Source organism: Stenotrophomonas sp. STEN035 (assembly GCF_056759935.1).
On sequence record NZ_JBRRDY010000006.1, the window covers coordinates 1 to 56872 of the forward strand.

A 56872-nucleotide genomic window follows, 5' to 3' on the forward strand; every position below is an offset into this window, starting at 1 on the left:
CCGCCGGGCGCGCCCCGTCGGGGGCGCCTCCCCCCGCCCCCCCCGCCCCCGCGCCCCCCCCCGCCCCCCCCCCCCCCCCCCCCCCCCCCCCCCCCACTACAGGAGGAGCTTAGCTGGAGATTGCCAGGCGCTCCTGGCGATAACGCCATACCGCTACCGCCCACAGCAGCACTGCCAGCAGCACCGAGGCACCCAGATACACCGCCCACTGCGTGGCCGATGGCATCTCGCCGCGGGTGACCTTCACCAGCATCTGGTTCTGCGACAGGAACGGCACCGCGTACTGCCACAGCTGGGTGTCCTTCAGCGGGTAGGCCATCAGTGCGTAGCCCGGCAGCATCGGCAGCAACATCAGCCAGACCATGTGGCTCTGCGCTTCCTTCATGCTCTTGGAGCTGGCCGACAGGCAGGTCAGCAGGGCGGTGCCGATCAGCACCAGCGGCAGCAGGATCACCAGCAGCTTGCCCATCGCCGCGAAACTCACGTCCAGCGAGCGTGCCGCACCACCGCCGATGCTGGCGCTGACCTTGAACGAGACCAGGATCAGCAGCATCGACGCCAGACCCAACACCACCGCCGCCAGCATCTTGCCGCTGACCAGCGCACCGCGTGCTGCCGGCGTGGCCAGCAAGGGCTCCAGCGACTGCCGCTCACGTTCACCGGCGGTGGTGTCCATGGCCAGATGCGAGCCGCCGATGAAGGCGAACAGCATCAGCACCAGCGGCAGCACCACCGACAGGAAGATGCCGCGCTTGGCTTCGGCCGTTGCCAGATCGCGGGTGCCGACATTGACCGGTGCGGCCACCATCGGATTGACGCCACGTGCCAACAAACGCAAGGCCCCCACCGATTGCCCGTAGGCCGTCAGCACATTGCGTACGCGGGCGATCTGCACGTCGCCGGTACGGCGCGTGGTATCAGCGACGATCTCCACCTTGGCCGGCTTGCCGGCCTGCCAGTCGGCGGCGAAGTTCTCGTCGATCACCAAGGCCAGGTCTTCGCGCTGGCTGCGGATCAGTGCTTCGTAGTCAGCCGGCGCTTCGGTGGCATTGATGCCGCGGCTGGCCAGGAAGGCGACCAGGTTCGGGGCACGGGCGATGCCGACCACCGGGATGTTCAAGTCCTTCTCCAACTGCGTCTCGGCACGCAGGTTGGTGAGCTTGTTCATGCCCAGGAACAGCAACGGGTACAGCAGCGGCGCGGTCAGCAAGGTAAGCAGGAAGGTGCGGCGGTCGCGGGCGAAATCGCGCAGCTCCTTGCGCATCACCGTGAAGATGGCGCGGAAATATCCGGTCTGGCTCATGCGTGCAGGCCCTCCTCACTGCCGATCAGTTTCACGAACGCGTCTTCCAGGTTGGTCTCATGGGCCTGCTCGCGCAGCTCATCCGGCGTGCCCTGGGCAACCACCCTGCCCTGCGCGACGATCACGATGCGGTCACACAGCGCGGCGACCTCCTGCATGATGTGGCTGGAGAAAATCACGCAGCGGCCTTCCTCGCGCAGTTCCTTGAGGAAGCCACGCAGGCCACGAGTGGTCATCACGTCCAGGCCGTTGGTCGGTTCATCGAGGATCACATTGCGCGGGTCGTGGATCAACGCACGGGCGATTGCGGTCTTGGTGCGCTGGCCCTGGCTGAAACCTTCGGTCGCACGATCGAGGAAATCCTCCATCTGCAGCGCCTTGGCCAGGCGCGCGGTGCGCTCGACGATGGCGGCCGAACTCATGCCATGCAGTTCACCGAAGTAGTCGATGTTCTCGCGGGCGGTCAGGCGCTTGTACACGCCGCGCGCATCCGGCAGCACACCAAGGCTGCGGCGCACCGCGTTGGGATCGACTGCGGCGTCGATACCATCGACCAGCACGCGACCGCTCTCCGGCGTCATCAAGGTGTACAGCATGCGCAGCGTGGTGGTCTTGCCGGCGCCATTGGGGCCGAGCAGACCGGTGATCTGGCCATCATGGGCGGTGAAGCCCACGTCATCCACGGCAATCACCGGCGTCTTGTCCTTGCCCCTGCCGGGGAAGGTCTTGCGAAGTCGTTCTGCAACGATCATGTAAGCGGTTCCTCAGTGATGCGGTGATGTCACGGTTCCCAGCCATTGAAGCTGGTGAACGGCGGCACGTAGTTGAGTTTTTCCAGGCAGGCGCCGTCGAGCGCCTTCGGGTCGGTCTTCTCGATGAACTGCGCGAACAGCTTGGGCATGCAGCCAGCGCCGATGACGTTGTGGCCCTGGCCACGCAGCACGAACAGGCGCGCGTTGTCCAGGTGCTTGACCACTTCCTCGCCATAGCGCGGCGGCGTCACCGGATCGAACTCGCCTTCCAGCACCAGCGTTGGCACCTTGCCCGCCAACGGCTTGTTGAAGTCAGCCGGTGCAGTGCCCTTGGGCCAGCTGGCGCACATCGCACCCATCGCCTCGGCCATCTGGTTGCCGAGCACGGTTTCCGCGTCGGCGCTGTTGGCGACCATGCTTTCCTTGTCTTCGCTGCACACCACCGACAGCTGCATGCCCATCGCCATGGCATCCTTCATCTCGCCCTGCAGCATCTGCGTCAGCGCCATCAGGTTGTCGTAGCGGCCGCCATTGGCTTCATGGATGAGCTTGGGCAGCAACGCGCCGGCAGCCGGCATGTAGGCATACATGCGCACCAGCCCGGCCACGGTTTCCGCACGCAGCTCGCCTTGCTGCTGTTCGCCGGTGCTGGCGTCGCGGTACTGCACCGTCACCGGTTGCGCGCGCAGCTTGGCCAGCAGCGTGTCCAGCTCAGCACGTGGATCACCCAGCTTGTCCTTGCACGACGCGGTCTTGGTGCATTGGGCGAACTGCAGCGCCAGTGCATCATCCAGGTTGCGCGCGAAGATATTGCCCAGCTGCAGGCTGTTCGGCACCACCGAGTCAAGCACGATGCTGCGCGTGGCCTGTGGATGGCGCATGGCGTACTGCTGGGCCACGCGGGTGCCGTAACTGACACCGACCAGATTGATCTGGCTCGCACCGATGGCTTGGCGCACCGCATCCAGATCCGCCACCGCTTCGGTGGTGGTGTAGAAGCGCAGGTCGGCCTTCTTTGCCAGCTCGGTTGCGCAGCTCTGCGCCGCTGCCACCATCGAGGCCGTGCTGAAATCGGCATCATCCGGCGTATCGCAGGCCAGCAGGTTGGATTTGCCGGTGCCGCGCTGGTCGACCAGGATCACGTTGCGGTGTTTGCGTACCTCGGCAAATGCCGGGTCCACCTGCGGATAGGTAGCGACCGCGGCCTGGCCCGGGCCACCGGCAAGGAAGAACACCGGGTCTGGCTGCAGATCGCTTTCCTTCTCCGGCGCGACCCAGGCGATATTCAAACTGATCTTGCGGCCTTGCGGGTTTGCCCGGTCTTCGGGCACCTCCAGCGTGGTGCACTGCGCTTCCAGGCTGTCACGGCTGCCGCTCGAACTCAGGCTGCAGGGTTGGAAGTTCAAGCTGCCCAGCGTCTGCGGCTTGCCGGCCACCGCCGTTGCAGCAGTGGCTCCGGCCGCAGCAGGCAATGGCGCCGGCGTATCGGTTGACCGCACCAGGCGGTAACCGACGATGCCGGCGATCACGGCCAGGGCGAGGATGGTTTGGGTCTTACGGGACATCATCGGAACAGCCCCTCACAGTTGAAGAAAAAACGGATCTACCTGCATCCAGACGCGGGCGCGGCAGCTATGTGACATCAGGAAAGAAAATTTCTTCGATACGGCTTTCGAACAGACGGGCGATGCGGAAGGCCAATGGCAGGCTGGGGTCGTACTTGCCGGTCTCCAGCGCATTGATGGTCTGCCGGGATACTTCCAGCTGCTCGGCCAACTCGCCTTGCGACCAGCCCTTGGCTTCGCGCAGCTCGCGCAATCGGTTATCCATCGCGCCGGCTCAGTGATAACGCCGTGCGACGACGGCCTTGGCCAGCCCATACGACAGGCACACCAAGGGAAACACCCAGATCATCGCCACGTTGGACGGCACATCGATGACCTTGGCCGACTGCAGAAAGCCCCCTGTCAGGTACACCAGCGAAATGAATGCCGTGGCAAAACTCACCGCTTCCAGCTCGATGCGCTGCTGCAGCTCATCGGCATCACGGATATAGCGGATCATCGCACGCAGCACCAGCATCATCGGCGGCACCGGCAGCAGTGCGATCAAGGCGCGCAGCAGGCCGTCTTCGACCCGCTTCAACAGCAGGATCGACAGCACCAGCAGCACCACATAGCCGGCCATGGCCAGCATCACCTCACGGGTATAGCGCTTGCGCAGCTTGGCGGGCGCGGCATCGCAGCCGTCGGGCATCAACCGGCGCAACGCGGCGGCGGCAGCCAGGCCCAGGGCAGTGCCGAACACGATCCCCACCGCGTAACTACCGACGCGGGAGGATGCATAGGCGTTCAACAATGCGCCGACGACAGCCAGAACCCCGGCAGCCAACAGCAACCACAGAGAAACGGCGTTGCGCTTCATGGCCAGTTCCTGCCCGCAGACGGGGATGGCGACCGGCGGTACAACTGCGCTGCGATGCTGGTGGCCCCTGCCGGGACCACAGTGCGCAACGCTCGGCTACTGCAAAAGGTGCTCATGACAGGCCTGTAAAGGATGCTTGACACATCCTGATACCAGCACCTACCCGCTGTCAAGCGTCCTTTACAAGCAGGATTGTGCCCATACCGATACCTGCCAGCAGAGCTCAGCCCATCGCCGCCTGCCGCGTGGAAGGTTTCCATCGCACCCCGACCAGGTCACTGGCCCCAGCGATGCAGACGCGGTCGCGGCCGGCTGCTTTGGCCTGGTACAACGCCGCGTCAGCACGGCCCAACACATGCTCCAACGTCGTAGCAACGCACGCCTCGTGCACACCGATGCTGACGGTATAGCGCAGTACCTGCCCAGCCGCGATCACGTTGGCAGCCCGCACCGTCGTCAAGATTTCCTGCGCCACTGCCATCGCCTCAGCTGCCGAAGCACCGGGTAACAACAGCACGAACTCCTCACCGCCGTAGCGGCACAGCAGGCTGTCCCGGTCGCCAACACAGCTGCGCACCAGCCTGGAGAAATGCATCAGTACATCGTCCCCCGCCGGGTGCCCCCAGCTGTCGTTGATGCGCTTGAAGTGATCCAGATCGATGATCAAGGCGGAAAGCGGCCGCCCTTTTGCGACGGCCTCGGCCAGCCGCTTGCGGCCCTCTGCCATCAAGGCGGCGCGGTTGAGCAGGCCGGTCATGCCATCACGTGTTGCGCGCTCGCGAAGCTCGCAGAACAACTGCTCCACCAGCAGCAACATCAGTGCAAAACACTGCGCCATCAACAACACGATCCCGCCGCAGATCCTGAGCAGCACGGCGGAGGAAAACTCATCCGCGCTGCCGCCGGAAACCTCGCCGGAGAACCCAAGGCCATAGAGGCAAAACAGCATATGCAGGATGAAAACACCCCCCGCCAGGCGATAACTCAGCCGCAAGCTCTGCGGCGTATCGCGCAGCAACATCCAGGTGAGCCATGTGTACATCACCAATGCCGACAGGTTCGACAGATTGCGTTGCATGCCGCTTACCTGCAGCAGCTGTGCATCGATCAACAGCACCAGGAAGAACGGCCCCATCACCAACATCGGCTTCCAGATCGGCAAGCGCCGGCCAGCATGCAGGGCGACACCTTTTATCAGCAGCGCCGCGCCAAACAGCGATGACAGCATGACCAGCAACATCAGCGGCCAGCCAATCGGCGCCGGCACGATCTGCCGGAAGTACACCGACAACGCCAACAACCACAGGCTTGCTACCCAAGCACGCAATGCAGGGCTATGCGGCATTACCAGCAGTACCAGGGAGAAACCCAAGGCAACGCTGAAACTCACCACGATGCTGATAGCCGAAAAAAAAGTGGCCAGTTCCGCTGTCATTGATCGCCGCTCCCTTCCCTCTTGCGGGGAACCTTAGCGCCGTCCAGTCGAATTCAGTTCACCCGCAATCGCGATGCCAATCACACAACGCGCATGCGCTGCTGGAAGCGCAAAACATGTATCCGTGCAGGTATGAAACAGGCACCTTCAACTCAACGTTTGAGTACATTGCAATGCCTTCAATCGCGCTTCCCAGCAGTGCGGCCCGCGGCATCATCCGGCCGCGCGCACAGCCATCGGCCCGCGGCCGGGCCGATGCAAAAATTTGAATGACTGCACTACAACACGCGGGCTGCCAACAAGGGCGCGGCATAGCCCAAGCTGCTGTATTGGCGATTGCTCCAACCACAATGCATTCCGCTTGGCCGGCAGGGATCAGATCTCTGCCCGCCAAGGGAGGGTATTCAAACGTGCTCGACAGGCGGCTTCGGCGCGGGCGGGCTGACGTACTTCTCGCGACGGATCTGCGGCATCGGCAGACCGGCTTCCTTCAGCACTTCCACGCAGCTATCGACCATGTCCGGGTTGCCGCACAGGTAGACGATATCGCGGGCCGGATCCAGGGCGATTTCGGCCAACTGCTGCTGCACGTAGCCCTTGCGGACATCGACGTGCGGGGTTTCCGGCAGTTCGCGCGACAGACAAGGCATGTAGCGGAAGCCGGGATTGGCGGCGGCGAAGGCGTAGAAATCGTCGCTGTACAGCAGCTCTTCCGGGCTGCGAGCACCCTGCAGCAACACCACTTCCACACCGCGCTCGACCATCGCCGCCTGCAGCTGCGGCAGCATCGAACGGTAGGGGGTGACGCCGGTGCCGGTGGCGATCAGTACATAGCGGGCATTGTGATCGCCCGGCTGCAGGCAGAAACGGCCAAACGGACCGCTGCCGCTGATGTGGTCACCCAATGCCATGCCCTCGAACAGGGCCGTGGCGGCGCCGCCGGGGACGAAGCTGACCGCAATTTCCACCGCGTCGCCCGGACCCAAGGCGTGGTCGTGGATGGTCGCCAGCGAATAGCTGCGCTTGGCCGGGGTGCCATCGGCGTACTCGAAGTGAACCTGAATGAACTGGCCGGGCAGGAAATCCAGCGGCTGACCGTCGTCACGGACGAACTGGTAGTGGCCGATGCTGGGCGCCAGCATGTGGCGGCCGACCAGCTTGAGGGGGAATTGGATTGGCACAGGAGGGGAACAGTGTGTAACCGGGTATGGACCACGGGGCCTCCTATAATAGCCGCCTGCACTTATCCGACGCCTGTACCCGGCGCGAAGGCCCGAGATTGGACTCCCGTACCCCCACCAGCACAGCTGCGCTGCGCATCACCGACCTGCGCAAGACCTATGACAACGGCGTCCAGGCCCTGAAAGGCGTGTCGCTGGAGGTCGCCCCGGGCGACTTCTTCGCCCTGCTCGGCCCCAACGGCGCCGGCAAGTCGACCCTGATCGGTATCGTTTCTTCACTGGTCAACCTGAGCGAAGGCCAGGTACAGGTGTTCGGCAGCGACCTGGTAGCCGAGCGCAGCGCGACCATGCGCCTGATCGGGCTGGTGCCGCAGGAGATCAACTTCAACCTGTTCGAGAAGCCCTTCGACATCCTGGTGAACTACGCCGGCTTCTACGGGATTCCGCGTGCCGAGGCCGAGGTCCGCGCCGAGGAAGAACTCAAGCGCGCGCATCTGTGGAACAAGGCGCAGATGATGAGCCGCACCTTGTCCGGCGGCATGAAGCGCCGGCTGATGATTGCGCGCGCGATGATGACCCGCCCGCGCCTGCTGATCCTCGACGAACCCACCGCTGGCGTGGACATCGAGATCCGCCGCGACATGTGGAAGACGCTGCAGGAAATCAACGCCGCCGGCACCACCATCATCCTCACCACGCATTACCTGGAAGAGGCCGAGCAGCTGTGCCGCAACCTGGCCATCATCAACCATGGCCAGATCGTCGAGCAGGGGCCCATGCGCGACCTGCTGGCCAAGCTCGACGTGGAAGGCTTCCTGTTCGACATCGACGGTGACCTGCCTGCGCAGCTGCCGCAGATCGAAGGCGCTGTGCTGACCGCCAGCAACGCGCACACACTGGACTTGGACATGCCGCGCGCGATGGATTTGAACCGAGTCTTCGACGCCTTGAATGCCGCTGGCATCCGCGTGCGTTCGATGCGTACCAAGAGCAACCGCCTGGAGGAGCTGTTCGTGCGCCTCACCGGCAACCTGGAGAACACCGCAGCATGAGTACCCCCGTTCCCGTGACCGACAGCAGCCGCAACTGGGTGGCGCTGGGCACCATCGTTCGTCGCGAGGTCAACCGCATCCTGCGCATCTGGGGCCAGACCCTGGTGCCGCCGGCCATCACCATGACCCTGTACTTCCTGATCTTCGGCGGCCTGATCGGCTCCAAGATCGGGCAGATGGGTGGCTACAGCTACATGCAGTTCATCGTACCGGGCCTGGTGATGATGAGCGTGATCCAGAACAGCTACGGCAACATCAGCTCCTCGTTCTTCGGTGCCAAATTCGGCCGCCATATCGAAGAACTGCTGGTCAGCCCGATGCCGAACTGGGTGATCCTCGGTGGCTATGTGGCCGGCGCGGTGCTGCGTGGCTTGATGGTCGGCGTGATCGTGCTGATCATCGCCATGTTCTTCACCCCTGTACGCATCCCGCATCCGCTGGTGACGCTGACCACGGTGCTGCTGGGCGCGACGATCTTCTCGCTGGCCGGCTTCATCAATGCCGTGTACGCCAAGAAGTTCGATGACGTCGCGATCGTGCCGACCTTCATCCTGACCCCGCTGACCTACCTGGGCGGCGTGTTCTATTCGGTGACCTTGTTGCCGGGTTGGGCACAGGCGATGACCCACGCCAATCCCATCTTCTACATGGTCAATGCGTTCCGTTATGGCTTGCTGGGCAGCAGCGACGTGCCGTTGTGGGTGTCGTATGCCTTGATGTTGGGTTTTGTCGGCGTACACCCCCAACGGGGGTTGGGGGGGTGGCTATGTGGCTTTGGCGGGGGTCGCTCACAAACGGCGCCTAATGGCGCTTTTTTGGTTTTTGTTGTCGGGGCGTCCCCCGCGAAGCTCGTACAGCATCAAACCAAGATGACTCTGCAATCTGGATATTGCGAACCATGGTTTCTGCGGCTGGAAGCTGCGTCAGCTTCGCGGCTGACGCCGCTCCTACAACACCCCCGAACACCTATGATGTCTTCACTCCCCTCTGTTGATGGATATCCAAGCTGATGCGCATCCTGATTCTCGGTGCCGGCGGTACCGGTGGTTACTTTGGTGGTCGGCTGGCCCAGGCCGGCGTTGATGTCACCTTCCTGGTGCGAGCCAACCGCGCTGCGCAACTGGACCGCGATGGTCTGGTGATCCGCAGCCCGCTAGGTGATGCGGCTTTTCCGGTCGCCCACGTTACTGCCGATGCCCTGCCGCAACTGGCCAGGGATCAGCCCTTCGACCTGGTCATCCTCAGCTGCAAGGCGTATGACCTGGACAGCTCGATCGATGCCATCGCGCCTGCGGTTGGCACCAACACCACCGTGCTGCCCATCCTCAATGGTCTGCGCCACTACGCTGCGCTGGATGCGCGCTTCGGCCGTGCAAACGTACTCGGTGGCCTGTGCTTCATCAGCGCAACCAAGGCCGACGATGGCGCGGTACTGCACCTGGACAAGCCAGCGAAGATCACCTTCGGCGAGCGCGATGGCGCAACCGGCAGCGCACGCGTCGCTGCATTGGCCAAGGCCTGCGAACAAGCCGGCATCGACCATGTCGCTTCGGCCGATATCGCCCAGGAACAGTGGATCAAGTACACCTTCCTGACCGCGCTGGCGGCCGGCACCTGCCTGATGCGCGCCGATGTCGGCAGCATCGTTGCCAGCGATCACGGCACCGCCTTCATGCAAGCCCTGTACGCCGAATGCCTGGCGGTCGCCGCGCAGGCCGGGCAGCCGATCCCGGCCAAAGCACAGGAAATCGCGCTCGGCGCCATCACCAAGCCCGGCTCGCCGATCAAGGCATCGATGTTGCGCGATCTGGAAGCCGGGCAGCGCGTGGAAGCCGCGCATATCGTCGGCGACATGCTTGGGCGTGCACTTGCCGCCGGGCAATCAGCACCGCTGCTGCAGGCGGCGTACTGCCACCTGCAGGCCTACGAGGCGCAGCGCGCCGTTTGAGGTTTCAGCCTTGCGCCTGCCGTCAGACCGGCGGCAGGCGGAAGAAGGCGCGGGTTGCTGCGGTAGCGTTGGCAGCGGTGACTGCCACATCTTCGCCGCGGTCGCGGGCCAGTTCCTCGACGATATGCGACAGGAAGGCCGGCTCGTTGCGGCGATCCTTGGGCAGCGGCCGCATCGTGCGCGGCAACAGATACGGCGCGTCGGTCTCGATCATCAGGCGTTCGGCCGGGATGTGCTTGACCAGCTCGCGCAGGTGCGCGCCACGGCGCTCATCGCACAGCCAGCCGGTGATGCCGATATACCAATCGCGGTCCAGGTAATCGAACAACTCGCGGCGCTCGGCGGTGAAGCAATGCACCACCGCCGGGCCTAACTTGCCGTCGAAGTTCTTCATCATCGCGATGAAGTCGTCATGTGCGTCGCGCTGGTGCAGGAACAGCGGCTTGCCGGCGAGGTCTGCGGAAATCTGCAGCTGGCGCTCGAAAGCCTTGCGCTGGGCCGGGCGCGGCGAGAAGTCGCGGTTGTAGTCCAGGCCGCACTCGCCCACCGCCACCACTTCCGGATGCGCCTGCAATGCGCGCATTTCCACGTCGCATTCTTCGGTGTACTCGCTGGCATGGTGCGGATGCACGCCGGCGGTGGCATACAGGAAACCCGGATGACGCCGCGCCAGATCCAGCGCCATCGGCGAATGCTCGCGACTGGCACCGGTGATCACCATCTGCACCACGCCAGCGGTGCGCGCGCGCTCCAGCACCGCGTCGATGTCGCGATCAAAGGATTCGTGGGTGAGGTTGGCGCCGATGTCGATCAGTTGCATTGAGCTGGGTGTGGTGAGGCGGGAACGGTGAATTGTAGAGGTTTGGCCGCCGACCAGCCCTGTGCAGCATGAACGGAGCCCGTTAACCGGGTGAGCGGCGCTGGTAGCGTGTGGCTTCTACAATGCAGCGATGGCAACTGCATTCCCCATTACTCCGCTGCTCCCTGACATCCTCCAGCACTTGGCCGCGCATACGCGGCTGGTACTGGAAGCGCCGCCCGGCGCCGGCAAAACCGCCCAGGTGCCACTGGCGCTGCTGGATGCACCGTGGCTGCAAGGCGGCAAGATCATCATGCTGGAACCGCGCCGGGTGGCTGCGCGCAGTGCTGCCACCTTCATGGCCAAGCAGTTGGGCGAGCCAGTCGGCGAAACCGTCGGTTACCGCATCCGCTTCGAGAACAAGGTGTCCGCGCGTACCCGCATCGAGGTGGTCACCGAAGGCATCCTGACCCGCATGCTGCAGGACGACCCGCTGCTGGAAGGCGTGAGCGCACTGCTGTTCGATGAATTTCACGAGCGCCATCTGTCCGCCGATCTCGGCCTGGCGTTGGCACTGGACGTGCAATCGCAGCTGCGCGACGACCTGCGTATCGTGGTGATGTCGGCCACGCTGGATGGTGAGCGGCTGGCGCAGTTTCTGGATGCGCCCCGCCTGTCCAGCGAAGGCCGCAGCTACCCGGTGGAGATAAGTCACTTCCCTGCCCGGCGTGACGAAGCCTTGGAGGCACAGACCCGGCGCGCGGTGGAACAGGCCGTGGCCGAGCATCCTGGCGACGTGCTGGTGTTTCTGCCGGGACAGCGGGAGATAGCGCGGGTGCAAGCCGCTTTGAGCCCCTCCCCCTCCGGGGGAGGGGTTGGGGAGAGGGTAAGTGGCGCAGCCACCCGCACGGCCCAATTGCATGAGGCTTCGCCCGCACCCTCATCCGGCGCTCGGCCATCCCCGCCTTCGCGGGGACAGGCTCTTCTCCCGGCGGGAGAAGGGTTTGACGTCCTCCCCCTCCACGGCGAGCTGCCAATCGAGCAACAAACCCGCGTGCTGCAACCCGATCCAGACGGCCGCCGGCGCGTGGTACTGGCCACCAATGTCGCCGAATCCTCGGTCACCCTGCCCGGCGTGCGCGTGGTCATCGATGCCGGGCTGGCGCGCGAGCCGCGCTACGACCCCAACAGCGGCTTCTCGCGGCTGGATGCGGTGACCATCTCGCAGGCCTCGGCCGACCAGCGTGCTGGACGCGCCGGACGCGTGGCCTCCGGTTGGGCGTGGCGGCTGTGGCCGCAATCACAACGGCTGGAGCCACAGCGACGTCCGGAGATGGCGCAGGTGGAATTGGCCGGGTTGGCACTGGAACTGGCAGCCTGGGGCAGCGACGAACTGCGCTTCGTCGATCCACCGCCCAGCGGTGCACTGTCGGCTGCGCGTGAACTGCTGCAACGGCTGGGCGGCTTGAGCGAAGACAACACCATCACTCCGCTTGGAAAACGCATGCTGGCGATGGGCACGCATCCGCGCATGGCGGCGATGCTGCTGTCTGCGGGCAATCCGCGTGAGCAGGCGTTGGCCGCCGATGTTGCCGCACTGCTGGAAGCACGCGATCCACTGCGTCAGGGCGGCGACGCACTGGCCGCGCGTTGGCGCGCCCTTGCCGCCTTCCGCAATGGCCGCGCGCCTTACGACGCCAATCGCGGCGGACTGGCCGCCATCGATGCGGCGGCCAAGCAGTGGCGCCGTCGCCTGCGTTGCGATGCCACACCGCCAGCCGATATCGAAGCGCATGAGCTCGGCGACCTGCTCGCCCATGCCTTCCCCGACCGCATCGCCACCCAGCACCCGAATGACCCACAGCGCTACCAGCTGGCCAATGGCCGCAGCGCACGCCAGTTCGACAACAGCGATCTGCGTGGCGAGCCGTGGCTGGTGATCAGCGAGCTGCGCCACGATCCACGCGATGCGCTGATCCTGCGCGCAGCACCGGTGGACGAACAACGCCTGCGCCGCGACTTCCCTGATCGTTTCAAGACGCAGGATGTCGTGCGTTGGAACAGCGCCAAGCGTGCACTGGAAGCACGCCGCGAAAGCAGCTTCGAGCGCATCGTGCTGGACAGCCGCCCGGCCGGCCAGGTGGATCCGGCACGCGCCGCACGTGCACTTACCGACGCGGTGCGCGAGTTGGGTCTGGATGCATTGCCGTGGACTGAGAACCTGCAGCAGTTACGCTGGCGGGTGATGGGCCTGCGTAAATGGATGCCGGAACTGGAGCTGCCCGATCTATCCGACACTGCCTTGCTGGAGACGCTGGACGATTGGCTGCTGCCAGCCTTCAACGGCAAGACGCGCCTGGAAGCCTTGTCCGAGGAAGAGCTCGGCGAAGCGCTGAAGTCCGGCATCGACTGGAGCAAGCGACAGCTAGTGGATCACCATGCGCCGACGCGTATCAGCGTGCCTTCGGGGATGGAGCGGCGCATCGAGTACGCGCTGGATGATGACGGCGTCAGTCCGCGCCCACCGGTGCTGGCGGTGAAGTTGCAGGAACTATTTGGTCTGGCCGATACGCCGCGCATTGCCGATGGGCGCGTGCCCTTGCTGCTGCATCTGCTGTCGCCGGGCGGCAAGCCGCTGCAGGTGACCGGTGACCTGCGCAATTTCTGGCAGAACACCTATGCCGAAGTAAAGAAAGAGATGAAGGGGCGTTATCCGCGGCATCCGTGGCCGGATGACCCGTGGAGCGCTACGGCGACGCATCGGGCGAAGCCGCGGGGGACTTGATTGGGGTTTTGGGTTTGAGCAAAGGCCGAAGCAAGAGCAGGAGCACCCCTCCCCAGCCCTCCCCTGTGCTTCGCACAAGGAGGGGGCGGTTCCTGGCAATCTGTAAGCCTGCCGCGCAACCGCTTTGGCCCCCTCCCTTGCGCATAGCGCAGGGGAGGGTTGGGGAGGGGTAGCTTTTGGCTCTCGCCGCCACCGTTACTCCAGCTTCAGCCTTCCACAACCACGCCCAACACTTCCCGGCTAACATCCCCTACACGGCCCTCTGGTAAGAATGGGGGTCTGGCCCTCATCTACATGGAGTCCCCACATGAGCAAGTTCAGCGATATCACCGGCCCGGCACTGGAGCGTGCACTGGAACTGGTCAACAGCGCCGGTGGCAACATCAAGCACGGTGGTTCCAGCGCAGCCGAATGGCTCAAGACCGGTGCCGCCATTGGTGCGATGAAGACCGGCGGCCGTGCCGTCACCCGCGTCGCCAAGCGCAACCCCACCGCTACCGTCGCCGTTGCGGCCGTTGGCCTGGGCTTGATTGGCTATGCGCTGTACCGCAAGAACAAGCGCGACAACGAGGCTATCGAGGCCAAGTCGCGGCAGATCGCGCAGCGTCGCCGTCATGCGGCCAGCGTGACCGATGAAACCAGCGATATTGGTAGCGACGCCTGAGTTTGGTTTTTCGAGGCGGTGCTTGAGTCAAGAGCTACCCCTCCCCAACCCTCCCCTGCGCTTTGCGCAAGGGAGGGAGCAGGTTCTGCAGCTTGCTAGAGACCTAGCTCGGCGAGCACGGCTGCGGTGGATTGGCCGACGTCATCCAGCTGCGGATTGATACGCCCCGGCTCGTTGGCAAACTTGATGGCAATGCCCAGGTGGGTTCCGCCCTGTGCATCGGTCCAGACCATTTCGCGCGCACGCGTATGCGGATCATTGAAGGCTTCGGTCAGTGTCTTGACTGGCGCCCAGCACACGTCGATGTCGTGCAGAAACAACGTCCACTCCACAAGCGTGCGGCGGGCGAAGGTTTCGGCCAGGAATTGCTTGACCGGGTCCTGACCGCTGCCCGGTGGCAGATGGCAGAGGTGGATCAGGTCGGCGCGGCCGAGCGCATTCAACAGGTTCTCGGCGAACTTGTGCTCGGCACCGCCGAGTGCGATCCAGCGGTCGTCGGCGCAGCGGTAGAGCTTGTACAGCGCATTGCCGCCCCAGCTGCGCTCTTCCTTGATGACCGGGTCGCGGCCGAGTGCGAACGGCGGGCCCAGCACGTTCGGCAACCACGCCATCAAGGCGTCCTGCATCGACAGATCGATGTAGTCGCCCTCTCCCGTGCGTTCGCGGCGGAACAAGGCCATCAGGATGCCGTTGAGCGCCATCAGCGAACCGGCCATATCAGCCACCGGCATATGCGGCATCGCCGGCGTGCCATCCGGCGCACGGTTTAGGCTCACTACCCCAGTATCGGCCTGCATCGCCAGATCATGCGCGGGACGATTGACCTTGGGGCCGATCTGGCCGAAAGCGCTGATCGAGCAGTACACCAGCTTCGGATTGATCGCTTTGCAGCTGGCGTAGTCGATGCCAAGCCGCTGGGCGACGCCGGGCCGGAACGCTTCCACCACCACATCGGCCCACTCCACCAGCTTGGCGAAGGCGGCTTTGCCGTCGGCGCTCTTCAGATCCAGCACGATGCAACGCTTGCCACGATGGGTGTTGCGGAACCAGGTGGAAACACCGGCCTGCTTCAAACCAACTTCGCGCACCGGCTCGCCGCTGGGCGGTTCGATCTTGATCACATCGGCACCGTGGTCGGCCATCACCATGGTCAGGTGCGGACCGGGCAGAAACAACGACAGGTCGAGTACGCGTACACCTTCAAGTTTCATCATCGACTCCGTTGCCTCATGCCCCGAGCAGGCGCGCGCGGTCTGCATCGTTGTAGCCTAGCTCGCACAGCAGGGCTTCCGCATCGGCGTTGAGCGGCGGGCAGGCATTGCCGCTCAGGCGCTGGCCATCGAGTTTGATCGGGTTACGCAGTAGACGCTGCGTGCCCTTTGCATGCTGCACGTCCTGCAGCATGTCGACATCGCGCACATAGGGATTGTCGAGCGCCTGGGCGATATCCAGCACCGGCGCGATCGGAATGCGGCCGGCAAACTTCTGCGTCCAGTAAGCAGTCGGCTGGGTGCTGAGGATGCTGTCGACCAACACGGTCAGCTCCTCACGCACCTTGCGGCGCTCGGTGAAGTTGGCGAAACGCGGCTCGGCGGCCCATGCAGGACTGCCGATGCCGTCGACGAAGGTCTGCCAGAATTTTTCCAGCATGCACATCACCATCACCCAGCCATCAGCGGTGCGATAGACCTGGCACGGAACGGTGGATGGATGGGCGCTACGCGACAGACGCTCGGTACGATGGCCTTCGTTGAGGTACCAGGTCGCCGGATAGCTGAGCTGGTGCAGGGCCACGTCGAACAGGCTGACATCGACATCGCGGCCAAGCCCGGTACGCATCGCACCGATGATGGCGGCAAGCAGGCCCATCGACAGGGTAGTGCCAGTCATGAAGTCGACCATCGACAGGCCGAAGCGCGCCGGCGGCGCGTCGGGCTCACCGGTAAGCGCCATGAAGCCTGCCTCGGCCTGCATCAGATAATCGTAGCCCGGCCACGCGGCGCGCTCGTTGTCGCGGCCGTAGGCGGACAGGTGGGCGCAGACGATCTTGGGATTGAGCTTGCTGAGCGTGGCGTAGTCCAGGCCGAGCTTGCCGGGCTGGTCGCCACGCAGATTGTTGAGCACGGCATCGGCGCTGGCGACAAGCTTCTCGAAGACTTCGCGGCCCTCGGCGGCTTTCAGGTCCAGCCGCAGCGAGCGCTTGTTGAGGTTGAATGTCTGGAAGAACAGGCTGTCGCCTTCGCCCAGGAAATAAGGCCCGGTGGCGCGCGACACGTCGCCGCACGGTGGGGATTCGATCTTGATGACTTCGGCGCCGAGATCCGCGAGGTGCATCGAGCCATAGGGGCCAGCACCGTACTGTTCGACGGCAAGGATGCGCAGTCCCTGCAGGGGAAGGTCTTTCATGTGTGGCCTCTGGTTTGTAAAAAGCACCGCGGCGGTTGAGGACCGCGGTGAAGGGATGCTGCTGTTGCGTCTGCTTGGCTGTTGCTGTTGCTTTTGCTTTGGCTTTGGCTTTGGCTGTTGCTTTGGCTTTGGCTTTGGCTGTTGCTTTGCCTTTGGCCGGTGCTTTGGCTTCTGATCCATCCCTTCTCCCGCTTGCGGGAGAAGGTGCCCGGAGGGCGGATGAGGGGAGCTTCTGGCTTTGCTTGTAGAGCTTCCCCTCACCCCAACCCCTCTCCCGCAGGCGGGAGAGGGGCTTTGAGACTTGAAACATCGCTTGTAAAGCTGCCCTCACCCCAACCCCTCTCCCGCGCGCGGGAGAGGGGCTTTGCGTCTGATGCATTCGGGAGAGGGGCTTTGGTCTGCTTGGGCCTTCAGATCTTGTTTCTTGCCACCAGCTGCTTGGCGATGATGATGCGCTGCATTTCGTTGGTGCCTTCACCAATACACATCAGCATGGCGTCGCGGTGGAAGCGCTCGATGTCGTACTCAACCGAGTAGCTGTAGCCACCAAAGATGCGCATGCCTTCCTGCGCGCAATACGCGCCCGTCTCGGTGGCGAAGTACTTGGCCATGCCCGCTTCCATGTCGCAGCGTTCACCCTTGTCGTAGGCATTGGCCGCACTCTCGATCAGCAGCTTGGAGGCTTCGACCTTGGCGGCCATTTCGCCCAGCTTGAGCTGGATGGCCTGGTGCTCGGCGATCGGCTTGCCGAAGGTCATGCGTTCCTGCGCATAGCGTACCGACAGACGCAGTGCGCCCTCGGCAATGCCGCAACCGCGCGCCGCTACATTGATGCGCCCAAGTTCCAGACCACCAACGGCGTGCTGGAAGCCCTGACCTTCAACCCCGCCAAGCATGCAATCCGCCGGAACCTTGTAGTCCTGGAACACAAGCTCACAGGTATCGATAGCACGGTAGCCGGACTTCTTCATCTTCTTGGCGACGATGAAGCCCTCGCCCTTTTCGGCGATGAACATGGTCATGCCCTTGTGGCGCGGCTGCGCCTCCGGGTCGGTCTTGACCAGCAGCAACACCATGTCGCCATACATGGAATTGGTGATCCAGGTCTTGGCGCCATTGATGACGTAATGATCGCCATCGCGCTTGGCGACGCTGCGGATTGCCTGCAAATCGGTGCCGGCATTCGGCTCGGTCAGACCCAGTGCGCCGCGCAGCTCGCCGGTGGCCATGCGCGGCAGGTACTTCTGCTTCTGCGCTTCGGTGCCGCAACGTTCGATGGCCGCGGCCATGATCAGGTGCGAGTTGAAGATGCCGGTCGGCGCCATCCATACCGACGACACCTTGATCACGATCTTGGCGTAGATGCGCGCCGGCAGGCCCAGTCCGCCATATTCGGGCGAGATGGTGGCACCGAACAGGCCGAGGTCCTTCATCTCCTCGACCAAGTGATGCGGGTACTTGTCTTCGAGATCGTATTCCTGCGCGATAGGCGCGACCGACTTCTCCACCCAATGGTCAATCGAAGCTAGAAGTGCCTGTTCTTCGTCAGGGCCCCACAGCTGTTCCAGTTCGGTACTCATCATTGCGCCCTCAGTAGTTGACCTTGTCTTCCACCGAGTGACCACGCTTGGCGATCAGCATGGTGCGGTTGAAGGTGCAGACCAGTTTGCCGTCCTGGTTGTAGCCATCGGTACGGCAGGTGACGATGCCGGCACCCGGGCGCGACTTGGATTCACGCTTCTCCAGCACTTCCGATTCAGCGACCAGGGTGTCACCGACGAACAGCGGGTGGGTCATCTTGATTTCGCTCCAACCCAGATTGGCCACTGCCTTCTGGCTGACATCGGTGACGCTCATGCCGACCATCAGCGCCACGGTGAATGGCGAGCAGACGATGACCTTGCCGAACTCCGATGCCTTGGCGTACTCCTTGTCGAAGTGCATCGGATGGGTATTCATCGTCAGCAGGGTGAACCAGGTGTTGTCGGTTTCGGTGATCGAGCGGCCGGGGCGGTGCTCGTAAATGTCGCCGACATTGAACTCTTCGTAGTAGCGGCCGAAGGTTTCGCGGAAGCGGTTTTCGGAAATCTGCTTGACGTTCTGAACCATGACAATGTCCTTTTGGTGCGGGTTGGGCTGGCGCTGGGCGCAGCTCGGTCAAAGAGGGGTGTGATCAGGCGTTCAATGGAGCGTTGAAGTCAGCCGGCACGCACGCCGAGTGCACCCAGTGCGATTGCGCGTTCGGCGGCAATTTTGATCGGGCGGTCCACCAGCTTGCCGTCGAGCTGGATGGCTTCGCCGCCGCTGGCGGCCAGCGCAGCGACCACGCGCTGGGCACGCTCGTATTCGGCGCTGGTTGGCAGGTAGCGGCTTTGGATGGGGTCGACCTGGGCCGGATGGATCGCCGCCTTGGCGGTGAAACCAAGATCGATCACGCGGTCGGTTTCATTGACCAGACCGGCTTCGTCCTTGATGTCGAGGAAGGGCACATCGAGGCAACCGACGCCGGCCTCGGCGGCAATCGTCGCCAGCTGCACGCGCGGGTGGAAGAAGCTGTCCCAGCCGGCGCGGCCACGCAGCGCAACGATGTAATCGAAACCACCGAACATCAACGCCTGCAGCCGCGGGATGGCAGTGGCCAGCGCGCGTGCATCGAGCAGACCCTTCGGCGTTTCGATCTGCGCGATGAACACGGTGTCGATGGCAGCAAGCGCGTTGTCGGCTTGCTGAAGCTCGGCCACGGTTTCCACCTTTGGCAACATCACGAAGGCCGGATTCAAACCGGATGCCGCCAATGCTTTCAGATCCGCTTGGCCCAGCTCGGTGGACAGGGGATTGATGCGCAGGCCGATTTCGCCGCGACCATCGTGCCGTTCGGCAAGAAAATCAAACAGCGAGGCACGTGCGCTTTCCTTATCAGCCGGTGCAACTGCGTCTTCCAGATCGATGCAGACCTGGTCGGCACCGGTGGCCACCGCCTTGGCGTAACGCTCCGGGCGTGAGCCCGGCACGAACAGCAGGCAGCGACGCGGGTTGTTCAATGTGGCGCTCATGCTGCGCTCACTTGTGAGGCAAAGTGTTCGGCAATCTGGCGACGGGTGGCGTACCAGGCCCCCGGCTTCTGCGCGACGTACTGCAGGAACTTCTCGAACGCACCGATGCGGCCCGGGCGGCCGATGATGCGCAGGTGTAGGCCCAGCGACATCACTTTCGGTGCGTGCTCGCCCTCGGCGTACAGCGTGTCGAAGCTGTCGATGGCGTAATCCAACCAATCCTTGGGCAGGTAGGATGGTGCCACCCACATCTTCATGTCATTGGTGTCGAGCTGGTACGGCACCACGATCATTGGTTTGTCGCTGCCGTCGACGTCGCCCCAGAACGGCGCGTCGGCCGAGTAATCGTCCATGTGATACAGAAAGCCTTCTTCCTGCAGCAGGCGACGGGTTGATGCGGTATGCAGGTAGCGCGACAGCCAGCCAACCGGGCGTACGCCTGTGGTCTGTTCGATGCTGGCGGCGGCGGCGCGGATGAACTGGCGCTCCTGTTCCTCGTTGAAGCGGAACTGGTGGATCCAGCGGTGGCCGTGCGAACACACTTCGTGCCGGCTGCCACGCAGGTAGTCGGCGATTTCCGGTGCGCGCTCCAGCGACACGGCAGCAGCGGTATAGGTGCTGGTGACGTTGTACCTGTCCAGCAGCGCGGATACGCGCGCATGGCCTTCGTTGATGCCGTAGCGGTAGTTGGATTCGTTGCCGTAGTTGCGCACCGGCTTGGACAGGGTAACGTGCAGCTCGTCCACCGGCTCGGTGATTTTGTCACCCTGGCCCACGTTGTACTCGGACAGCTCTTCAACATTGACGACCACGGACAAGGCCAGGCGTGCGTTGTTGGGCCACTGGTAGACGGGTTTGGACATGGTGGTCTCGGTGCGGTTATTGAGGTGCGTGGTGGGGGGCTTTGCTGCTTTTGCTTTGCTGCTTTTGCTTTTATGCCGTCATTCCCGCGAAGGCGGGAATCGCTCTTCGCTCTTCGCCTTTGCCCTTTCGCCTTTGACGCGAAAGTCAAAGGCCAGAGCGATTCCCGCCTTCGCGGGAATGACGATCTGAAGGCTGCTCGGGGATGACGATTTTCTGGATGGCCGAGAACGCCTTTACCTCAATGGTTCTCCTCACCACCGGAAACATTGATCGCCTCACCAGTGATGTACACCGCATCGTCAGAGCACAAAAACGCCGTAGCCGCCGCAGTATCCGAAGGCAAACCAGGGCGACCAACCGGAATGCGCGCACGCATGTCCGCCAGGTACTGCTCCACGCTCTTGCCCTGCTTTTCAGCGAAGTATTCGTTCTGCCATGCGCCCAGACCCGTAGTCACATGGTTCGGGCACACTGCATTGACGTTGATCCCATGCGCACCCAACTCGACCGCCGCGACGCGGGTCAACCCCACCAGACCATGCTTCGACGAGCAATAAGCCGCCGCATGCGGGAAGGCCGACTTGGCCGCCTGCGAGGCGATGTTGACGATGCGGCCACCGCCCTGGGCGATCATCTGCCGGCCGGCATGCTTGATGGTCAGGAAGGCGCCGCGCAGGTTCACACCCAGCACCGCGTCCCATTCCTTGGCATCGATGTCGACCAGCGACTTCATCAGGTAACCGATGCCGGCGTTGTTGACCAGGATGTCGAGGCGGCCGAAGCGTTCGACCGTGGCCTTGACCACCGCCTCCACCTGCGCCTCTTCCAGCACATCCAGGGCCATCGCCACGCACTCGCCGCCGGTACTGGCAGCCAATTCGGCGGCAACCTGCGCCAGTTCCTCGTCGGTACCCACCGCAGTGACCGGCATCTCGGCGCCACGCACCTGGCCGATGTCGGTCAGCACCACCTTGCAGCCTTCCTGCAGCAAGCGGCGGGCAATGCCCTCGCCCAGGCCGGCGCGGCGACCAGCGCCGGTGATAAGTGCGACTTTGCCCTGCAATTCGGGGAAACGAGCCATGACCAATGTTCCTTGTGCGCTTACAGCGCGCTGGTGAGGATGAACAACGGATTGTCAGCGTATTGCTGGAACTGCGCTGCACCGGCCTGCACGGTCGGGTCGGCGAGGTCGGCGCCGAAGGCGGCCATGTCCGGGATGCGCATCAGCTCGATGTAGTCGTACGGGGAGCTGCCTTCACCAATCAACAGACCGCTGGCCTTGAGTACCTCGAACTTCTCCACCGACGGCAGCGCATTGACCACCGGCAGGTCGCTGGCACGCGCCCAGGCCTCATATTCCTCACGGCTGACGCCGGCTTTGAGGTTGAACAGGACGATCACGGTTTGCATGGCTTCCTCCCGGGTAAAAGACTGTGGCACACTTTGTCCGGACAAAGTGTAGGCATGCCATTCGTCCCCGGTCAACGCCGGCGACGGAAAACCCCCACCGGCGTATCTACCTGCCGTAACCCAAACGATTGAGGTGCTTTGATGAAGCGTTATTACCCGTGGTTGATGGCGGTAGTGGGAATGTTGGTGTTGCTGGTCTCCAACGGCTTGACCGTGACCGGTCTGACCGCCTTTGACGAATCCCTGCTCAAGGACTTCGGCTGGACCCGCAGCGAGCTCAAGCTGCGCGACCTGATCACCTTGGTGCTGGCCGGCTGGATGGCACCGTTCCTCGGCGCGCTGATCGACAAGGTCGGTCCGCGCAAACTGGTACTGGCAGGTATCGCCTTGTTGGCGGCGCTGTACGCGGCCTATGCGCACATCCATACGCTGGCCCACCTGTACTGGATCCACGTCGGCTTTGCCGCGGTGCTGGTCGCTGCTGGTCTCAATGTGGCGGTAATCTTCGTCTCGCAGTGGTTTGCCACCCATCGCGGCACCGCAATCGGTATTGCCCTGGTCGGCACCAGCCTCGGCGGCATGGTGTTCCCCAAACTCGGCGTGCACTTGATGCAGAGCATGGACTGGCGCGCTGCGCTGCTGTGGGAAGCCGCGATTCCGCTGGCCTTCCTGGTCATCGCCTTCCTGTTCGTGCGCAGCCCGCGCCCGGGCGGCATCCAACCGTGGGGGGCTGACACCCTGGCCGCCAAGGCAGCAGCAGGCAAGCCAGCCGCCGCCTCGCTGCCGGACCTGAGCTACCAACAGGCAATGCGTACCCGCACCTTCTGGGTGCTGGCGTTCGTGGCGATGACGACGTTCTTCTCGATCATGGCGGTGGCTTCCAACCTGTTCCTGCACATGCGCGACCTGGGCTTTGAACCGGCCACAGCCGGCAATGGCCTGGGCCTGATGTTCGGCCTGGCGATGGTCGGCAAGTTCGTGTTCGGCTTCCTCGCCGACGTATTGCCGGCCAAGCGCGTGTTCCTGCTCAACCTCAGCATCATGGCCGCAGGCGCATTGATCCTGGCGACCATGCGCGCCGATCTGATCTGGTATTCGCTGGCCCTGTTCGGTCTGGGCTGGGGCGGCCTGTACACGATGATCCAGCTGCTCGCGGTCAACGCCTTCGGCCTGGGCTCGGCCGGCAAGATCCTCGGCACCATCACCCTGCTCGATGCGACCACCGCCGGTCTCGGCATCTGGGTGACCGCCAAGATCTTCGATATCACCAAGAGCTACCACATCGCTTTCAGCCTGATCTGCGCGCTGATCGTTTTGGCCTTGTTGGCGGCGACGCTGGTGCGCGACGAACGCGCGCGTGCCTCGGCCGCCTGATCCCCACTGCTGCACCGGAGAGACCCCATGCCCGTGATGGAAACGTCCAACCTCACCGCCCGCCAGTACTGGGAGCAGGTCAAGGCCAACCCCAACCGCGCCAAGTTCGGCTTCGGCGCGCGCCCGGCCATCGTCAACATCGATGTGCAGCGCGCCTATACCGACCTGGACGCGTTCAAGACCGCGTATGAAACCGACCCGCGCCAGATCGAGCACATCAATGCGCTGTCGGCACAGGTGCGCGCGCTCGGCCTGCCGGTGGTGTGGACCTATGTGGCTTACCTGGAATCGGGCGAGGACGCCGGCACCTGGGGCACCCGCACCAACACGCCGGACTCGTTGCAGAACATCAAGCACGGCTCCGAGCGCGCGCAGTTCGACCCGCGTGCCGATGTGCAGCCGGGCGACATCGTCATGCACAAGCGCATGGCCAGCCCGTTCTTCGAAACCAACCTGTGGTCGCTGCTGACCTTCCACAAGATCGACACCCTGATCATCACCGGCGGTTCGACCTCGGGCTGCATCCGCGCCTGCGTGATCGACAGCCTGTCGCGCGGCTACCGCAGCATCGTTCCGGAAGAGTGCGTGGCCGACAAACACGAGATCCCGCACTTCGCCAACCTCAGCGACATCATGCTCAAGTACGGCGACGTGGAATCGGCCGAGCACGTGGCCGCACAACTGCAGGCCTTGCGCGCATGAACGCCAAGACCAAGTCCGATCCGGGCCTGTTCGATTACTGGCCCTACGACAGCCGGCCGAAGATCGAATGGCCGGGCGGCGCCCGCGTGGCGCTGTGGATCGCGCCCAACATCGAGTTCTACGAGTACGCGCCGCCAGCCAACCCGCAGCGCAAGCCGTGGCCACGGCCGCTGCCCGACATCCAGGGTTATGGCACGCGTGACTACGGCAACCGCGTAGGCCACCAACGGATGATGCGGGTGATGGACCAGTACGGCCTGCGCGGCTCGGTGTCTCTGTCCACGGCCATGCTCAAGCACCACCCGGAAGTGATCCAGATGGCGGCTGAGCGCAACTGGGAATTCTTCAGCCACGGCATCTACAACACCCGCTACACCTACGGCATGGACGAGGCGCAGGAGCGGGAGATGATCGCGCACTCGATGGCGCTGATCGCCGAACACACCGGCCAGCATTGCGATGGCTACCTGGCACCGGCACTGTCGCATTCGGACGCCACCATCGACCTGTTCGCCGAGGCCGGCGGCCTGTACACCTGCGACCTGTTCCACGATGACCAGCCAACGCCGGTCAAGACCCGCTCGGGCAAGCGCTTCGTGTCGGTGCCGTATTCGCTGGAGCTCAACGACACCATCGTCTACGTCACCAACAAGATCGAGCCGCGCCGCTACGGGCAGATGATCAAGGACGCGTTTGACCGCCTGTACGCCGAAGGCGAAGACTCCGGCACGGTGATGTGCGTGCCGCTGCATGCCTACCAGGTCAGCCACCCGCACCGCTTGGCCGCTTTCCAGGACGCGATGGACTACATCTGCAGCCACGACAAGGTGTGGAAGGCCACCGGCCGCGAGATCGCCCAGCATTATCTGGATAACCACTACGACGATGCGCTGGCCTCGATGGCGGCGATCAATGCGGAGGACGCGGCATGAGCCTGGATCGCAGCTTCCTGGAGTACCCGCAGCTGCGCCATGGCATGGACCATGCGCGCTACAGCTGGTCGATGCTGGCCGAGCGCCCGCCCGTGCGCTGGCCCGACGACAAGCCGCTGGCGCTGTGGATCAACCTGAGCCTGGAGCACTTCCCGCTCAACCCCAAGGGCGAGGGCTTCAAGCCGCACGGCGCGATGGTCATGCCCTACCCGGACCTGCGCCACTACACCTTGCGCGACTACGGAAACCGCGTCGGCGTGTTCCGCGTACTGGATGCGCTGGAAAAGTACGGTCTGCGCGCCAGCACCGCGGTCAACGGCGAACTGGCCGAGCACTACCCCGCCCTGCTGCGTCGGCTCAAGGCGCACAGCGCCGAGCTGGTCGCGCACGGCTGGAACATGGACAGCGTGCACTACGGCGGGCTGGACCCGGCGCGCGAAGCTGAATACATCCAGCGCAGTTTGGCTGCGCTGGCCCCGTATTCGGACGGCCCCATCCAGGGCTGGTTGTCACCGGCCAGATCGCAGTCCGAAAACACCCCGGAACTGCTGCAACAGGCCGGTTTGCAGTGGTTTGGTGACTGGATCAACGACGAGCTGCCCTACCCCTTCCAGACCGCCAACGGCCCCCTCACCGCACTGCCGTTGTCACTGGAATTGGAAGATCGCTTCATCGTCGGCGAAAATCTGCATGCCGAGGCCGAGTATGCGGACCAGATGGTCGATGCCTGCGATTTCCTGCTGGAGGAAGCGCAGCGCAGCGGACAGGGTCGCCTGCTCGCGCTCAACATCCATCCGTGGGTGATGGGCCAGCCGCACCGCATCAAGCACCTGGAACGCGTGTTCGCCCATCTGGCAGACAACGCAGGGCTGATCTGGAACGCTGCGCCTTCGCAGATCATCGCCGCCTCACGTTGAGGCGGCGGTTCCAGGCAACCGTCGTCGCTCAACCCGCGCCGGCCTTTACCCAAGAGCCCTTGCATGAACACTGAAGCCAACACCGCCCTGCCGCCGCGCGAAGCGATGGAATTTGACGTCGTCATCGTCGGCGCCGGCCCTGCCGGTCTGGCCACCGCCATCCGCCTGCGCCAGCTGGCGGTGGAGAAGGGCCAGGAATTGTCGGTGTGCGTATTGGAGAAAGGCTCCGAGCCCGGCGCGCACATCCTGTCCGGCGCGGTGATGGACCCGCGCGCGCTCAACGAGCTGTTCCCGGATTGGAAGGAACGCGGTGCGCCGCTGCGACAGGCCGTCACCCGCGACGAATTCCTGTTCTTGAACGAAACCGGTGCCAAGAGCACGCCGCATGCCCTGCTGCCGGAATGCTTCCACAACGACGGCAGCTACATCATCAGCCTGGGCGAGGTCAGCCGCTGGCTGGCGCAGCAGGCCGAGGCGCTGGAAGTGTCGATCTTCCCGGGCTTTGCCGCCGCCGAAGTGCTGTACGACGAGAACGGCGCGGTAATGGGCGTGGCCACCGGCGACATGGGCATCCACAAAGACGGCACGCCGGGCCCGAACTACGAGCGCGGCATGGAGCTGCACGCCAAGTACACGATCTTCGCCGAAGGCTCGCGTGGCCATCTGGGCCGCCAGCTGATCAGCAAGTACAAGCTCGACGCAGGCAAGGACCCGCAGGCCTATGGGCTGGGCATCAAGGAACTGTGGCAGATCGATCCGGCCAAGCACGAGCCGGGCCTGGTGGTGCACGCCGCCGGCTGGCCGCTGGACAACGACACCTACGGCGGTGCCTTCCTGTACCACGCCGAAGGCGGCAAGGTCTCGATCGGCTATGTGGTCGGCCTGGACTACAAGAACCCATGGCTGAGCCCGTTCGAGGAGTTCCAGCGCTTCAAGACCCACCCGGCGATCCGCAAGCACCTGGAAGGCGGCAAGCGCATCGCCTACGGCGCACGTGCGATCACCGCCGGCGGCATCCTGTCGCTGCCCAAGACCGTGTTCCCGGGTGGCGCGCTGGTCGGCTGCGAAGCCGGCTACCTCAACGTCAGCCGCATCAAGGGCAGCCACGCCGCGATCAAGACCGGCATGCTGGCCGCCGAGGCCGCGTTCGATGCGCTGGTCGCCGGCCGCTCGCGCGATGAGCTGAGCGCCTATCCGGAAGCCTTCGAGAACAGCTGGCTGAAGGCCGAGCTGATGCAGGCCAAGAACTTCAAACAGTGGTTCAAGAAGGGCCGCACCCTGGCCACGCTGATGACCGGCATCGAGCAGTGGCTGCTGCCCAAGCTGGGCATCCGCAACGCGCCGTGGACCATCCACCGCACCAAGGCCGACCACGAGTGCCTGGAGCCGGCCGCCAGCCAGCCGAAGATCAACTATCCCAAGCCCGACAACGTGCTGACGTTTGATCGCCTGAGCTCGGTGTTCCTGTCCTCGACCAACCACGAGGAAGACCAGCCCAGCCATCTGACCTTGAAGGACGCCAGCGTGCCGGTGAAGGTCAACCTGGCCACCTATGGCGGCCCGGAAGCACGTTACTGCCCGGCTGGCGTCTACGAGTTCGTCGGCGAAGGCAGCGATACCCGCCTGCAGATCAACGCGCAGAACTGCGTGCACTGCAAGACCTGCGACATCAAGGACCCGACCCAGAACATCGTGTGGGTAACCCCGCAGGGTGGCGGCGGTCCGAACTATCCGGCGATGTAAGCATCGCCATCAACCCACAGGAGTTTTGATGAGCATTGTCAGTCCAGGCGCCCGCTTCCGCGCGGCGCTCCAGCAGGAAAGCCCGTTGCAGATCCCCGGTGCGATCAACGCCAACCATGCGTTGCTGGCCAAGCGGGCGGGCTTCCGTGCGGTCTACCTGTCCGGTGGCGGCGTCGCCGCCGGCTCGCTGGGCCTGCCGGACCTGGGCATCAACACCATGGACGACGTGCTCACCGACATCCGCCGCATCACCGACGTCTGCGACCTGCCGCTGCTGTCGGACATCGACACCGGCTTCGGCCCGAGCGCGTTCAACATCGCGCGCACGGTGAAGTCGCTGATCAAGGCCGGTGCGGCGGCCTGCCATATCGAAGACCAGGTTGGTGCCAAGCGCTGCGGCCATCGCCCGAACAAGGAAATCGTGTCGCTGGGCGAGATGGTGGACCGGGTCAAGGCCGCCGCCGATGCCAAGACCGATGCGAATTTCTTTTTGATCGCGCGTACCGATGCGATCCAGATGGAAGGTGTGGAAGCAGCGATCGAGCGTTCGCTGGCCTGCGTGGAGGCCGGTGCCGACGGCATCTTCGCCGAAGCCTCGTATGACCTTGAGACCTATAAGCGCTTTGTCGACGCGGTGAAGGTGCCGGTGCTGGCCAACCTTACCGAGTTCGGGCAGACACCGCTGTTCTCGACCGAAGAGCTGGGTTCGGTAGGTGTGGCGATGTGCATCTACCCGCTGTCGGCATTCCGCGCGATGAACAAGGCAGCGGAGAACGTGTACACCGCGATCCGTCGTGATGGCCACCAGCGCAATGTGGTGGACACCATGCAGACCCGTGAGGAGTTGTACGAGCGGATCGGGTATCACACGTTCGAGCAGAGTCTGGATAGGACCTTTGCTGGGAAGAAGTGAAGCCTTGGGGCTTTGAAGGCTTTGAAGGCTTTGAAGCTAGGAGCTTGAAGGCCTAGATGCTTGGAAGCTTGAAATTCTAAAAGCTCAAAAGCTGCCCTCACCCCTACCCCTCTCCCGTAAACGGGAGAGGGGACTACTCCGCTGTCTTGTGCATAGCCTGGCAGTGTCGGCTTCGACGCACTCCGCGAAGTACGTCAAGAGCCGGAGAAGCGCTGCTCAAGCAATGCACCAAGACATAGCTACGCCCGTGATTCGGAGAACAACCTAGCGGCCGGATGAGCATGCTTTTGCTTCTAGCTTTTGCTTCTAGCTTTTGCTTCTGGCTTTTGCTTCTGGCTTTATGCCGACAGACCCCAAAGAGCATGAAGTCTCCCTTCTCCCGCAAGCGGGAGAAGGTGCCCAACGGGCGGATGAGGGGGGCCTTTGCTTTGGTCGTTGCTCCAAGCTTTGCTTTCCCCTCCCAGCACCGGCCATCATTGCCAGCGCCGTACAACCACGGCCGCTGCCGCAATGAGAAAGCAATGCCCCGCCTGCCACTAATCGCGCTTACCTGCCTGACGCTCAGCGCCTGCGGCCAGCGCGATGCCTTCAACCACAGCGCCAGCACTGATCCGCATCAGCGTGAACTAGAGCGCGCTTTCGCCATCTGTGCTGGTTGCCACGACACCCGCGCCGAGCTCGGCCACCGCGTCGGTCCCAATCTGCATGGCGTGATCGGCCGCAAGGCCGGCACCGCACCGGGTTACAACTACTCCGAAGCAATGAAGGCCAGCGGCATCACCTGGGATGCGCAGACGCTGGACGCCTTCATCAAGTCGCCAACCAAACAGGTGCCAGGCAGCAAAATGGCCAACGCAACCGCCGACCCGGCGCGCCGCCAGGCCGTGATCGAGTTCCTGTCCACGCTACCCGAATAGGCAACGCATCAATCCAGCGTCTGCACACCGCCACCATTGACGAACAAGGTCTGGCCGCTGACCCAGTTGGAGATCGGTGCAGCGAAGTACAGCACTGCACCAGCAATATCATCGGCCTCGCCAAGTCGCTTGATCGGCGTATGCGACAGCATCCGCTCCTCGATCTCCGGCGTCAGCACCGTCGCCAAGGCATCGGTGCGTACCGCACCCGGCCCCACCGCATTGACCCGGATCCCCGCTGGACCATAGTCATGCGCCAGATTCGCGGTCATATGATTGATCGCCGCCTTGGACGCGGCGTAGGCACTGATCGCCGGGCTCTTGTTGATCGAGCTCATCGACGACATGTTGATGATCGAGCCGTAGCCGGCTTTCTTCATGTGCGGCGCGCACAACTGCGACAGCCGCCACGCACTGAATACATTGATCTGGAACGGCCGCTCGAACTGCTGCAGGGTGATCTCGAACGGGCTCTCGCGGCCGGCACCACCGCCACCGGCGTTATTCACCAGGATGTGGATGCCACCAAGCTCGCTCGCGGTGCGCTCGACCGTGCGAACCAGATCCTCATCCTTGAGCACGTTGCACTCCAAGGCCAAGGCCTTGCCGCCGGCCGCCACGATCTCCGCGGCAACTTTTTCAGCCGCCGCCAGCTTCAGGTCGGCAATGGCGACGGCAGCGCCATAGGCCGCCAACATCAGCGAACTGGCGCGGCCGATGCCGTTGCCGCCACCGGTGACGATGGCCACTTTGCCATTGAGGTCAAACTGCGAATTGTGATTCATGAGCATCACTCCTGTTGGATTCACGCGCCGGATTTGATGCAACAGGCGGACCAGGCGCGGCGACCCGCATAGTCAGTATGCGATGGACGAACGAAACCCCAGGTTAAAAGCACCTCGATCACATCCATGCAGCGGCAACTCCCAGCGGGACCACCAAGATCCCTGTTCGAACTTCCTGCATGAAAACCAGGGCAGGACGAGATCCCGCCCACGTCACCGTCCCCGCACGCCCGGTCCGTTGACTGCACACAAACGCATCACGTGGCAGGATGTGCTCTGGAGACTGTACAAGGGGATGCGTCGTCCAATGCGATCAGCAAGCCGCAGAAAATTTACCGCCTTAACCACTGCACTGCTCTGTGCCTTACCGTCATTGGCCTCGGCCATGGCCCAGTGTCCGCAGGAGTCGAGCAAATCCACCGCATTCTGGCTACTGGGCTGGTCGATCTTCGCGCTGTTCGTTGTTGCCGGCGTAGTGCTGTTGGTACTGATCTTCCGCGCTACGCGAAGCGCACGCCCGCAGCCACGCTGGCTACTGCGCATCGCCAGCATTCCGGCGATGCTGGCGATGTGGATGTTGGGCTTCGGTATTTTCCTCAGCCAGTTCGCGCTGGTGTGTTGAGTCAGCGCTTCAGGCCGGCGGGAACCACCATGGCGATGCGGTGCCGGTATTGATCAACAGCGCGCGTGCACGCACGAAGCGGCGGATCGATGCGGTGCCCATGCGTGAGCCGCCCATGCCGGAGAGCTTGAAACTCTGCTTCTCGGCGGTCTGCACCATGCCGGTCAAGCAGGCGTCGTTGATGGAAATGCCACCGGCCTGCAACTGACGCGCTACCCTCTGCGCGCGTTCCGGACTTTGCGTGAACACCGCTGCCGACAAACCGAACTCGGTGGCGTTGGCACGGGCGATGGCTTCGGCTTCATCGGCCACCACCATCACCGGCAGGACACTGGCGAAGCTTTCATCGGCGACCACGGCCATCTCGTCGGTGACATCGACCAGCACCGTTGGCGGGCACCAGATCCCGCCATGGTCGATCAGCTCGCCACCGGTCAAGGCGCGGGCGCCCTTGGCCTTGGCATCGGCCAATTGGCTGCGCACCAGCTCAACCTGCGAGGCGGCGATCACCGGGCCGATCTGACCCTGCTTCGGGTCCGGCCACGCCAGCTGCAACGCAGAGGCTTCCTTTACCAGTGCGGCGATGAAGACATCGGCCACTGGCGCTTCCACATAGACGCGCTCGATCGACATGCAACTCTGGCCACCGTTGACGAAGCTGCCCCAGGCCAAGGCGCGTGCGGCATGTTCGATATTGGCGTCGGACACCACCAGCGCCGGGTCCTTGCCACCCAGTTCCAGCGAAGCAGGAATGAAACGGCGCGCACAGGCCTCGCCGACCTTGCGGCCGGTGGCGACCGAGCCGGTGAAACAGATCTGGTCGCTGGCCTCGATCACCGCCTGGCCAGTAGCACCAGCGCCGGTGACCAGCTTGAACACCTCGCCAAGACCGGCTTCGTCCAAGGCTTCACGCAGCAGCGGCACAAAGCGTGAGGTGACTTCGCTGGGCTTGGCCAAAATGCTGCAGCCCGCGGCAAGCGCCGGCACGGCATCAATCAGGGTCAGCATCAGCGGGAAGTTCCACGGACTGATGACGCCCACCACCGCGAACGGCACCCAGGTCTGCTGGCTGTGGATGAAGGGAATGACTTCCTGCTGGGCGGGCTTTTCCGCCAGACACCCTGCCGCCTGCTGCGCCCAGCGGCGGATCGCGCCGACGGTTCCATCCACTTCGATCTGCGATTCGTGCCAGCGGCCGGTATCGGCCAGCAAGGCGTCGAGGAAACCGTCACGGCGCGCGACCAGCGCATCAGCCAAGGCATTCAAACGCACGCAGCGCTGCTCGATGCCGCACTCGGCCCAATCGAGCTGTGCCTTGCGCAGGCCAGCGCCCAACGCGGCAACCTCGGCAGCAGAAGTGATCGGCAGTTCGCCATCGAACAGGCCGGTGCGCGGATTGCGTAGCGGCAGCGTGGTTGCGTCAGTCATTGCCCAGTACTCCGGCGCTCAGCAGTGCATCGAGGGTGGCTTTCTGGCGCGCAGCGAAGTCAGCACGCTGTGGAATCTTCAAGCTGTCGCCATCCAGCAGGGCGTTAGGCTTCAAGGCGGTGCTGCCGAGGCCGGCATTGATCGCAGCCTGCGGCAGACGCGACAGGAAATTGCCCATGCCCGGACGCAGGCGGCGGCGACGCAGGCCGGCGATATCCAGATCAGCGTAGGCGGCCATCGACTCACCGGTACCGGCGGCGGACAACACCCTGCCCTGATCATCGACGATCTTGCTCATGCCATCGGCACTGCCCAGCGGAATATCCACGCCGCTGATGCCCGCGGTATTGGCCGAAACGACATAGGCCATGTTTTCCAGCGCGCGGGCACGCTTGGCAATGTCCTTGGGGGTCAGCTCCGGGCTGCCGACTTCGCTGGTGGAGTGCAGGAACACCTCGGCACCACGCAGGCCCATCGCCCGCGCGATCTCCGGATACAGGATTTCTTCCGATGCGATGCAGGACAGGCGGCCGAGCGGCGTGCGCGCAACTGGAAACACGCCATCGATGCCGTACACATCAAGGTACTTGTCCCAGACGTCGTGAGGGCTGGGCGCGTACAGTGAGATCAGCCGCCGGTAGCGCAGGATCTGGTTGCCGCTGTCATCCAGGATCACCGACGACTGGAAATAGAGCTCCGGGAAGTTCGGGTCGCGCTCGTAGGCGTTGGAACACAGATACACGCCGTTGTCCTGGGCGATGCGGCCCAGCTGTTCGTACTCGGCACCATTCATGGAGAAACAGCCCTTGGCCGCCCAGTCGGGAATGGTGTCACCCAGCGGATAGCTGGTGGCGAAGTATTCCGGCAGCACCACCAGCTTCAGGTCGGCGCCGATGAAGGCCTTGGAAGCGCGGATCTGCCGGCCTACCCGTTCGATATTGTCAGCCACCGCTGCGGCGGCAGCGGCCGGTGTTGCGCAGGCATTGATGGCGCGGCAGGTGGTCTGCAGGGCCAGCGCGCGATAAGCGTCGATCATGGAGCCTTACCTTCGGTTGCGGTGTCGTTGAGGGCTTGCGTTTGCACGCCATCGGCGAGCAGCACGCGGAAGCTGCCGGTGCCGGCCCGCAGCGGTTTGATCGCGGCGTAGTCGGGGCCGTGCCAGAACGCCAGCGCAGCAGCGCGGTCCGGCCAGCAGGAGATCACTGTCCGCGCCGGTGCGTGCTCGCCTTCCAGGCTGTGCTGGTCGCCGCCCATCACCAGATACTGGCCACCATGGCGTGCGACGACTGCCGGGGTTGCGCGGGCATAAGCGGCAAAGCCCTGTGGATCGGTGATCTGCGCTTCGATGAGCAGATAGGCGGGCATGCGTACCGACCTCAGCCGAAACGCGGCGCGCGCTTGTCGAGGAAGGCGGCCGCGCCCTCGACGAAATCGCTGCTGCTGAAGGCATCGTTGAAGGCCGCGTCGGCCTGCGTCACGTCGATGCTGGCATCGCCACCGAGGTGGCCGAGCACGGTCTTGATCGCGCGCCGCGCCTGCCCGGAGGTGGCCAGCAACTGCTGGACCTGCGCCTGCTCCAGCGCCTCGATGCCGTCCTCACCCGCCAACTGGTTGACCAGACCCCAATCCAACGCGGTGGCGGCGTCGAGCATGCGCCCGGTCAACAGCATTTCGCGGGTGCGGGCCATGCCAACCGTATTGACCAGCCGACGGCTGTCATCGGCGCTGTAAACTAAACCGAGCTTGGCTGGGGTGATAGCGAACCGGCTGCGGGCACTGGCCAGGCGCAGGTCGCAGGCCAAGGCCAGGCCAAGGCCGCCGCCCACGCAGGCACCGTCGATGACGGCCAGCGTGGTCTGCGGCAGGCGTTGCAGTTTGAGCTGGGTGCGTTGGACCTGGGCGTTGTTGGCGGCAAAGGCGGCCGGAGCGGTGAGCAGCTGGCCGAGTTCGTCGATATCGGCGCCGGCGCTGAACGCCCCCGGCACGCCCGACACCACCACGATCTGGGCATCACTGGCGGCGATTTCGTCCAGTGCGGCCTCGATCGCCGCCCAGTGGCGGGTGGCCAGGGCGTTGCGCTTGTCGGGTCGGTGGATGCCGATGCGGGCGAGCGCGCCGTCACGGCTCCAGCAAATCACGGTTTCTTCAGTGACCATGGCCTATCCTATTTGTTCTATCGTTATAGCATTAAGCCAAAGGAGGGTGAAGCGAGATGTCCCAAGACACACTGGCCACATTGTTGAGTGCCAACGCGCACAAGCTGTTGCGCAATGACTTGCCGACGCCGCTTTACCACCAGATGTTCAGCCTGCTGCGCGACCGCATCCTCAATGGCGAGATCCCGCGCGGCGCCCGTATTCCCACCGAGTTCGACCTGGCCGACGGCTTTGGCGTGTCGCGCATCACCGCCAAACGGGCGCTGGACGAACTGGCCGCCGAAGGGCTGGTCGAGCGCCGCCGCGGCAAGGGCACCCATGTCATCCACCGCTCCCGGCCCAAGCCGATGCACAGCCCGCTGACCGGGCTGCTGGAAAGCCTGGAAGTGCTGGCCGAACACACCAAGGTGCAGTTGCTGCAGTTCCGCCGCGGGGTACCGCCGGAGCCGATCCGCGCCCTGTTCGATACCGGCCCACGCGACGTGCTGGTGCAGGCGATCCGCCTGCGTCTGCGTGGCGATGTCCCGTTCGGCTACTACATCAGCTGGACCAATACCGATCACCCCGAATTCAACGAGGCACGGCTGGCCAACAGCTCGCGCTTGAAGCTGTTCCAGGCCGCCGGCATCCAGATCAAGCAGGTGGAACAGGTGCTGTCGGCTGTGAACGCCGATGCCATCGCTGCCCTGCACCTGAAAGTGGAACCCGGCACCGCGCTGTTGTCGTTGGAGCGCCGCTCCTACGATGGCGACGGCAATCTGGTCGACCTGCTCAACGTGCAGTACCGGCCCGATCAGTTCACCTACCAGATGACCCTGGACGTGGACGACGGCACCCCGCTGTAAGCCGACAACACCACCCGTTCCCTGCTACTAGAACGCCGCCCTGACCGGGCGGCGTTCTGCGTTTGGCAGGCTGCGCGGCCAGCCCGGAAAGACATAAGGCTAAGACCTATATGCCTTTGCAGTGCAACACGGAAGGACTGCAATTTCTGTCACTTTCCAATCTCGATCAATTGCTTATGCGCATGCTGCGGCGCACGACAGAGCTGTGCAGGCACCCCTAAAGCCACATTGATTGTCCGGACAAATGGCGAAAGACTGGAAAGCAGACGCACCGGCACACCACTGACAACTGTGCGCCTGCGCCACCTATCCCCGCTCCCGCTATGAGGCAGGCAATGAAGGAAGTTCTGTACCGCAGTGCGCTGGCAGTCGCGATCGTGACCGCCCTTGGCAGCAACCCCGCGCTGGCGCAGCAGGCCGGTAGTGACAACCAGGCCGTGCAGCTGGATCAGGTCAGCGTCACCGCACAACGCCGCGAAGCGCAGATGCAGAAGACGCCGCTGAGCATGAGCGTGATCAGCGGACCGGAACTTGACCGCATGCAGGTCAAGCGCGTGGACGACATCAAGTTCGCCGCACCCAACATCATCATCGAGCAGAACACCGGCACCAGTTCCGGCGCCAAGATCTTCATGCGCGGCGTCGGTGCCGATGAGTCGATGTTCACCAATGACCCGGCGGTGGCGCTGTACATCGACGATGTCTACATCCCACGCCAGAACGGGGCGATGTTCGACCTGTACGACGTCGAGCGCATCGAAGTGCTGCGCGGTCCGCAGGGCACGCTGTACGGCCGCAACGCCACCGGCGGCGCGATCCGCTACATCTCGCGCAAGCCCACCGGCGAAAGCAAGCTGGCGCTGGATGGCAGCATCGGCAACCTCGGTAGACGCGACGCACGCGTGAGTTTCGCCACCCGCATCGGCGAGACGCTGGACATCTCCGCCGCCGCACTCAGCCGCCAGCGCGATGGCATCCTCAAGGACATCACCCACAACCGCATGGTCAATGACCAGGACGTGCTGGCCGGGCGTTTGTCGCTGGCCTCGACCTGGGGCGAAGCCTCCTACGCCACGCTGAGCATCGACCGCCTGCGCGAGCGCTCCACCCCGGCCTGGGGCACGCCGGTGGCACTGGATGCCAATGGCAACCAGGTGCCGCGGCTGGGCAGCTTCTACAAGACCGAAACCGACACGCTGGGCTTGAACGACATCGATCAGTTCGGCGTGGCACTGACCAATGAAACCGACTTCGGTGCGTTCTCCTGGCGCAGCATCGCGCACTACCGCACGCTGGACCATCACTTCTACATGGACGTGGATGGCACCGCGCAGACCCGCTATCACCTTGAACAGGACCAGCGCCAGAACCAGAAGGGTTACGAAGCGCAGTTCACCTCGCAGGTGGACGGTCCTTTCAGCTGGGTCGCCGGTGTGTTCGCGTTCAAGGAGCACAACGACCAGCCGACCCGCAGCGACATCTTCGTGCGCGGTGGCACCAACTACATCGCCCAGGACACCTCGGCGTATGCGATCTACGCGCAGGGTGACTACAAATTCACCGACAAGCTGACCCTCACCCTGGGCGGCCGCTACAGCTATGAGAGCAAGGATTTCTCGGTGCGCGCGGTCAAGGCCAATGGCGACCCCAACTTCAGCAAGAACATGCGCAACAGCTGGAACCGCCCCGACTGGAAAGCGCTGCTGTCCTACAACTTCAACGACAACGTGATGGGCTACGCCAGCGTCACCACAGGCTTCAAGAGTGGCGGTTTCAATGGCCGCGGCAGCACCCCGGCAACTCTGGTACAGGTGGATGCTGAAACCCTGCGCGCCTATGAAATCGGCATCAAGTCGACGCTGTGGGACAACCGCCTGCGCTTGAACGGCAACTACTACCGGCTGGACTACGACGGCATCCAATTGGCCGCAGTGAACCCGGAAGGCATCTTCGTGGTCACCAACGCCACCGGCGCATTGATCCAGGGCATCGAGCTGGAAGCCGAGGCGCAACTGACGCGCGGGCTGAAGCTCAACGCCACGCTCGGCACCATCGATTCGGAATACCAGAAGTACAAGGCCATCAACGCCGCCTACTTCCGCGGCCACCCGCTGAAGAACGCACCCAAGCTGCAATGGACCTTCGGCAGCAGCTACGTGCAGCCGCTTGGCAATGCCGATCTGGTGTTCAGCGCGCAGGCGCGCTACACCGACGACTACTTCCAGAACCAGGATGCCTCGCGCCTGATCATGCGCAAGGCCGGGCATGAGTACAACGCGCGCATCGCCTACGAACCGCGTGATGCGCAGTGGTCGGTGGCGCTGTGGGGCAAGAACCTGAGCAATGAATTCGCCTCCACCGGCGGCTTTGATATTGCCGGGCTGGGTGTAGGCGTGATCTACCCGAACGTGCCACGCACCTACGGCGTGGAGTTCAGCTACCGGTTCTGGTGAGGACTCAAGGTAGTGCCGAGCCATGCTCGGCAGGGGTCTTCCCGCCAAGGCCAGAGCCGCCCTCACCCCAACCCCTCTCCCGCAAGCGGGAGAGGGGCTAAAGCGGTAGTGCCGAGCCATGCTCGGCAGGGGCCTTTCCGCCAATCCATCAGACAACGAAAAGCCCCCTCCCAACCCAAGCGAATTCCAGCCAAAACACATTGAGGTCTATACCCACGCCCCTTTTAGATATATAGATATATCATTAAGATTATTTCGGACCTGCTGGCAGCCCACCGTGGACCCGTTCACCACCCAATCCCTGGAGGGCATCCTCCGCCGTGACCTGCATGCGCCGCTGTACCACCAGCTGCAGGGCTTCCTGCGCGGGCTGATCGAGCGTGGCGAGATCGGCGATGGCGAACAGCTGCCCCGCGAGGAAGAGCTGGCCCGGCGCCTGCGCATCTCGCGGGTCACCGTGCGCCAGGCGCTGCAGCTATTGGCCAACGATGGCCTGCTGGTACGCCAGCGCGGCCGCGGCACCCGCGTGGTCGGTGGCAGCAGCAGCAGCCGCAGCTCCAGCATCCCGATGCCGCTGAAAACGCCACTGGGCGAGTTGATCCACAGCCTCGATACCCTGGCCAGCAACACCCAGGTACGCCTGCTGGGCTGGGAACGCGTGGTGCCGCCCGAGCCGATCCGCGAGCAATTCGGCAGCGGCGCGCAGGAAGCTCTGGTGCATTGCGTACGGGTGCGCTCGCGCCACGGCCAGGCCTTCGGCTACTACGCCAGCTGGACCCGCACCACACATCCGGAGTTCAACGCCGAACAACTGGCCTATGGCTCGCGCATCGCCTTGTTCCGCCGTTGTGGCATCCGCTTCGTACAGGTCCAGCAGACCGTCAGTGCGCTGCGTGCAGGTGCGATGACCGCCATGCACCTGCAGATGTCGCCCGGCCAGGCGGTGATGAACCTGACCCGTCGCTCTTACGGCCCCGACCAGCAGTTACTGGATCTGCTGGACATCCAATATCGCCCCGACCAGCTGCGCTACCAGATGCGCCTGGACTACGAAGCCAACAAGCCGGAGACATTTGTTTGAGTGCAACTGTGCGTGCAACGCTTGCGGAGAAAATTCTCGCCCGTGCCTGCGGGCGTGAGGCCGTGCAGGCAGGTGAAATCCTCACTGCCAAACTCGACCTGCTGATGATGCACGACTCCGGCGGTCCGCGACGGGTCGCCTCACGGTTGGAGAAGCTCGGTGCCAAAGTGTGGGACCCGAACAAAGTGGTGGTGGTCTCCGACCATTTCGTACCGGCGGTGGACATGGAAAGCGCCGACATCCTCGCCCTCACCCGCAAGTGGGCGCAGGCGCAGGGCGTCACCCATTACGACATGCTCGGCATCTGCCATGTGGTGCTGCAGGAACATGGCCACGTACAGCCCGGCATGTTCTGCGTCGGCGGTGATTCGCACTCGCCCAGCGGCGGCGCGTTTGGTGCCTTCATGGTCGGCATGGGCGCCACCGACATCACCGGCGCACTGGTCACCGGCGAAGTGTGGCTGCGGGTTCCGCAGACTACCCGCGTGCAGTTGGACGGCGTGCTCGGCCCCGGCGTCAGTGCCAAGGACGTGATGCTGATGCTGTGTGGCCAACATGGCATGGGCAATGAAGGCCAGGTATTCGAATACGGTGGCAGCGCGGTACAGGCGATGCCGATGCATGAGCGCCTGACGCTGTGCAACATGGCCGCCGAACTCGGCGCTGAGACTGGCATCGTCGAAGCCGACGCAACCACCTTGGCCGCGCTGGAACAGGCGGGCAAACCTTTCAACGGCGATCTTGCACAATGGCGCAGCGATGCCGGTGCCAACTACCTGCACCACTATCGCTATGACGCCACGCAGATCGCGCCGCATGTGGCCGCGCCGCACAGCCCGGCCAACAGCCGCCCGGTCAGCGAACACGGCAAAGTGCATATTGACCAGGCATACATTGGCGCCTGCACCGGCGCCAAACTCACCGATCTGCGCATGGCTGCCGAAGTATTGAAAGGCCGCAAGATCGCCAAGGGCACGCGCCTGCTGATCGCGCCGGCCTCGGTGGCGATGACCGCACAGGCGGCAGCCGAAGGCACCTTGGCGACACTGACCGAAGCCGGCGCCATCCTGCTGCCGTCCGGCTGCGGCGCCTGCGCCGGCATGGGCGCGGGCATGCTCAGCAGCGGTGAAGTCTGCATGTCCACCACCGCACGCAACTTCAAGGGCCGCATGGGCTCGGCCGAAGCACAGGTCTATCTGGGCTCGCCGTACAGCGTTGCCGCCGCCGCAGTGAAAGGCCAAATCTGTGATCCGCGCGAGTTGTTGGGAGAAGCCGTTTGAACGTCCGTGGCAACGCCTTCGTGTTCGGCGACCGCATCGATACCGATGTGCTGGCGCCTGGCCCCTATATGCGCGAACCAATGAGCGTCCTCGCCAGCCACTGCCTGGAAGCAGTGGACCCGGATTTCGCCAGCGAAGTACGCCGCGGCGACATCGTGGCCGGTGGTGAATCCTTCGGTATTGGTTCCTCGCGTGAGCAAGCGGTGCAGGCGCTGGCCGAACTTGGTGTAGGCGCGATCATCGCCAAGTCATTCGCCCGTATCTTCTATCGCAACGCCCTCAATCTCGGCGTTCCCGCGCTGGTTTGTGCGACGCTTGAAGCATCGCGCGGCGATGAACTGGAAGTACGCCCAGTGGAAGGACGCATCATCAATCACAGCACCGGTCGCGAATTCAACTGCGAGAAGATCCCCACCGAGTTGATGACGATCGTTGCCGGCGGCGGGCTGATGCCCTGGCTGGAGCGCAAGCTGGCCACGGAGCGGCGCACATGAACGCGCCGCATTTAAAGCAGGGCATCATCCATGCAACCTTGATTGCGCCGGACCTGCAGCAGGTCTGCGACGCTTATGTCGCACAGTTGGCATTGCAGCTACAGCAACGCGGCACACTCCAAGCCGATGATGCCGCCGCCCTCGATCTGGAAGATCTGATCGGCGCGCCGCTGGCATGGCTGGCCAACAGCGCGGGCGAGCCGGTGCTGCGGGTGATAGAAGACCCGCGTGCGGTCGTTGCCGAACCCATGTTCCGCCACGGCTGGTTGTCGCTGGAAGTGCTGGTTGGCGATATCGACACGTTGGCCGCGGGCTTGCAGCCACCATTCAAGGTCCTGGGTCCGGCCGCCAACCTGGAGCTGAGCGATGCCATCCGCGCCGCGCAGGTACTGGGCCCCTGCGGTGAACTGCTCTATCTCACCCAGATCAAGGCGCCGGTGCCGCCGTTCGATCTGCCGATGACCGACGCTGCGGTTGCGAACACCTTCATCGGGGTGATGACTACGCCGGATCGTGATGCCTCGCAACGTGCGTGGTCTGCGTTGCTGGGCGCAAAGGGCTGGGCCTTCGATACCAGGATCACCGTCCTAAATCGTGCCTATGGCAAGGCCTTGGACGGACGCTACCCGGTGGCGGTGGTGCCGATGCCAGGGCAGTGCATGGTGGAGATAGACCAAGTCGATCTGCCGGTGGCTGCAAACACCAGGCATGTGGGCCAGTACAGCCTGGGGCTGCGCTTGCCGACCGTGGATGCTGCTGTGCTGGCTGAGGCCGGTTGGATAGTTCAGGACGTTGGTGAGCGACGCAGCCTGCGTGGGCCCGCCGGGGAACATGTGGAGTTGCTTGCTGCGTGATGGGCCCTGAGCTGTTTCTGGCTGCTGGCAAGAACAAAAGCAAAAAGCTCAAAAGCACCCCTCCCCAACCCTCCCCTGCGCTACGCGCAAGGGAGGGAGCTGTTTGCCGCGCGCTGTCCGATCAACGCAGCGCCGCTTCTGCCCCCTCCCTTGCGCGTAGCGCAGGGGAGGGTTGGGGAGGGGTGCCTTTCGCATTGCCCCCATTACCTTTGCCATGCGTAACCCGCACTACACAGGCATAGCGTCAGCGTTTACCCACGCACTCGAGGTAGGCGCAATGCGGACCCTGACGCTGGCAGCAGCCATCGCCACCATCACCTGCCTGGGCATGGCAGCGCCTGCCACCGCGCAGGTCGCACCGATGACGCCGGACATCACCGGCAAGAAGTTCATAGCCCCGCAGCCAGCCCGCGACTTCGACAAGCGCGAGGTGATGATCCCGATGCGCGACGGGGTCAAGCTCTACACCGTCATCATGATTCCCAAGGGAGCGCGCAACGCACCGATCCTGTTCACCCGTACGCCCTACAACGCGGCCGGCCGGGTTGATCGCACACCGGGTGCAACGCGCCTGGTCGATGCCCTCGCCCAGGGCGACACGGTGTTCGCCGAGGATGGCTATATCCGCGTGTTCCAGGATGTGCGTGGCAAGTACGGCTCGGAGGGCGACTACGTGATGACACGGCCACCACGCGGTCCACTCAACCCAGGCAAGATCGACCACAGCACCGATGGCTGGGACAGCATCGACTGGCTGGTGAAGCACCTGCCCGAGTCCAACGGCAAGGTCGGCATGCTCGGTTCTTCCTACGAAGGCTTCACCGTGGTGATGGCCTTGCTTGATCCGCACCCCGCACTGAAAGTGGCTGCGCCGGAAAGCCCGATGATCGACGGCTGGATGGGCGATGACTGGTTCCAGCATGGTGCCTACCGGCAGGTGAACCTTGGCTACTTCAGCGGGCAGATGACCGCGCGCGGTGCCGGCGCAAAAATAGCCATGCCGACCGGCGACGACTACAGCAGCTTCCTGCAGGCAGGCTCGGTGGGCGCCTTCGCCAAGACACTGGGGCTGGAACAGATACCAGCCTGGCACAAGGTCAGCGAACACCCGGCCTACGACGCCTTCTGGCAGCAACAGGCACTGGACAAGCTATTGGCCAGGCTGCCGGAGATCAGCGTTCCCACCATGTGGGAACAAGGCCTGTGGGACCAGGAAGACATCTATGGCGCACACACCGCCTGGGCTGCACTGGAACCCAAGGACCACGACAACAAGCGCAACTTCCTGGTGATCGGGCCGTGGCGGCACAGTGGCGCCAATTACAACGGCAGCTCGCTCGGCGCACTGGATTTCAATGGTGACACCGCCCTGCAGTGGCGGCGCGATGTGCTCAAGCCGTTCTTCGATCAATACCTCAAGGACGGCGCGCCAATCGCCAACACCCCGCCGGTGTGGGTGTACAACGCCGGTAGCAATCGTTGGGAAACCTATGACAGGTGGCCGCAGAGCTGCACACAGGGCTGCACCGCCAACACGCGCAGACTCTACCTCAACGCCGACGCGCAGCTGGCCTTCAGCAGCACCACCACCGGTGCGCAGTACGCGGAATACGTTTCCGATCCTGCCAAGCCTGTTCCCTTCGTGCCGCGCCCGGTCAACATGGGCGACCGTGATGTCTGGACGACATGGCTGGTGCGCGATCAGCGCTTCGTTGATGGCCGCACCGACGTGCTGACCTATACCGGCCCGGTGTTGGACAAGCCGATGAAGCTGGCCGGCATTCCGCAGGTGCAGCTCAGTGCATCCACTTCCGGCAGCGACAGCGACTGGGTGGTGAAGCTGATCGACGTCTATCCCGATCAATATCCCGACAACCCGAAAATGGCCGGCTACCAGCTGCCATTGGCGGTCACCATCTTCCGCGGCCGCTATCGCGAGAGTTTCAGCCAACCGAAAGCGATCACGCCAGATGCGCCGCAGACCTACAGCTTCGATCTGCCCAACGTGAACCAGACCCTGCAACCCGGGCACCGCTTGATGGTGCAGGTGCAGTCCAGCCTGTTCCCGCTCTACGACCGCAACCCACAGAAGTACGTGGACAACATCTTCTTCGCCCAACCCGGCGACTACCGCAAGACCACGCAGCGTATCTGGAACAGCAGCGAGCATCCCAGCTTCATCAGTCTTCCCATCGTTGAGTAATACCGCGCATGCGGCGACCATCGTCTTCTGTGCGCCAACGCTGCAGCCATCGGAACGGAGCAAAAAAAACGGCACCGTAAGGTGCCGTTCTCTCTTCACCAGCAACCAGCGACAGCCGGCCATCGGACCGGCTGTCCACACCGATCAGATCAGACCAACTCTCACCGCATCCTGCACCAGCAGCTCGGCATCCAGACCGGAGTGCTGATAGACGACATAGGAGATACCTTCGATGGACTGCTTGCCCATCGAAGCCCAGTCGCCCAGATCAGGGCCACCGGTACCCAGCAGATCGTCCAGGTTTACGAGGTCGCCGGCATTACCCTTCACCATCATCTGCACGGTCTGCTTGTCACCTTCATGGAACAGGTCAACCTGGCCGTTGGCAAGTACATCCTTCAATGACAGGGTCAAGGTGTTGTTGCCGGTGCCGGTCAGGTCAATGATCTCGACACCGGAAAGCTTGCCCGCCGATGTGGCCAGATTGAGGTTCAAGGCCTGTCCCGCGCCTGCGATCTTCAAGGTGTCGATGCCATCACCGCCATGGATGCCCTTGTTGCCCGTGTATGCAAGATAGGTGGCAGCCGCGTACTTCAAGGTGATCACATCGTCGCCCATGCCACCGTAATAAGTATCCACAGCCTCATCAACGGTGTTTACATCGCGCGCATCCTGCACATGGGTCGCCTGGGTCTGACTGAAAGCCCCAACCGTGATCTTGCCCGAGGCAGGAATGATGTCGAAGCTGCCGACATCCACGCCCTCCGGTGCGGTGAATGCGTATGCCTTCACATAGCGCTTGGAGGTCAGCGTGCCGACAATCGTGTCGCGCTTGATCTCGTTGCCTGCCACGTCATAAATGACGATCACCGCACCACCGGCTGCGTTGTCCAGCCCAGACAAGGTCAGCTGGAAGTTGGTTGCCGACTTCTCCAGTGCGAAATGCACAACCGCGTCGTCGCCGCCAGTGAGGGTGAGACCAGCCAGCGTTGCCGTGGTAGCGGCCCCCTTGCTCAGGATTCCGTTTTCCGCGCTAACCGTCAGGCCTTTGCCTGCATAGGCGTTGTCCACCACCAGCGTGCTGGCGACGTTCAAATTGTCAGCCAGTGCCTTGGCCGCAAAGCCACCGCCGATGACACGGTAGGCGTCCGATGCCGGTCCCTGCACACCATTGGCGACAATGCTGACGGCAACGTTGAAGTCATAGGCAACGCCCTGCGCGGTGGCCACGGCATTGCTGGTCACTGCCGCCGGTACCTTCACCGTCACCTGCCCGGCAGCTACCTGGGCAGCGGTCAGCACATGATCGTAGCTGGCAATGCCCCATTGCACGTGCACGATATCGCCAGCCTTGGCCGTCGACCCGTTCAGCGACACAATCATGTCAACACCGTTGCTTGCTTCAGCGGCGGTCAGCACACCTTCGGCCTCGGCGATCCTGACGATGGACGGAGCAGCGGGCTTGCTGCTCAGTTCGACGTTGCGCTCGATCATCTGTCCGATGGTCCCGGAGGCGCTGGCAACGCGGGCCTGGATGGTCCAGCTCTGTGCATGCGACTGCATGTCATTGAAGTACCACTTGCCGTCCTTGACCAGCGCATCGCCCCAATGCTTTCCACCGTCGGTGGAGACCTGGACCTTGGCGCCGGCAGGCAGAGCAGAGTTCAGCTCGCCCTGGACCAACCGGCCCGAGCTTCCATCAGCGGTTACGTAGTCTCCGGCGACACCACTGTCCTTCTCCATCGTGCCGAAGGACATGTCGAACTGGACGCCGATGTCTTTCTGCACCAGCACTTCGGCAGCGAACACCGAATGCTTGTAGACATCGTAGGTGATACCAGCCACGACCACCTGGCTCTGCAGCTGCCACTCGCCCTGCACCACGCCATCCAGCATTGCGCCCAGCACCACGCTGTCACCGGCGTTGCCCTTGACCATTACCTGCACGTTGCCATCAGCAAGGAACTGATCGCGCGTGCCGGTACCCAGCACATCGGCGATCGACATCTTCAGTGTGTTCTTGCCGCTGCCGGTGATGTCGAAGATCTCGATCGAATCGATCTTGTCCTTCAACACCGCCAGATCAAGCACCTGGTTGCCGCCGGTGAGCTTGAGCGTATCGGTACCCCCACCACCCGAAACACCACCGCTGCTGGCAGCGTTGAGGTGGGCCACATTGGCCAGTGAGAAGACGTTGTCCTCATTGCCACCGTAATAGGTGCCGGCCTTGTTCTCGATGGTTTGGTTAGTGAGCACATTGAGCTCGCTGGTGCCGCTGCGGAACTCGAAGTTGTCCAGACCGATCCAGTCCCAGTCGCCGATGACGCACTTACCCGGAATCCTGGCACCGGTGGTCACCACCATGTACGAGAAGTCCAGGCCCGCCGGTGCCTTGAAGTATGCATTCACGGTGTTCGGCCAGTATGCCGACAGCGATTGCTGACCAACCTGTGCGCCATTGGCCGAATAGAACCTCACCGTTGTCGGTGCGAAATAGCCGGCCTGCAGATTGGTCACCAGGAACTTGACCTCGGACACTGGGCCTTCGGTGAAGTCGATGCGGGTACGGCCGGTGATACCGAGCTTCATGCCGGTGTTGATCGCAGGATCGTAGTTGGTCAGGCCGGTCATCAGCCCGTAAATCTTGGACAGGTTGTAGTCGTACTCGGAGGTGATGCGCAGCCCCTTGTGACTGGTGCTCTGCCCCGTATTGAGATCGACATAGGATGCACCGGTGAAATCGATGTACTTCTGCTCACCCATGTCGCGGTACTTGGAACTGTTGCCCGCTTTGTCGATGATCGCCGCCATGACATCGCCGGTGGCAACCGAGAAGCCAGGAGCGATTCGCACGCTGCCCGCATCCACATCCTTGGCAGTCAGCGAGTAGTCAAAGCGCTGGCCGTTCAGCACAACACTGACGATGTCGCCGACGGACACACCTGCCTTCTTGAACGCGACGGTCAGGTAGGAGCCGTCAGCCGTCAGCTTGGTAGGCGCATCTGGCGCCAACGTATCGAGGAACACATCGCGCGATTCCACTGCGCCGCTGCGGCCGGCGTCGTTCACTACCTTGGTCTGGATTGACCAGTCACCGCTGTGGCTGTTGCCGTCCTGCGCTGCCCAGCTCAGACCATCCACCATCGCCTGGCTCCAGCTCAGGCCACCATCGGTGGAAACCAGCAGACGCTCATCGGCACCAAGCTGTGCACTGAGCGTGCCCTGCATCAGGCGCCCAGCACCACCATCGTTGGTGAGCCAGTCGCTACTGCTGACACCCCAGTCCTTGCCCATCGAGATGACGCTGGCGATCTGCGTCGGCACCTTGGCCTGGACCGAGATGATGTGCTTGTCCGAAACCTCGGAAACGTTACCCGCCCGGTCAGTCAACACTACTTCGAATTCATGCCGACCATCGGCAAGCTCGGCACCCGGAGTGAACACCCAGGTGCCATCTTCGGCAACCAGCACTTCGCCGATCACCTGACCGTTGTCGATGATGGTGGCGGTAGTGCCAGCCTCACCCTTGCCCGACAGCGTGGGCATCGTGTCGTCGCTGGCGCCACCATTGCCGACCGGGCCGGTCTGTGGGCCGATATCATCGAAAATCTCTTCGATCAGCGGCTTCAGGGGCGCGACCTTGTCCACGATGATCACGTACGGCGCGGACTGCTCGCTGACGTCGCCGCTCGGCGCCTCGTGGACGATGCTGATGCTGTGCTTGCCATCCGACAGCGGAATGCTCGGCGTGAAACTCCAGTTGCCGTCGGCACCAATCACAACATGATCCAACAGATAACGGCCGTCGTAGATGTGCACCAGATCGCCAGGCCGCCCCCTGCCGTTGATCTCCGGGTGACCATCATTGGTGTAGCCGCCGCTGGCAACATTGCCGGTCTTGCTGCCTTCGTTATCGATGATCGTGTCAATCACCGGTACGCTGTCCAGCAGGTACTCATCTTCGTTGTCGAACACCGTCTTCTGCGAGATCCAACCACTATCCATTGCGCTCATTCTTCCTCTCAATTGAACTAAAAAGGCTGCGCATCCACCTATCAGCAAATCCGCGCCCAACTTTTTTAAAATGGATATCGTTCCCGCGCCGGCACCTACAGGCGCGATATGGCACGCCCTCTCACCCCGCGGATGAAGGTCGCTGTCGATATAAGTTTCCAGCTTCAAGAAACCATGCATGGCGCCAGCAAACTGCCAACGCCGGATAGCTCGTCGTACTTTTCCGCTCACCGGTTCCACATGGAATTGCCTGGGCGCATCATCAAACCCAAGCCACCATGCCAGCCAGAATCACGATCGCGGTGATGGATGCCAACCAACAACATCGCAGCGAACGCCCAGTGTCAGCGGTATCGCTCCACGCCAAAGGAGTCCCGATTGGATCGGGAACCTCCTTCCGTTACTCCGGTACTGCCACAAGCCTTTCCACTGCCTTGACGCGAGTTGGCGGCTCAAGCAGCCAGCGCAGCATCAACGGCGGGATTATCAGCACCTAGTTGAGATAGATACATGGGAAACCACTCAAAATCCGGCACCGTATGTTCTGATCTGAAACACCCGGATTTCCTGCATATCCAGCGGAGGTAAAGCAAGCCGCTTTCATTTAGTTTCTCTAGTGAAACTTCGCTGCGGCCCAGCCATCGATCGGCCGGTTGCGGCGAGCCACGCCACCATTTTTTTCATCGGGTGGGGCTGATGTTGGATCGGCTTGCTTCCAAAGCCAGCTGGTTGCAAGCAAGCGGGTGACGATGCATCGCACGCCAGCAGAGAGAGCGGCTTGCGCTACCGCAGCTGCGCAATGTGCCTCGTGGCTGATGCCGTTCCTGCAGAAGGAACGCGCTCCGCGGGAGCAGCATCAACAATGGGACAACCATCGCCGAAGCACGGCACCAACAAGCCGGTTTCGGCTTTCAGAATAAGCATTGTCCTACAGATAAACCTCATCAACTGCAGCACTATTCCGCGAGTTTCCTCGTCACAGTGGCTGAGCAGCCAACTGTCTGAGTCCCTGCTCGCTCGCAGATTCAGGGATCCGTATGGCGCGCATCCTGTCTGCGGGGTCCGGACGAGAGCCCATCAACGCGGACAGGCAAATGAGTCGCTCACACAGAACCATACCTCAACGATCCGGCAATCGGTCGGCAAGCATTGTCGAGGCAACCTACGCAAAAGTGCTGGCCCATTACCAGCGACAGCAGCTGGCGCAAGCGCTGGAGCTTTGCCTCGGCAAGTTGTTGAAGCTTTCACCCGAGCATCCAGGAGGATTGGTCTGCGCGGGCGTTATCTACTATCTCAACAAGGACTTCCCGGCTGCAGAACGCTATCTCAAGCTGGCAGCGGCGAAAGGAAACAATGCCGACGCATTTACCAATCTTGCACTGACCTTTACTGCCCAGCATCGCGAGCCTGAGGCCGAAGCGGCCTATCGCCGCTCCCTGGCGTTGAATCCCAGCCAAGCCAACGCTTGGAACAACCTCGGCAACATCCTCAAGAACAGCTTTAAACCTGACCGGCAAGCCGAAGCCATGGACTGCTACCGTCAAGCGATCAAGGCTGATGCCAAGTATGCCAATGCGTACAATAATCTCGGTCACGCACACGACACACTCGATGGCGACAAGGCCGCTGCGGAGGCAAGCTTTCGTTCGGCTATCGCCTGCAACCCGAGCTACATCCAGCCACGCCTGAACCTCGCGGGCATTCTCGAAAAGACCGGAAGAGAAGTTGAGGCCCTTGGCTGCCTGCAGAACGCGCTGGAACTGCAACCGGCCAATGTCGAGATCATCGGCCGTATTCTAAGCCTGCGCCGCAAACTGGCTGATTGGGATACCCAGCAGCCATCGATCAAAGAGTTCTTGCTATTGCTGTCGCAAGGTGACGCCAGCGACTTCTCGCCACTCGATCTGCTTGCATGGCCAGAATTCGATGCCGCGATGCAACGCAGGCTCGCCGGCCAGTTTGGTCGCAAACGTTGGGCATCTGCGCTGGCGGCGGATCCGCTGGTGTCGTCGATTGCCAACGCGCACGAAGGCCGCTTGCGCATCGGCTATCTGTCTGCTGACTTCCGCAACCATCCAGTCGCCCACCTCATCACCCAGGTCATTGCTGCCCATGACCGGGAGCGCTTCCAAGCGCATCTATATGCCTATGGCCCGGAAGTCGATGATGAGGAGCGACGCAGACTGATTGAAGCTGCTGATCACTTCACTGTGATCAGTCGAATGGACGACCGGGAGGCAGCGCAGCTGATCCGTGATGACCAGATCGATATCCTGATTGACCTCACCGGTTACACAACCCACGCCCGTCTTGGAATCTGCGCGCTGCGTCCAGCGCCCGTCATAGCCTCGTGGATAGGCTATATCGGCACCTTGGGCGAACCGCGGCTTGCCGACTACATCATCAGCGACGCAGTAGCCACGCCACCTGCACACGCTGACCAGTTCAGTGAAGCCTTGGCGCTAATGCCGGAATGCTTCCAGCCAAACTGTCCTTTGACGCCGCTGGCGGAACCGCCGGCGCGCGAGATGGAGAACCTGCCGACCGATGCCGTGGTGTTCTGCAGCTTCAACCAGGTCTTCAAGTTCACCCCGCAGCTTTGGGATGACTGGTGTGAAATCCTCCGCAACGTGCCGCAGGGCGTGCTTTGGATCGCTCCTGGTTCCTCCGAAGTCATTCGGAGCAACTTGTTGAAGGAGGCCGAGAAGCGTGGCGTGGCGCCCACAAGTATTGTTTTCGCCAACCGCCAATCGCTGGCAGATCACCGCGCCCGCATTGCCCTTGCCGACATCGCCCTGGATACCTATCCCTACAACTCGGGCGCAACGGCAAGCGATGTGTTGCGTGCAGGTGTTCCCCTGGTTACCTGCATGGGCGAAACCTTCGTCAGCCGCATGGCGGGCAGCCTGCTGCACACGCTGGGCATGCAGGAACTCTCCACCACGTGTCGATCCGACTACGTGGCGCTCGCCATCGACCTGGCCAGGAACCCATCCAAGCGCGAAGCAATCCGCCGCAAGCTTGGTGAGCAACTGAGCAACTCTGTCCTCTACCAATCCGACAGATTCGCCGCACAGCTCGAGCAGTTGCTGCATGCCATGCATGAGCAGGCCAAGCGCGGACAAAGAGATCTCATTGATCTGACCCAACACGCTGCCACAACCGATTAATGCCGGCGCCGAGCAAAGTCCCAGTGCCCGTTGGCACTGGGACCCAAGACGCTGGCTACGGCCAAGCTCCCACCCGTTAGTGCAGCGGCCAGTTGCATGAAGCGCCCTCTCCCCCGAACGTCTCCGCCTGTTTCAGGAAGTTCGCCGCGTCGAGGGCTGCACTCCGCTGCGATACCACCACAGCTTCCTCCTCGCCGGTGCACTAGCTGATTGAGCTGTCCGTCAACCAAAGTGCCGCAACGGATGGGCGGCGCCACATTGTCGGCTTACAGCAAGCCCGGTCGTGCCTGCTTCCTATGTGCGGGAGAAGTTCCCCGTTCTTCACCTTAATTTATGTACCGGTCAGTTTGGTATTCAGGGTGGATTCCGCCGGCTAACGGATAATTCACAACTATCGAACGGCCACAGATTCCGGCCGTAACGATCAAGACCAATAACGAGGTAATGCCGAAATGAAGACTTCTTTGATCGCTTTGGGCCTGCTGGCCGCCCTGCCGTTCGCCGCTTCGGCTGCCGATGGCCTGTCCTACAACTATGTGGAAGGCGGCTATGTGAACACCGATACCAAGGGCGGCGACGCCGACGGTTTTGCGGTGAAGGGCTCGGTCGCGGTACATCCGAACTTCCATGTGTTCGGTGAGTACAACGCGCAGGAAACCGACAAGAGCAAGGTTGACGTGGACCAGTGGCGCCTGGGTGTTGGCTACAACTACACCGTGGCCCCGAACACCGACCTGCTGGCTCGTGCGGCCTACCAGAAGCTGGATCTCGAGTACGGCCCGAAGTTCAGCGGCTACAGCGCTGAAGTCGGCGTGCGCACTGCCTTCACCCAGAACATCGAAGGCTATGCCCTGGCCGGTTACGAGAACTACAGCAAGAAGCGTGGCTACGATCCGGACGGCGAGTTCTACGGCCGCGTTGGCGCCACCGCCAAGTTCAACCCGAACTGGGGCCTGATCGGCGAAGTGAAGCTGGCCAAGGCTGGCGACAAGGAATGGTTCGTCGGCCCGCGCTTCACCTGGTAAGCGACAAAGCAACAAGTAACAAATAGCGGTGTTGTATGGCGCGTGACCTCTCTCCCACGCGCCGCTGGAAGCCCGGTCCTCCCCCGACCGGGCTTCTTTTTTGGGCGCTCGGCACTACAGGAGGCGCAAAGAAAAAGCCCGGCATTGCCGGGCTTTTCTTTGATCCTCGCTCTTCCTTACTTGAACAGCGTGTCCGGGTATTCCGGCTTCTGCTCACGGGCCAGCAGCTGCTGCAGGCCTTCGGATGGGCTGAGTTCGCCGTGCAGCACTGACTGCACTGCCTTGGAGATCGGCAGATCAATGCCGTGACGGTCGGCCTGACGCATGACTTCATCGGCGGTCTGCACCGATTCCACCACCTGGCCGATTTCCTTCACTGCATCCTGCAAGCTCTGGCCGCGGCCAAGCGCCAGACCCAGGCGACGGTTACGCGACAGGTCGCCGGTACTGGTCAGCACCAGATCGCCGAGGCCGGCCAGGCCCATCAGGGTTTCCGGCTTGCCACCGATGGCAGCCGCCAGTCGCAGCATTTCATTGAGGCCGCGGGTGATCAGGCCGGCACGGGCGTTGAGGCCCAGCTGCATGCCATCGGCCACGCCGGTTGCCACTGCCAGCACGTTCTTCATCGCCCCGCCCAGCTCGGCACCGACCATGTCGTCGCCGGTATAGGCGCGGAATGCCGGGCCGTGCATGGCGTCGGCCACCTGCTGGGAGAACGCATCGTCATCACCGTGGACGGTGATGGCGGTGGGCAGGCCCAAGGTGACTTCCTTGGCGAAGGACGGGCCGGTGACCACGGCCAACGGCACATCCGGGCCCAGAACTTCACGCGCTACTTCATGCAGGAAACGGCCTGAGCCGGGCTCGAAGCCCTTGGTCGCCCAGGCTACGCCCGCCCCGGCCGGCCGCAGCGGCGCCAGCGCGCGCACGGTTTCGGCAAAGGCATGCGAAGGCACCACCACCAGGATCCAGTCTGCCCCGGCAACGGTGGCAGCCAGGTCGATGCTGGCGCGCAAAGATTCTGGCAAGGGAATCCCCGGCAGATACCGGGGATTCTCATGACGCTGATCAATCGCCTCGATTACCGCTGCATCACGTCCCCACAGCACGGTCGTATGACCGTGCCGGGCCAACAGTGTGGCCAGCGCGGTGCCCCAGGAGCCCGCGCCGACAACGGCGATCTTTTCTGCGTCGTTCGTACTCATACAGAAACGCAGACGCCGATCAGGCGTTGCCAGCCGGCTCGGAGTCGGCCAGCGACGGCTCGCCCTGCTGCTGACGCTGACGCAGGGTTTCGGCGTACAGGCCTTCAAAGTTGATCGGCTGCAGGTAGAACGGCGGGAAGCCGCCAGCCTGGATCAGGTCCGAGACCATCGAACGCACGTACGGGAACAGGATGTTCGGGCACTGGGTGCCCAGCAGCACGTCGATTGCCTGCGGCTCCAGGCCGATCAGGCCGAACACGCCAGCCTGTTCAACTTCGGCCACATAGGCGGTCTTGTCGCCGGCCTTGCAGGTCAGGGTCACGCCCAGCACCACTTCGAAAGCGGTGTCGGACAGGCGCTGCACCTTCTGGTTCAGGTTCAGCTGCAGATCCGGCTGCACGTTCTCGTTGAAGATGACCGGGGAGTTCGGCGACTCGAACGAAACGTCCTTGACGTAGATCTTCTCGATGGTGAAAGCCGGGCCGTTGGCGGATTCGTCGGCCGGGACTACGCCGTTGGTGTTCTCTTCGGACATTGCTCAAGACTCCAGAACAGATTGTTCATTGAATGGGATTAGTACAAGACCAGCGATGGGGGCGATTGCCCTCCTACACAAGCCCTTACTGAAAATTTGCTGACTCAGTTGCGGCCTTTGACCAGCAGCAGATCTGCTGCCTGCCATGCCGGTAAACCACCGTCGAGCACATAAACCTGCTCGTAACCGGCCTTTTTCAGCGTTTTTGCCGCACTTGCCGAGGCATTGCCAGTACGGCACAGCAGTACCACCGGGCTCTGCTTGGCGTTGGCCAGCAGCTTGTGCGCGGGGGTCAACTGCGCCGGCTGCACATTGCGGCTGCCGGCAATATGGCCCTTCTCGAAGTCGGCAGCAGCCGACAGATCGATCACGGTCGCACCGCCGGCATTGATCATATGGGTCAATTCGGACGGCTTGAGCGACTTGTAGCCGCGGAACAGGCGTGCGACCTCGGTGGCAATGATGGCCACCGTCAGGCCAACCAGGGCCAGCGACAACATCGGATTTCGGCCGGCGAAGGCCAGCAACTCTTCGTAATTCACTCAGGTCACGGGTCGATAAGCGGGCAGGGATTGTCGCACAGCCGGTGAAAATGCAGCCAATGCCTCATTGGCCCTGCCACAGGTCCGGTAAACCAGCCGCCTGCCACCAGCGTTTGGCCTGCGGATCCCAGCGCCAGCGCTCGTTCACCATGACCAGCCGCTCGGCCTGGGTATTGCGGTTGATCACGCCCATTTCGATGCGCCGCTCAATGCTGCCATCGGCGCCGATACCGGCCGAACGCTCGCGGTAGCTGGATATCTGCAGCTGCCGGTAGCGCTCGCGCTGCAGGTCGGTGATTGGGTGTTGCAGCAGGTACTGCGGGTCGATGAAGCCTTCGGCCTTGTCGAAATCGCCCCAGCGCACCGCCGCCACATAGGCACTCTGGGTCGGTACCAGCTTGCTGCGCTGCGCCCGGCTCGGCCCCTCCGCCTGGGCTGAACCCGCCACCAGCGACAAGGCGATGACAACAGACTTGAACAGGTTTCGGTACATGCAGCCCCCTCGGTGATGGCCGATATTAGCCCTTGCCGAGGGCAACGAAGCGCCCCTCGAATTCGGCCGCACCGCCTTCAATCGCCGCCCGTACCGTCACCCGCGCACGGCCACGCTTGCTGAACGTCGTCAGGAATTCATCCCAGTCCTGGTCCGGTGCCAGCCGAGCGGTCGCCAGCAGGTCACCATAGACCGGTGCGCGGTAGCGGATGTTGCTGTCGGCCACATAGACCTCGGCCTGCTTGCCGGCCAAACCCAGACGCATGCTGACCAGCGCCCAGCCCGACAGGGTCATCACCGACGCCAGACTGCCGCCGAAGGCATTGCCCTTGTCGTTGATGTTGACGTCCAACGGCGCCTGCATGCGCAGCACGCCATTGTCATAGCCAGCAATGTGGATGCCCATCGCCGCAACCGGCGGCATTGCCGTGAGAGTGCGCTGAAGGTTTTCCAGCAGCACGGGGTCATCAAAATGTTCGGACATGGACGCGCACGCAAAACGGAAAGCGCCCGCATAATGCATGGAATGAACCGCCCCGCCTATGTGCCAGCCGACACGGTCTGGCATCTCATCTCGATGCGCCCGCAAGGGCAACACGACACCTTGCGCAGCGCAGCTGCGCGTTTGGGTGCACGTACGCTGGCGTTGTCACCCTGGCGGCTGCAGATGCGCACCGACGAGGCCACGCGTGAGCAGCTGAACGCAGCCCGCGAATACGACCGGCTGGTATTCACCAGCCCTGCCGCCGCCGAAGCTGCCGCGCGCTTGCTGCCATTGGCCGAGCTTCGCCCAGGCAGCCTGATCGCCGTTGGCGAAGGCACCGCGCGCGCCTTGCGCCGCCGTGGCGCGACCAACGTGCAGGCACCAACCCGAATGGACAGCGAGGGCTTGCTGGCCTTGCCCGCCATGCAGCACCTGCACGGCCTGCGTGTAGCCTTGGTCACCGCGCCCGGCGGCCGCGGGGTGATTGCTGCACAGGTGCGCGAACGTGGCGCCAACCTGCAACGCATCGATGTCTACGAACGCGTGCCGTTGCCGGTCAGCAAGGCCACCATTGCCCGCTTGCAGGCGCTGCCCACACCTTATGTGGTGGCGATAAGCAGCGGCGAAGCGTTGCAGACGGTGCTGCCGTATCTGCCGTCAGACCTGTTGCAGCGCTGGCAGCAGGCCGCAGCGGTCGCCGCCAGCGCGCGGCTAGCGGAACTTGCCACCGAACTTGGCTTCCGCAACATCAGCGTCGCCGCCGGCCCCCTGCCGGGGCAGCTGGCCAGCGCTGCCCACACCGCGCTTTTCCCGGCCGCAGGCTGAGTCCACAACCAAAGGCGACTTGCAGGCATGCGGCGCGCGGGCGATGCTTTGCCTGCACCAACAGCGTGGTCACCCTTGTGTCGTGGCCATGCCCGCCAAGGATGTTGCCCCCCGATGAACGAAGACGTCGCACCTGCTCAACCGCGCCGGCCCCTGCGCTGGCTCCTGCCACTGATCGCCATCGCCGCTTTGGGCGCTGCCGGCTGGTTTGGCTGGCACAGCTGGCAGACCCGCCAGCAGCAGGCCGATCTGGCCCGTGACAGCGCAGCCCAGCAATTGACCGCCATGCAGCAGGGGCTGGAAGCCCTGCGCCGCGACCAGCGCGCCAATGCCCGCAGCATCCAGGACGCCGCCGCCACCAACCGCGTGCTGCGCGACGAAGTGCTGGGGCTGAGCCAGCGCAATGCGCTGCTGGAAGAAAACCTCGCTCAATTGGCCGACAGTTCGCGCCAAGGCGCGCAGGCCGTACGCCGCGAAGAGGCCGAACTGCTGCTCAACCAGGCCCAGCAGCGACTCACCTTTGCCGGTGACCTGGACGGAGCGCGTCGCCTGTATGCACTGGCCGCCAGCGCGCTGGAAGGCATCGACAGCCCCGACTACCTCAACCTGCGCCAGGCCCTGATCCAGGAACGCAATGCGTTGGATGCGCTGGGCCCGGGTGTGCGCGCCCGCACTGCTGCCCAGCTTGAGCAGTGGTCCGCTGAACTGGAACGCCTGCCCGAACACCTGCAATTGCCAGCCGACACCCAGCAGCCATGGTGGCAGCAGATGTTGTCGCCGCTGGTGCAGATCCGGCCGGCCGAC

Annotated in this window: 50 protein-coding genes and 1 pseudogene (1 of these 51 cut by a window edge); 24 read left to right on the forward strand and 27 right to left on the reverse strand. The window is 63.2% G+C overall.

Annotated features, from left to right (window positions below):
- Positions 1 to 109 precede the first annotated feature (109 nt).
- The 7 genes from ACVOLL_RS04420 to ACVOLL_RS04450 form a co-directional block, all read right to left on the reverse strand.
- The gene (locus ACVOLL_RS04420; RefSeq protein ID WP_481511781.1) at positions 110 to 1303 is read right to left on the reverse strand and encodes an ABC transporter permease; all 1194 of its coding nucleotides are present in this window, start codon (positions 1301 to 1303) and stop codon (positions 110 to 112) included.
- Positions 1300 to 2055, reverse strand: a complete 756-nt coding sequence (locus ACVOLL_RS04425) for an ABC transporter ATP-binding protein (protein WP_481510464.1) — start codon at positions 2053 to 2055, stop codon at positions 1300 to 1302. The genes ACVOLL_RS04420 and ACVOLL_RS04425 overlap by 4 nt, the downstream gene beginning before the upstream one ends.
- A gap of 29 nt (positions 2056 to 2084) precedes the next feature.
- On the reverse strand, positions 2085 to 3620 hold the full coding sequence (locus tag ACVOLL_RS04430; protein WP_481511782.1) for an alpha/beta hydrolase: 1536 nt from the start codon (positions 3618 to 3620) through the stop codon (positions 2085 to 2087).
- Between the two features lie 67 nt (positions 3621 to 3687).
- Positions 3688 to 3885, reverse strand: a complete 198-nt coding sequence (locus ACVOLL_RS04435) for a helix-turn-helix transcriptional regulator (protein WP_481511783.1) — start codon at positions 3883 to 3885, stop codon at positions 3688 to 3690.
- Between the two features lie 9 nt (positions 3886 to 3894).
- Positions 3895 to 4479, reverse strand: a complete 585-nt coding sequence (locus ACVOLL_RS04440) for a hypothetical protein (RefSeq protein ID WP_481511784.1) — start codon at positions 4477 to 4479, stop codon at positions 3895 to 3897.
- Positions 4480 to 4702: 223 nt separating this feature from the next.
- Positions 4703 to 5914, reverse strand: coding sequence for a GGDEF domain-containing protein (locus tag ACVOLL_RS04445; protein WP_481511785.1), 1212 nt, complete (start codon positions 5912 to 5914; stop codon positions 4703 to 4705).
- A gap of 404 nt (positions 5915 to 6318) precedes the next feature.
- Entirely contained in the window at positions 6319 to 7095 is a 777-nt protein-coding gene (locus tag ACVOLL_RS04450) for a ferredoxin--NADP reductase (RefSeq protein ID WP_481511786.1), read from the reverse strand.
- Between the two features lie 98 nt (positions 7096 to 7193).
- On the opposite strand from ACVOLL_RS04450, the gene ACVOLL_RS04455 reads away from it, so the two are divergent.
- The 3 genes and pseudogenes from ACVOLL_RS04455 (at position 7194) to panE (ending at position 10095) form a co-directional block, all read left to right on the forward strand.
- Positions 7194 to 8147 (forward strand): ABC transporter ATP-binding protein, encoded by a 954-nt coding sequence (locus tag ACVOLL_RS04455; RefSeq protein ID WP_481511787.1) that lies wholly within the window; start codon positions 7194 to 7196, stop codon positions 8145 to 8147.
- A pseudogene (locus ACVOLL_RS04460) lies at positions 8144 to 8932 on the forward strand (ABC transporter permease); the annotation flags it as partial. The gene ACVOLL_RS04455 and the pseudogene ACVOLL_RS04460, both read left to right, overlap by 4 nt.
- Before the next feature lie 224 nt (positions 8933 to 9156).
- Complete coding sequence (gene panE, locus ACVOLL_RS04465; RefSeq protein WP_481511788.1) at positions 9157 to 10095, forward strand: 2-dehydropantoate 2-reductase; 939 nt, start codon at positions 9157 to 9159, stop codon at positions 10093 to 10095.
- A 22-nt stretch (positions 10096 to 10117) separates the two neighbouring features.
- Here panE and ACVOLL_RS04470 read toward each other — a convergent pair whose 3' ends face one another.
- On the reverse strand, positions 10118 to 10915 hold the full coding sequence (locus tag ACVOLL_RS04470; RefSeq protein ID WP_481511789.1) for a TatD family hydrolase: 798 nt from the start codon (positions 10913 to 10915) through the stop codon (positions 10118 to 10120).
- Positions 10916 to 11045: 130 nt separating this feature from the next.
- On the opposite strand from ACVOLL_RS04470, the gene hrpB reads away from it, so the two are divergent.
- The gene (hrpB, locus tag ACVOLL_RS04475) at positions 11046 to 13679 is read left to right on the forward strand and encodes an ATP-dependent helicase HrpB (protein WP_481511790.1); all 2634 of its coding nucleotides are present in this window, start codon (positions 11046 to 11048) and stop codon (positions 13677 to 13679) included.
- 307 nt (positions 13680 to 13986) lie between these two features.
- Entirely contained in the window at positions 13987 to 14343 is a 357-nt protein-coding gene (locus ACVOLL_RS04480) for a hypothetical protein (protein ID WP_282268299.1), read from the forward strand.
- Positions 14344 to 14438: 95 nt separating this feature from the next.
- On the opposite strand, the gene ACVOLL_RS04485 is transcribed toward ACVOLL_RS04480, so the two are convergent.
- The 8 genes from ACVOLL_RS04485 to ACVOLL_RS04520 form a co-directional block, all read right to left on the reverse strand.
- Entirely contained in the window at positions 14439 to 15554 is a 1116-nt protein-coding gene (locus tag ACVOLL_RS04485; protein ID WP_481511791.1) for a CaiB/BaiF CoA transferase family protein, read from the reverse strand.
- A 16-nt stretch (positions 15555 to 15570) separates the two neighbouring features.
- Complete coding sequence (locus tag ACVOLL_RS04490; RefSeq protein WP_481511792.1) at positions 15571 to 16749, reverse strand: CaiB/BaiF CoA transferase family protein; 1179 nt, start codon at positions 16747 to 16749, stop codon at positions 15571 to 15573.
- A gap of 410 nt (positions 16750 to 17159) precedes the next feature.
- Positions 17160 to 18329, reverse strand: coding sequence for an acyl-CoA dehydrogenase family protein (locus ACVOLL_RS04495; RefSeq protein WP_481511793.1), 1170 nt, complete (start codon positions 18327 to 18329; stop codon positions 17160 to 17162).
- Positions 18330 to 18339: 10 nt separating this feature from the next.
- Positions 18340 to 18858: a MaoC family dehydratase gene (locus ACVOLL_RS04500; RefSeq protein WP_481511794.1), complete on the reverse strand. Its 519-nt coding sequence runs from the start codon at positions 18856 to 18858 to the stop codon at positions 18340 to 18342.
- 89 nt (positions 18859 to 18947) lie between these two features.
- Positions 18948 to 19802 carry an HpcH/HpaI aldolase/citrate lyase family protein gene (locus tag ACVOLL_RS04505; protein ID WP_481511795.1) on the reverse strand — a complete coding sequence of 285 codons (855 nt, stop codon included), beginning with the start codon at positions 19800 to 19802 and terminating at the stop codon, positions 18948 to 18950.
- Positions 19799 to 20665: a polysaccharide deacetylase family protein gene (locus tag ACVOLL_RS04510; RefSeq protein ID WP_481511796.1), complete on the reverse strand. Its 867-nt coding sequence runs from the start codon at positions 20663 to 20665 to the stop codon at positions 19799 to 19801. Before ACVOLL_RS04510 ends, ACVOLL_RS04505 begins: the two co-directional genes overlap by 4 nt.
- 239 nt (positions 20666 to 20904) lie before the next feature.
- The gene (locus ACVOLL_RS04515) at positions 20905 to 21747 is read right to left on the reverse strand and encodes an SDR family NAD(P)-dependent oxidoreductase (RefSeq protein ID WP_481511797.1); all 843 of its coding nucleotides are present in this window, start codon (positions 21745 to 21747) and stop codon (positions 20905 to 20907) included.
- A gap of 20 nt (positions 21748 to 21767) precedes the next feature.
- Positions 21768 to 22076 (reverse strand): hypothetical protein, encoded by a 309-nt coding sequence (locus tag ACVOLL_RS04520; protein ID WP_296246630.1) that lies wholly within the window; start codon positions 22074 to 22076, stop codon positions 21768 to 21770.
- A gap of 141 nt (positions 22077 to 22217) precedes the next feature.
- Between ACVOLL_RS04520 and ACVOLL_RS04525 the strand changes: the two genes are divergently transcribed.
- From ACVOLL_RS04525 to ACVOLL_RS04555, 7 genes are all read left to right on the forward strand, one after another.
- The gene (locus ACVOLL_RS04525; protein WP_481511798.1) at positions 22218 to 23450 is read left to right on the forward strand and encodes an MFS transporter; all 1233 of its coding nucleotides are present in this window, start codon (positions 22218 to 22220) and stop codon (positions 23448 to 23450) included.
- 27 nt (positions 23451 to 23477) lie between these two features.
- Positions 23478 to 24152: an isochorismatase family protein gene (locus ACVOLL_RS04530; protein WP_481511799.1), complete on the forward strand. Its 675-nt coding sequence runs from the start codon at positions 23478 to 23480 to the stop codon at positions 24150 to 24152.
- Positions 24149 to 25084: a polysaccharide deacetylase family protein gene (locus tag ACVOLL_RS04535; protein ID WP_481511800.1), complete on the forward strand. Its 936-nt coding sequence runs from the start codon at positions 24149 to 24151 to the stop codon at positions 25082 to 25084. The genes ACVOLL_RS04530 and ACVOLL_RS04535 overlap by 4 nt, the downstream gene beginning before the upstream one ends.
- A complete protein-coding gene (locus ACVOLL_RS04540; RefSeq protein WP_481511801.1) occupies positions 25081 to 26001 on the forward strand; it encodes a polysaccharide deacetylase family protein in 921 nt (306 codons plus the stop codon). The genes ACVOLL_RS04535 and ACVOLL_RS04540 overlap by 4 nt, the downstream gene beginning before the upstream one ends.
- Before the next feature lie 63 nt (positions 26002 to 26064).
- Entirely contained in the window at positions 26065 to 27744 is a 1680-nt protein-coding gene (locus tag ACVOLL_RS04545; RefSeq protein WP_481511802.1) for an electron transfer flavoprotein-ubiquinone oxidoreductase, read from the forward strand.
- Positions 27745 to 27772: 28 nt separating this feature from the next.
- Entirely contained in the window at positions 27773 to 28657 is an 885-nt protein-coding gene (gene prpB, locus ACVOLL_RS04550; RefSeq protein ID WP_481511803.1) for a methylisocitrate lyase, read from the forward strand.
- 521 nt (positions 28658 to 29178) lie between these two features.
- On the forward strand, positions 29179 to 29574 hold the full coding sequence (locus ACVOLL_RS04555; RefSeq protein WP_481511804.1) for a c-type cytochrome: 396 nt from the start codon (positions 29179 to 29181) through the stop codon (positions 29572 to 29574).
- An 8-nt stretch (positions 29575 to 29582) separates the two neighbouring features.
- Here the strand turns inward: ACVOLL_RS04555 and ACVOLL_RS04560 are convergent, their stop codons facing one another.
- Complete coding sequence (locus tag ACVOLL_RS04560; protein ID WP_481511805.1) at positions 29583 to 30359, reverse strand: glucose 1-dehydrogenase; 777 nt, start codon at positions 30357 to 30359, stop codon at positions 29583 to 29585.
- A 385-nt stretch (positions 30360 to 30744) separates the two neighbouring features.
- Here ACVOLL_RS04560 and ACVOLL_RS04565 point away from each other — a divergent pair, with 385 nt between their 5' ends.
- Entirely contained in the window at positions 30745 to 30981 is a 237-nt protein-coding gene (locus ACVOLL_RS04565; protein WP_481511806.1) for a hypothetical protein, read from the forward strand.
- Between the two features lie 9 nt (positions 30982 to 30990).
- Here ACVOLL_RS04565 and ACVOLL_RS04570 read toward each other — a convergent pair whose 3' ends face one another.
- Genes ACVOLL_RS04570 through ACVOLL_RS04585 form a run of 4 tightly spaced genes read right to left on the reverse strand, consistent with a single transcriptional unit; the run spans position 30991 to position 34565 of the window.
- On the reverse strand, positions 30991 to 32409 hold the full coding sequence (locus ACVOLL_RS04570) for an aldehyde dehydrogenase family protein (RefSeq protein WP_481511807.1): 1419 nt from the start codon (positions 32407 to 32409) through the stop codon (positions 30991 to 30993).
- On the reverse strand, positions 32402 to 33445 hold the full coding sequence (locus ACVOLL_RS04575; RefSeq protein ID WP_481511808.1) for a nitrilase-related carbon-nitrogen hydrolase: 1044 nt from the start codon (positions 33443 to 33445) through the stop codon (positions 32402 to 32404). Before ACVOLL_RS04575 ends, ACVOLL_RS04570 begins: the two co-directional genes overlap by 8 nt.
- Entirely contained in the window at positions 33442 to 33774 is a 333-nt protein-coding gene (locus ACVOLL_RS04580) for a DUF1330 domain-containing protein (RefSeq protein ID WP_481511809.1), read from the reverse strand. The genes ACVOLL_RS04575 and ACVOLL_RS04580 overlap by 4 nt, the downstream gene beginning before the upstream one ends.
- 11 nt (positions 33775 to 33785) lie before the next feature.
- Positions 33786 to 34565: an enoyl-CoA hydratase/isomerase family protein gene (locus ACVOLL_RS04585; RefSeq protein WP_481511810.1), complete on the reverse strand. Its 780-nt coding sequence runs from the start codon at positions 34563 to 34565 to the stop codon at positions 33786 to 33788.
- Positions 34566 to 34621: 56 nt separating this feature from the next.
- On the opposite strand from ACVOLL_RS04585, the gene ACVOLL_RS04590 reads away from it, so the two are divergent.
- The 7 genes from ACVOLL_RS04590 to ACVOLL_RS04620 all read left to right on the forward strand — a co-directional run bounded on the left by ACVOLL_RS04590 (position 34622) and on the right by ACVOLL_RS04620 (position 43775).
- Positions 34622 to 35410, forward strand: coding sequence for a GntR family transcriptional regulator (locus ACVOLL_RS04590; RefSeq protein ID WP_481511811.1), 789 nt, complete (start codon positions 34622 to 34624; stop codon positions 35408 to 35410).
- Between the two features lie 335 nt (positions 35411 to 35745).
- Positions 35746 to 37863 (forward strand): TonB-dependent receptor, encoded by a 2118-nt coding sequence (locus ACVOLL_RS04595; protein WP_481511812.1) that lies wholly within the window; start codon positions 35746 to 35748, stop codon positions 37861 to 37863.
- A gap of 277 nt (positions 37864 to 38140) precedes the next feature.
- Positions 38141 to 38944: a GntR family transcriptional regulator gene (locus ACVOLL_RS04600; protein ID WP_481511813.1), complete on the forward strand. Its 804-nt coding sequence runs from the start codon at positions 38141 to 38143 to the stop codon at positions 38942 to 38944.
- Positions 38941 to 40224 carry a 3-isopropylmalate dehydratase large subunit gene (locus ACVOLL_RS04605; RefSeq protein ID WP_481511814.1) on the forward strand — a complete coding sequence of 428 codons (1284 nt, stop codon included), beginning with the start codon at positions 38941 to 38943 and terminating at the stop codon, positions 40222 to 40224. The genes ACVOLL_RS04600 and ACVOLL_RS04605 overlap by 4 nt, the downstream gene beginning before the upstream one ends.
- Positions 40221 to 40718 carry a LeuD/DmdB family oxidoreductase small subunit gene (locus ACVOLL_RS04610; RefSeq protein ID WP_481511815.1) on the forward strand — a complete coding sequence of 166 codons (498 nt, stop codon included), beginning with the start codon at positions 40221 to 40223 and terminating at the stop codon, positions 40716 to 40718. The genes ACVOLL_RS04605 and ACVOLL_RS04610 overlap by 4 nt, the downstream gene beginning before the upstream one ends.
- On the forward strand, positions 40715 to 41572 hold the full coding sequence (locus ACVOLL_RS04615) for a hypothetical protein (protein WP_481511816.1): 858 nt from the start codon (positions 40715 to 40717) through the stop codon (positions 41570 to 41572). The genes ACVOLL_RS04610 and ACVOLL_RS04615 overlap by 4 nt, the downstream gene beginning before the upstream one ends.
- A 277-nt stretch (positions 41573 to 41849) precedes the next feature.
- Complete coding sequence (locus tag ACVOLL_RS04620) at positions 41850 to 43775, forward strand: CocE/NonD family hydrolase (protein ID WP_481511817.1); 1926 nt, start codon at positions 41850 to 41852, stop codon at positions 43773 to 43775.
- A gap of 144 nt (positions 43776 to 43919) precedes the next feature.
- On the opposite strand, the gene ACVOLL_RS04625 is transcribed toward ACVOLL_RS04620, so the two are convergent.
- Positions 43920 to 47789 (reverse strand): Ig-like domain-containing protein, encoded by a 3870-nt coding sequence (locus tag ACVOLL_RS04625; protein WP_481511818.1) that lies wholly within the window; start codon positions 47787 to 47789, stop codon positions 43920 to 43922.
- A 1094-nt stretch (positions 47790 to 48883) separates the two neighbouring features.
- On the opposite strand from ACVOLL_RS04625, the gene ACVOLL_RS04630 reads away from it, so the two are divergent.
- The gene (locus ACVOLL_RS04630; protein WP_481511819.1) at positions 48884 to 50959 is read left to right on the forward strand and encodes an O-linked N-acetylglucosamine transferase, SPINDLY family protein; all 2076 of its coding nucleotides are present in this window, start codon (positions 48884 to 48886) and stop codon (positions 50957 to 50959) included.
- Between the two features lie 452 nt (positions 50960 to 51411).
- Complete coding sequence (locus tag ACVOLL_RS04635) at positions 51412 to 51984, forward strand: OmpO family porin (RefSeq protein ID WP_481511820.1); 573 nt, start codon at positions 51412 to 51414, stop codon at positions 51982 to 51984.
- A gap of 176 nt (positions 51985 to 52160) precedes the next feature.
- Here the strand turns inward: ACVOLL_RS04635 and ACVOLL_RS04640 are convergent, their stop codons facing one another.
- The 5 genes from ACVOLL_RS04640 to ACVOLL_RS04660 all read right to left on the reverse strand — a co-directional run bounded on the left by ACVOLL_RS04640 (position 52161) and on the right by ACVOLL_RS04660 (position 55243).
- Positions 52161 to 53189: an NAD(P)H-dependent glycerol-3-phosphate dehydrogenase gene (locus ACVOLL_RS04640; RefSeq protein ID WP_481511821.1), complete on the reverse strand. Its 1029-nt coding sequence runs from the start codon at positions 53187 to 53189 to the stop codon at positions 52161 to 52163.
- Between the two features lie 19 nt (positions 53190 to 53208).
- Positions 53209 to 53724 carry a protein-export chaperone SecB gene (secB, locus tag ACVOLL_RS04645; protein ID WP_481508655.1) on the reverse strand — a complete coding sequence of 172 codons (516 nt, stop codon included), beginning with the start codon at positions 53722 to 53724 and terminating at the stop codon, positions 53209 to 53211.
- Positions 53725 to 53828: 104 nt separating this feature from the next.
- On the reverse strand, positions 53829 to 54266 hold the full coding sequence (locus ACVOLL_RS04650) for a rhodanese-like domain-containing protein (protein WP_481511822.1): 438 nt from the start codon (positions 54264 to 54266) through the stop codon (positions 53829 to 53831).
- Between the two features lie 64 nt (positions 54267 to 54330).
- Positions 54331 to 54759, reverse strand: coding sequence for a hypothetical protein (locus ACVOLL_RS04655; RefSeq protein ID WP_481511823.1), 429 nt, complete (start codon positions 54757 to 54759; stop codon positions 54331 to 54333).
- A gap of 25 nt (positions 54760 to 54784) precedes the next feature.
- Positions 54785 to 55243, reverse strand: coding sequence for a YiiD C-terminal domain-containing protein (locus ACVOLL_RS04660; RefSeq protein ID WP_481508658.1), 459 nt, complete (start codon positions 55241 to 55243; stop codon positions 54785 to 54787).
- Between the two features lie 42 nt (positions 55244 to 55285).
- Between ACVOLL_RS04660 and ACVOLL_RS04665 the strand changes: the two genes are divergently transcribed.
- Together ACVOLL_RS04665 and ACVOLL_RS04670 are read left to right on the forward strand one after the other, a co-directional pair.
- A complete protein-coding gene (locus ACVOLL_RS04665) occupies positions 55286 to 56068 on the forward strand; it encodes a uroporphyrinogen-III synthase (protein ID WP_481511824.1) in 783 nt (260 codons plus the stop codon).
- A 114-nt stretch (positions 56069 to 56182) separates the two neighbouring features.
- On the forward strand, positions 56183 to 56872 hold the 5' portion of the coding sequence (locus tag ACVOLL_RS04670; RefSeq protein WP_481511825.1) for a uroporphyrinogen-III C-methyltransferase. It continues 291 nt past the right edge of the window; the window shows 690 of its 981 coding nt (coding positions 1–690); it begins with the start codon at positions 56183 to 56185; the stop codon falls past the right edge of the window.

What these genes read in the sequence shown, in the direction of transcription:
- panE (WP_481511788.1), top strand. Translation starts at nt 9,157, where the DNA reads ATGCGCATCCTGATTCTCGGTGCCGGCGGTACCGGTGGTTACTTTGGT.
- ACVOLL_RS04535 (WP_481511800.1), top strand. Translation starts at nt 24,149, where the DNA reads ATGAACGCCAAGACCAAGTCCGATCCGGGCCTGTTCGATTACTGGCCC.
- ACVOLL_RS04595 (WP_481511812.1), top strand. Translation starts at nt 35,746, where the DNA reads ATGAAGGAAGTTCTGTACCGCAGTGCGCTGGCAGTCGCGATCGTGACC.
- ACVOLL_RS04530 (WP_481511799.1), top strand. Translation starts at nt 23,478, where the DNA reads ATGCCCGTGATGGAAACGTCCAACCTCACCGCCCGCCAGTACTGGGAG.
- ACVOLL_RS04630 (WP_481511819.1), top strand. Translation starts at nt 48,884, where the DNA reads ATGAGTCGCTCACACAGAACCATACCTCAACGATCCGGCAATCGGTCG.
- ACVOLL_RS04500 (WP_481511794.1), bottom strand. Translation starts at nt 18,858, where the DNA reads ATGGTTCAGAACGTCAAGCAGATTTCCGAAAACCGCTTCCGCGAAACC.
- ACVOLL_RS04620 (WP_481511817.1), top strand. Translation starts at nt 41,850, where the DNA reads ATGCGGACCCTGACGCTGGCAGCAGCCATCGCCACCATCACCTGCCTG.
- ACVOLL_RS04420 (WP_481511781.1), bottom strand. Translation starts at nt 1,303, where the DNA reads ATGAGCCAGACCGGATATTTCCGCGCCATCTTCACGGTGATGCGCAAG.
- ACVOLL_RS04515 (WP_481511797.1), bottom strand. Translation starts at nt 21,747, where the DNA reads ATGGCTCGTTTCCCCGAATTGCAGGGCAAAGTCGCACTTATCACCGGC.
- ACVOLL_RS04665 (WP_481511824.1), top strand. Translation starts at nt 55,286, where the DNA reads ATGAACCGCCCCGCCTATGTGCCAGCCGACACGGTCTGGCATCTCATC.
- ACVOLL_RS04590 (WP_481511811.1), top strand. Translation starts at nt 34,622, where the DNA reads ATGTCCCAAGACACACTGGCCACATTGTTGAGTGCCAACGCGCACAAG.
- secB (WP_481508655.1), bottom strand. Translation starts at nt 53,724, where the DNA reads ATGTCCGAAGAGAACACCAACGGCGTAGTCCCGGCCGACGAATCCGCC.
- ACVOLL_RS04575 (WP_481511808.1), bottom strand. Translation starts at nt 33,445, where the DNA reads ATGATCGACGCTTATCGCGCGCTGGCCCTGCAGACCACCTGCCGCGCC.
- ACVOLL_RS04445 (WP_481511785.1), bottom strand. Translation starts at nt 5,914, where the DNA reads ATGACAGCGGAACTGGCCACTTTTTTTTCGGCTATCAGCATCGTGGTG.
- hrpB (WP_481511790.1), top strand. Translation starts at nt 11,046, where the DNA reads ATGGCAACTGCATTCCCCATTACTCCGCTGCTCCCTGACATCCTCCAG.
- ACVOLL_RS04485 (WP_481511791.1), bottom strand. Translation starts at nt 15,554, where the DNA reads ATGAAACTTGAAGGTGTACGCGTACTCGACCTGTCGTTGTTTCTGCCC.
- ACVOLL_RS04425 (WP_481510464.1), bottom strand. Translation starts at nt 2,055, where the DNA reads ATGATCGTTGCAGAACGACTTCGCAAGACCTTCCCCGGCAGGGGCAAG.
- ACVOLL_RS04570 (WP_481511807.1), bottom strand. Translation starts at nt 32,409, where the DNA reads ATGACTGACGCAACCACGCTGCCGCTACGCAATCCGCGCACCGGCCTG.
- ACVOLL_RS04635 (WP_481511820.1), top strand. Translation starts at nt 51,412, where the DNA reads ATGAAGACTTCTTTGATCGCTTTGGGCCTGCTGGCCGCCCTGCCGTTC.
- ACVOLL_RS04440 (WP_481511784.1), bottom strand. Translation starts at nt 4,479, where the DNA reads ATGAAGCGCAACGCCGTTTCTCTGTGGTTGCTGTTGGCTGCCGGGGTT.
- ACVOLL_RS04495 (WP_481511793.1), bottom strand. Translation starts at nt 18,329, where the DNA reads ATGAGTACCGAACTGGAACAGCTGTGGGGCCCTGACGAAGAACAGGCA.
- ACVOLL_RS04640 (WP_481511821.1), bottom strand. Translation starts at nt 53,189, where the DNA reads ATGAGTACGAACGACGCAGAAAAGATCGCCGTTGTCGGCGCGGGCTCC.
- ACVOLL_RS04580 (WP_481511809.1), bottom strand. Translation starts at nt 33,774, where the DNA reads ATGCCCGCCTATCTGCTCATCGAAGCGCAGATCACCGATCCACAGGGC.
- ACVOLL_RS04615 (WP_481511816.1), top strand. Translation starts at nt 40,715, where the DNA reads ATGAACGCGCCGCATTTAAAGCAGGGCATCATCCATGCAACCTTGATT.
- ACVOLL_RS04565 (WP_481511806.1), top strand. Translation starts at nt 30,745, where the DNA reads ATGGCCCAGTGTCCGCAGGAGTCGAGCAAATCCACCGCATTCTGGCTA.
- ACVOLL_RS04510 (WP_481511796.1), bottom strand. Translation starts at nt 20,665, where the DNA reads ATGTCCAAACCCGTCTACCAGTGGCCCAACAACGCACGCCTGGCCTTG.
- ACVOLL_RS04480 (WP_282268299.1), top strand. Translation starts at nt 13,987, where the DNA reads ATGAGCAAGTTCAGCGATATCACCGGCCCGGCACTGGAGCGTGCACTG.
- ACVOLL_RS04545 (WP_481511802.1), top strand. Translation starts at nt 26,065, where the DNA reads ATGAACACTGAAGCCAACACCGCCCTGCCGCCGCGCGAAGCGATGGAA.
- prpB (WP_481511803.1), top strand. Translation starts at nt 27,773, where the DNA reads ATGAGCATTGTCAGTCCAGGCGCCCGCTTCCGCGCGGCGCTCCAGCAG.
- ACVOLL_RS04540 (WP_481511801.1), top strand. Translation starts at nt 25,081, where the DNA reads ATGAGCCTGGATCGCAGCTTCCTGGAGTACCCGCAGCTGCGCCATGGC.
- ACVOLL_RS04585 (WP_481511810.1), bottom strand. Translation starts at nt 34,565, where the DNA reads ATGGTCACTGAAGAAACCGTGATTTGCTGGAGCCGTGACGGCGCGCTC.
- ACVOLL_RS04555 (WP_481511804.1), top strand. Translation starts at nt 29,179, where the DNA reads ATGCCCCGCCTGCCACTAATCGCGCTTACCTGCCTGACGCTCAGCGCC.
- ACVOLL_RS04525 (WP_481511798.1), top strand. Translation starts at nt 22,218, where the DNA reads ATGAAGCGTTATTACCCGTGGTTGATGGCGGTAGTGGGAATGTTGGTG.
- ACVOLL_RS04625 (WP_481511818.1), bottom strand. Translation starts at nt 47,789, where the DNA reads ATGAGCGCAATGGATAGTGGTTGGATCTCGCAGAAGACGGTGTTCGAC.
- ACVOLL_RS04520 (WP_296246630.1), bottom strand. Translation starts at nt 22,076, where the DNA reads ATGCAAACCGTGATCGTCCTGTTCAACCTCAAAGCCGGCGTCAGCCGT.
- ACVOLL_RS04430 (WP_481511782.1), bottom strand. Translation starts at nt 3,620, where the DNA reads ATGTCCCGTAAGACCCAAACCATCCTCGCCCTGGCCGTGATCGCCGGC.
- ACVOLL_RS04435 (WP_481511783.1), bottom strand. Translation starts at nt 3,885, where the DNA reads ATGGATAACCGATTGCGCGAGCTGCGCGAAGCCAAGGGCTGGTCGCAA.
- ACVOLL_RS04660 (WP_481508658.1), bottom strand. Translation starts at nt 55,243, where the DNA reads ATGTCCGAACATTTTGATGACCCCGTGCTGCTGGAAAACCTTCAGCGC.
- ACVOLL_RS04655 (WP_481511823.1), bottom strand. Translation starts at nt 54,759, where the DNA reads ATGTACCGAAACCTGTTCAAGTCTGTTGTCATCGCCTTGTCGCTGGTG.
- ACVOLL_RS04505 (WP_481511795.1), bottom strand. Translation starts at nt 19,802, where the DNA reads ATGAGCGCCACATTGAACAACCCGCGTCGCTGCCTGCTGTTCGTGCCG.
- ACVOLL_RS04470 (WP_481511789.1), bottom strand. Translation starts at nt 10,915, where the DNA reads ATGCAACTGATCGACATCGGCGCCAACCTCACCCACGAATCCTTTGAT.
- ACVOLL_RS04560 (WP_481511805.1), bottom strand. Translation starts at nt 30,359, where the DNA reads ATGAATCACAATTCGCAGTTTGACCTCAATGGCAAAGTGGCCATCGTC.
- ACVOLL_RS04490 (WP_481511792.1), bottom strand. Translation starts at nt 16,749, where the DNA reads ATGAAAGACCTTCCCCTGCAGGGACTGCGCATCCTTGCCGTCGAACAG.